Annotated in this window: 60 protein-coding genes and 1 riboswitch; of the genes, 27 read left to right on the top strand and 33 right to left on the bottom strand. The window is 56.3% G+C overall.

All coding sequences use genetic code 11. From position 1 onward, the window contains the following. The first annotated feature begins 50 nt into the window (after positions 1-50). The 9 genes from HGO37_RS05360 (at position 51) to HGO37_RS05320 (ending at position 8,521) form a co-directional block, all read left to right on the top strand. A complete protein-coding gene (locus tag HGO37_RS05360) occupies positions 51-680 on the top strand; it encodes a GNAT family N-acetyltransferase (protein ID WP_352230548.1) in 630 nt (209 codons plus the stop codon). A gap of 189 nt (positions 681-869) precedes the next feature. Continuing rightward, positions 870-1,061, top strand: a riboswitch (cobalamin riboswitch). Between the two features lie 130 nt (positions 1,062-1,191). After that, positions 1,192-1,980: a (2Fe-2S) ferredoxin domain-containing protein gene (locus HGO37_RS05355; RefSeq protein ID WP_250982478.1), complete on the top strand. Its 789-nt coding sequence runs from the start codon at positions 1,192-1,194 to the stop codon at positions 1,978-1,980. A 14-nt stretch (positions 1,981-1,994) separates the two neighbouring features. Then, positions 1,995-3,491, top strand: a complete 1,497-nt coding sequence (locus tag HGO37_RS05350) for an ABC transporter substrate-binding protein (RefSeq protein ID WP_250982477.1) — start codon at positions 1,995-1,997, stop codon at positions 3,489-3,491. 2 nt (positions 3,492-3,493) lie between these two features. Continuing rightward, positions 3,494-4,411: an ABC transporter permease gene (locus HGO37_RS05345; protein WP_250982476.1), complete on the top strand. Its 918-nt coding sequence runs from the start codon at positions 3,494-3,496 to the stop codon at positions 4,409-4,411. Beyond that, complete coding sequence (locus HGO37_RS05340; RefSeq protein ID WP_250982475.1) at positions 4,408-5,196, top strand: ABC transporter permease; 789 nt, start codon at positions 4,408-4,410, stop codon at positions 5,194-5,196. The genes HGO37_RS05345 and HGO37_RS05340 overlap by 4 nt, the downstream gene beginning before the upstream one ends. Positions 5,197-5,305: 109 nt before the next feature. Then, on the top strand, positions 5,306-5,797 hold the full coding sequence (locus tag HGO37_RS05335; RefSeq protein ID WP_250982474.1) for a cytochrome b: 492 nt from the start codon (positions 5,306-5,308) through the stop codon (positions 5,795-5,797). 202 nt (positions 5,798-5,999) lie between these two features. Beyond that, entirely contained in the window at positions 6,000-6,581 is a 582-nt protein-coding gene (locus tag HGO37_RS05330; RefSeq protein WP_250982473.1) for a TetR/AcrR family transcriptional regulator, read from the top strand. Between the two features lie 74 nt (positions 6,582-6,655). Next, entirely contained in the window at positions 6,656-7,387 is a 732-nt protein-coding gene (locus HGO37_RS05325) for an SDR family NAD(P)-dependent oxidoreductase (protein WP_192491379.1), read from the top strand. A 183-nt stretch (positions 7,388-7,570) separates the two neighbouring features. After that, the gene (locus tag HGO37_RS05320) at positions 7,571-8,521 is read left to right on the top strand and encodes a bifunctional helix-turn-helix transcriptional regulator/GNAT family N-acetyltransferase (RefSeq protein ID WP_250982472.1); all 951 of its coding nucleotides are present in this window, start codon (positions 7,571-7,573) and stop codon (positions 8,519-8,521) included. Positions 8,522-8,606: 85 nt separating this feature from the next. Here HGO37_RS05320 and HGO37_RS05315 read toward each other — a convergent pair whose 3' ends face one another. From HGO37_RS05315 to HGO37_RS05280, 8 genes are all read right to left on the bottom strand, one after another. After that, complete coding sequence (locus tag HGO37_RS05315; RefSeq protein WP_250982471.1) at positions 8,607-8,846, bottom strand: tautomerase family protein; 240 nt, start codon at positions 8,844-8,846, stop codon at positions 8,607-8,609. Positions 8,847-8,996: 150 nt separating this feature from the next. Further along, positions 8,997-9,458 (bottom strand): (R)-mandelonitrile lyase, encoded by a 462-nt coding sequence (locus tag HGO37_RS05310; RefSeq protein ID WP_250982470.1) that lies wholly within the window; start codon positions 9,456-9,458, stop codon positions 8,997-8,999. Positions 9,459-9,539: 81 nt separating this feature from the next. After that, positions 9,540-10,325, bottom strand: coding sequence for a carboxymuconolactone decarboxylase family protein (locus HGO37_RS05305; RefSeq protein WP_250982469.1), 786 nt, complete (start codon positions 10,323-10,325; stop codon positions 9,540-9,542). Positions 10,326-10,438: 113 nt separating this feature from the next. Then, on the bottom strand, positions 10,439-11,086 hold the full coding sequence (locus HGO37_RS05300) for an HAD family hydrolase (protein ID WP_250982468.1): 648 nt from the start codon (positions 11,084-11,086) through the stop codon (positions 10,439-10,441). 112 nt (positions 11,087-11,198) lie between these two features. Next, entirely contained in the window at positions 11,199-11,957 is a 759-nt protein-coding gene (locus HGO37_RS05295) for an SDR family oxidoreductase (protein ID WP_250982467.1), read from the bottom strand. 393 nt (positions 11,958-12,350) lie between these two features. Further along, positions 12,351-13,436: an alpha/beta hydrolase gene (locus HGO37_RS05290; RefSeq protein ID WP_250982466.1), complete on the bottom strand. Its 1,086-nt coding sequence runs from the start codon at positions 13,434-13,436 to the stop codon at positions 12,351-12,353. A gap of 43 nt (positions 13,437-13,479) precedes the next feature. Then, a complete protein-coding gene (locus tag HGO37_RS05285) occupies positions 13,480-13,959 on the bottom strand; it encodes a cyclophilin-like fold protein (RefSeq protein ID WP_250982465.1) in 480 nt (159 codons plus the stop codon). Beyond that, positions 13,956-15,143: an MFS transporter gene (locus tag HGO37_RS05280; protein ID WP_250982464.1), complete on the bottom strand. Its 1,188-nt coding sequence runs from the start codon at positions 15,141-15,143 to the stop codon at positions 13,956-13,958. The genes HGO37_RS05285 and HGO37_RS05280 overlap by 4 nt, the downstream gene beginning before the upstream one ends. Positions 15,144-15,268: 125 nt before the next feature. Between HGO37_RS05280 and HGO37_RS05275 the strand changes: the two genes are divergently transcribed. From HGO37_RS05275 to HGO37_RS05260, 4 genes are all read left to right on the top strand, one after another. Next, complete coding sequence (locus HGO37_RS05275; protein ID WP_192491388.1) at positions 15,269-16,162, top strand: LysR family transcriptional regulator; 894 nt, start codon at positions 15,269-15,271, stop codon at positions 16,160-16,162. A gap of 661 nt (positions 16,163-16,823) precedes the next feature. Further along, positions 16,824-17,267: a hypothetical protein gene (locus HGO37_RS05270; RefSeq protein WP_250982463.1), complete on the top strand. Its 444-nt coding sequence runs from the start codon at positions 16,824-16,826 to the stop codon at positions 17,265-17,267. Between the two features lie 371 nt (positions 17,268-17,638). Next, complete coding sequence (locus HGO37_RS05265; protein ID WP_192491389.1) at positions 17,639-18,088, top strand: hypothetical protein; 450 nt, start codon at positions 17,639-17,641, stop codon at positions 18,086-18,088. 53 nt (positions 18,089-18,141) lie between these two features. Next, positions 18,142-18,576, top strand: a complete 435-nt coding sequence (locus HGO37_RS05260) for a hypothetical protein (protein WP_250982462.1) — start codon at positions 18,142-18,144, stop codon at positions 18,574-18,576. A 450-nt stretch (positions 18,577-19,026) separates the two neighbouring features. On the opposite strand, the gene HGO37_RS05255 is transcribed toward HGO37_RS05260, so the two are convergent. From HGO37_RS05255 to pdxR, 3 genes are all read right to left on the bottom strand, one after another. Further along, a complete protein-coding gene (locus HGO37_RS05255; RefSeq protein WP_250982461.1) occupies positions 19,027-19,920 on the bottom strand; it encodes a dihydrodipicolinate synthase family protein in 894 nt (297 codons plus the stop codon). A gap of 12 nt (positions 19,921-19,932) precedes the next feature. After that, positions 19,933-20,565 (bottom strand): LysE family translocator, encoded by a 633-nt coding sequence (locus tag HGO37_RS05250; protein ID WP_250982460.1) that lies wholly within the window; start codon positions 20,563-20,565, stop codon positions 19,933-19,935. A 118-nt stretch (positions 20,566-20,683) separates the two neighbouring features. Next, positions 20,684-22,126 (bottom strand): MocR-like pyridoxine biosynthesis transcription factor PdxR, encoded by a 1,443-nt coding sequence (gene pdxR, locus HGO37_RS05245; protein ID WP_250983211.1) that lies wholly within the window; start codon positions 22,124-22,126, stop codon positions 20,684-20,686. A gap of 417 nt (positions 22,127-22,543) precedes the next feature. Between pdxR and HGO37_RS05240 the strand changes: the two genes are divergently transcribed. Continuing rightward, positions 22,544-22,906, top strand: coding sequence for an endonuclease domain-containing protein (locus tag HGO37_RS05240; protein ID WP_250982459.1), 363 nt, complete (start codon positions 22,544-22,546; stop codon positions 22,904-22,906). A 203-nt stretch (positions 22,907-23,109) separates the two neighbouring features. Here the strand turns inward: HGO37_RS05240 and HGO37_RS05235 are convergent, their stop codons facing one another. The 4 genes from HGO37_RS05235 to HGO37_RS05220 form a co-directional block, all read right to left on the bottom strand. Next, entirely contained in the window at positions 23,110-23,523 is a 414-nt protein-coding gene (locus tag HGO37_RS05235) for a DUF1801 domain-containing protein (RefSeq protein ID WP_250982458.1), read from the bottom strand. Positions 23,524-23,696: 173 nt separating this feature from the next. Beyond that, positions 23,697-24,476, bottom strand: coding sequence for a flagellin (locus tag HGO37_RS05230; RefSeq protein WP_250982457.1), 780 nt, complete (start codon positions 24,474-24,476; stop codon positions 23,697-23,699). Between the two features lie 305 nt (positions 24,477-24,781). Further along, complete coding sequence (locus HGO37_RS05225; RefSeq protein ID WP_250982456.1) at positions 24,782-25,321, bottom strand: DUF4269 domain-containing protein; 540 nt, start codon at positions 25,319-25,321, stop codon at positions 24,782-24,784. A 101-nt stretch (positions 25,322-25,422) separates the two neighbouring features. Then, positions 25,423-26,589, bottom strand: a complete 1,167-nt coding sequence (locus HGO37_RS05220; RefSeq protein WP_250982455.1) for an MFS transporter — start codon at positions 26,587-26,589, stop codon at positions 25,423-25,425. 156 nt (positions 26,590-26,745) lie between these two features. Here HGO37_RS05220 and HGO37_RS05215 point away from each other — a divergent pair, with 156 nt between their 5' ends. Continuing rightward, complete coding sequence (locus HGO37_RS05215) at positions 26,746-27,666, top strand: LysR family transcriptional regulator (protein ID WP_250982454.1); 921 nt, start codon at positions 26,746-26,748, stop codon at positions 27,664-27,666. Positions 27,667-27,720: 54 nt separating this feature from the next. Here HGO37_RS05215 and HGO37_RS05210 read toward each other — a convergent pair whose 3' ends face one another. Together HGO37_RS05210 and HGO37_RS05205 are read right to left on the bottom strand one after the other, a co-directional pair. Then, complete coding sequence (locus HGO37_RS05210; protein WP_502941399.1) at positions 27,721-28,836, bottom strand: metallophosphoesterase; 1,116 nt, start codon at positions 28,834-28,836, stop codon at positions 27,721-27,723. A 159-nt stretch (positions 28,837-28,995) separates the two neighbouring features. Then, positions 28,996-29,388, bottom strand: coding sequence for a glyoxalase superfamily protein (locus HGO37_RS05205; RefSeq protein WP_250982453.1), 393 nt, complete (start codon positions 29,386-29,388; stop codon positions 28,996-28,998). A 1,010-nt stretch (positions 29,389-30,398) separates the two neighbouring features. On the opposite strand from HGO37_RS05205, the gene HGO37_RS05200 reads away from it, so the two are divergent. Beyond that, positions 30,399-30,782: a VOC family protein gene (locus HGO37_RS05200; protein WP_250982452.1), complete on the top strand. Its 384-nt coding sequence runs from the start codon at positions 30,399-30,401 to the stop codon at positions 30,780-30,782. 204 nt (positions 30,783-30,986) lie between these two features. Here HGO37_RS05200 and HGO37_RS05195 read toward each other — a convergent pair whose 3' ends face one another. Continuing rightward, positions 30,987-31,364 carry a hypothetical protein gene (locus tag HGO37_RS05195; protein WP_250982451.1) on the bottom strand — a complete coding sequence of 126 codons (378 nt, stop codon included), beginning with the start codon at positions 31,362-31,364 and terminating at the stop codon, positions 30,987-30,989. A gap of 78 nt (positions 31,365-31,442) precedes the next feature. Further along, a complete protein-coding gene (locus HGO37_RS05190; RefSeq protein ID WP_250982450.1) occupies positions 31,443-31,634 on the bottom strand; it encodes a hypothetical protein in 192 nt (63 codons plus the stop codon). Between the two features lie 237 nt (positions 31,635-31,871). Between HGO37_RS05190 and HGO37_RS05185 the strand changes: the two genes are divergently transcribed. The 6 genes from HGO37_RS05185 to HGO37_RS05160 all read left to right on the top strand — a co-directional run bounded on the left by HGO37_RS05185 (position 31,872) and on the right by HGO37_RS05160 (position 37,033). Continuing rightward, complete coding sequence (locus HGO37_RS05185) at positions 31,872-32,261, top strand: hypothetical protein (RefSeq protein ID WP_250982449.1); 390 nt, start codon at positions 31,872-31,874, stop codon at positions 32,259-32,261. 275 nt (positions 32,262-32,536) lie between these two features. Beyond that, positions 32,537-33,202 carry an outer membrane protein gene (locus HGO37_RS05180; RefSeq protein WP_250982448.1) on the top strand — a complete coding sequence of 222 codons (666 nt, stop codon included), beginning with the start codon at positions 32,537-32,539 and terminating at the stop codon, positions 33,200-33,202. Positions 33,203-33,615: 413 nt separating this feature from the next. Next, positions 33,616-34,662, top strand: coding sequence for an SGNH/GDSL hydrolase family protein (locus tag HGO37_RS05175; protein ID WP_250982447.1), 1,047 nt, complete (start codon positions 33,616-33,618; stop codon positions 34,660-34,662). Further along, positions 34,649-35,749, top strand: a complete 1,101-nt coding sequence (locus tag HGO37_RS05170) for an acyltransferase family protein (RefSeq protein WP_250982446.1) — start codon at positions 34,649-34,651, stop codon at positions 35,747-35,749. The genes HGO37_RS05175 and HGO37_RS05170 overlap by 14 nt, the downstream gene beginning before the upstream one ends. Before the next feature lie 136 nt (positions 35,750-35,885). Further along, positions 35,886-36,326, top strand: a complete 441-nt coding sequence (locus tag HGO37_RS05165) for a hypothetical protein (RefSeq protein WP_250982445.1) — start codon at positions 35,886-35,888, stop codon at positions 36,324-36,326. A 515-nt stretch (positions 36,327-36,841) separates the two neighbouring features. Then, positions 36,842-37,033: a hypothetical protein gene (locus HGO37_RS05160; RefSeq protein WP_250982444.1), complete on the top strand. Its 192-nt coding sequence runs from the start codon at positions 36,842-36,844 to the stop codon at positions 37,031-37,033. 77 nt (positions 37,034-37,110) lie between these two features. Here HGO37_RS05160 and HGO37_RS05155 read toward each other — a convergent pair whose 3' ends face one another. Further along, positions 37,111-37,491 carry a PAS domain-containing protein gene (locus HGO37_RS05155; protein ID WP_250982443.1) on the bottom strand — a complete coding sequence of 127 codons (381 nt, stop codon included), beginning with the start codon at positions 37,489-37,491 and terminating at the stop codon, positions 37,111-37,113. A gap of 270 nt (positions 37,492-37,761) precedes the next feature. Between HGO37_RS05155 and HGO37_RS05150 the strand changes: the two genes are divergently transcribed. Beyond that, positions 37,762-38,391, top strand: coding sequence for a hypothetical protein (locus HGO37_RS05150; protein ID WP_250982442.1), 630 nt, complete (start codon positions 37,762-37,764; stop codon positions 38,389-38,391). 42 nt (positions 38,392-38,433) lie between these two features. Here the strand turns inward: HGO37_RS05150 and HGO37_RS05145 are convergent, their stop codons facing one another. From HGO37_RS05145 to HGO37_RS05125, 5 genes are all read right to left on the bottom strand, one after another. Next, complete coding sequence (locus tag HGO37_RS05145; RefSeq protein ID WP_250982441.1) at positions 38,434-38,835, bottom strand: hypothetical protein; 402 nt, start codon at positions 38,833-38,835, stop codon at positions 38,434-38,436. Positions 38,836-39,285: 450 nt separating this feature from the next. Next, entirely contained in the window at positions 39,286-39,642 is a 357-nt protein-coding gene (locus HGO37_RS05140) for a DoxX family protein (RefSeq protein WP_250982440.1), read from the bottom strand. A gap of 11 nt (positions 39,643-39,653) precedes the next feature. After that, the gene (locus HGO37_RS05135; protein WP_250982439.1) at positions 39,654-40,331 is read right to left on the bottom strand and encodes a TetR/AcrR family transcriptional regulator; all 678 of its coding nucleotides are present in this window, start codon (positions 40,329-40,331) and stop codon (positions 39,654-39,656) included. A 239-nt stretch (positions 40,332-40,570) separates the two neighbouring features. After that, positions 40,571-41,158 (bottom strand): sugar O-acetyltransferase, encoded by a 588-nt coding sequence (locus HGO37_RS05130; RefSeq protein ID WP_250982438.1) that lies wholly within the window; start codon positions 41,156-41,158, stop codon positions 40,571-40,573. A gap of 10 nt (positions 41,159-41,168) precedes the next feature. After that, entirely contained in the window at positions 41,169-42,371 is a 1,203-nt protein-coding gene (locus tag HGO37_RS05125; RefSeq protein ID WP_285200476.1) for an MFS transporter, read from the bottom strand. A gap of 75 nt (positions 42,372-42,446) precedes the next feature. Here HGO37_RS05125 and HGO37_RS05120 point away from each other — a divergent pair, with 75 nt between their 5' ends. Beyond that, entirely contained in the window at positions 42,447-43,013 is a 567-nt protein-coding gene (locus HGO37_RS05120; protein ID WP_250982436.1) for a TetR/AcrR family transcriptional regulator, read from the top strand. Between the two features lie 219 nt (positions 43,014-43,232). Next, on the top strand, positions 43,233-44,126 hold the full coding sequence (locus HGO37_RS05115) for a GGDEF domain-containing protein (protein ID WP_250982435.1): 894 nt from the start codon (positions 43,233-43,235) through the stop codon (positions 44,124-44,126). Positions 44,127-44,729: 603 nt separating this feature from the next. Here HGO37_RS05115 and HGO37_RS05110 read toward each other — a convergent pair. From HGO37_RS05110 to HGO37_RS05090, 5 genes are all read right to left on the bottom strand, one after another. After that, entirely contained in the window at positions 44,730-45,128 is a 399-nt protein-coding gene (locus HGO37_RS05110; RefSeq protein ID WP_250982434.1) for a pentapeptide repeat-containing protein, read from the bottom strand. A 169-nt stretch (positions 45,129-45,297) separates the two neighbouring features. Then, a complete protein-coding gene (locus HGO37_RS05105) occupies positions 45,298-46,818 on the bottom strand; it encodes a terminase (protein ID WP_250982433.1) in 1,521 nt (506 codons plus the stop codon). A gap of 244 nt (positions 46,819-47,062) precedes the next feature. Beyond that, positions 47,063-47,656: a terminase small subunit gene (locus HGO37_RS05100; RefSeq protein WP_250982432.1), complete on the bottom strand. Its 594-nt coding sequence runs from the start codon at positions 47,654-47,656 to the stop codon at positions 47,063-47,065. A gap of 294 nt (positions 47,657-47,950) precedes the next feature. After that, positions 47,951-48,394 carry an acetyltransferase gene (locus tag HGO37_RS05095; protein WP_250982431.1) on the bottom strand — a complete coding sequence of 148 codons (444 nt, stop codon included), beginning with the start codon at positions 48,392-48,394 and terminating at the stop codon, positions 47,951-47,953. A gap of 51 nt (positions 48,395-48,445) precedes the next feature. Continuing rightward, a complete protein-coding gene (locus tag HGO37_RS05090; RefSeq protein ID WP_250982430.1) occupies positions 48,446-48,673 on the bottom strand; it encodes a hypothetical protein in 228 nt (75 codons plus the stop codon). A 502-nt stretch (positions 48,674-49,175) separates the two neighbouring features. Here HGO37_RS05090 and HGO37_RS05085 point away from each other — a divergent pair. Next, positions 49,176-49,754: a GNAT family N-acetyltransferase gene (locus HGO37_RS05085; protein WP_250982429.1), complete on the top strand. Its 579-nt coding sequence runs from the start codon at positions 49,176-49,178 to the stop codon at positions 49,752-49,754. Between the two features lie 46 nt (positions 49,755-49,800). Here the strand turns inward: HGO37_RS05085 and HGO37_RS05080 are convergent, their stop codons facing one another. Then, positions 49,801-50,547, bottom strand: a complete 747-nt coding sequence (locus tag HGO37_RS05080) for a F0F1 ATP synthase subunit A (RefSeq protein WP_250982428.1) — start codon at positions 50,545-50,547, stop codon at positions 49,801-49,803. A gap of 290 nt (positions 50,548-50,837) precedes the next feature. Beyond that, positions 50,838-52,004 (bottom strand): calcium:cation antiporter, encoded by a 1,167-nt coding sequence (locus tag HGO37_RS05075; protein ID WP_250982427.1) that lies wholly within the window; start codon positions 52,002-52,004, stop codon positions 50,838-50,840. Positions 52,005-52,656: 652 nt separating this feature from the next. On the opposite strand from HGO37_RS05075, the gene HGO37_RS05070 reads away from it, so the two are divergent. Next, positions 52,657-53,364: a hypothetical protein gene (locus tag HGO37_RS05070; RefSeq protein WP_250982426.1), complete on the top strand. Its 708-nt coding sequence runs from the start codon at positions 52,657-52,659 to the stop codon at positions 53,362-53,364. 69 nt (positions 53,365-53,433) lie between these two features. On the opposite strand, the gene HGO37_RS05065 is transcribed toward HGO37_RS05070, so the two are convergent. Next, a complete protein-coding gene (locus HGO37_RS05065; RefSeq protein ID WP_250982425.1) occupies positions 53,434-54,267 on the bottom strand; it encodes an undecaprenyl-diphosphate phosphatase in 834 nt (277 codons plus the stop codon). Between the last annotated feature and the right edge of the window lie 790 nt (positions 54,268-55,057).

The raw sequence follows: 55,057 nt of genomic DNA, 5'->3' as shown, positions 1-55,057 counted from the left end.
GCCCTGACACCACCCCAATTTCTGCCTTCCAGCATATATCGAGCATGATCATGAGCACCACAAAGACCTTCACGCCATCAGGTTATTCGCATGTCCAGCCGGGACATATTGCCAGTGTCGTCACCTGTCTGGAAATGACCGAAAACTCTGCTGCGGCGGAACCGTCCTTTGCCGGTGACATCCGCCTGGACCGTATGGAAAAGCCAGATCTGGAGGCGTATCGCACGCTGTACCGAAAGATTGGTGCAGAATGGCTGTGGTTCTCGCGCCTCATCATCAGCGATGAAAAACTGGCCTCGATCATCGGCCATGACGACGTCGAGGTCTATGTGCTGCGCGATGGTCAGCAGGACATCGGCCTGATGGAACTTGATTTTCGTCAACCGAATGAATGTGAGTTGGTGTTTCTGGGCCTGACCGAGGAAGTAACCGGCAAGGGTCTTGGCCGCGCGCTGATGAATGCGACGCTGAAACGTGCCTGGCAGAGAGATATCAAACGCCTGCACCTGCACACCTGTACGCTGGACCATCCCTCGGCGCTCGGCTTTTACCTGCGCTCCGGTTTCCGGCCCTATGCTTTTCAGGTGGAAACGCAGGCCGATCCGCGCCTGACCGGCCACCTGCCACTGACGGCCGCACCGCATGTGCCACTGATCCAGCCGCAACAGCAGAAGGCCTAACGCCAGTCATCCGACCTTGCCCTTGTCACACGTTTGCCAGGGGCAGGGGCTTGCCGTGCATTCATCACCCAACGCCCTTGCCATAATCGATAGTCATGTTATGTAATAACGTAACTTATGTTGTCTGTCGGTCGATCCACTGCCCTTACCAAAGCGCGGCTTGGTAACATTGACAGTGATATCTGAACGTGTAGCTTGTCTGGGTCATGGTTCTTCCACCTCTGGGTGGAAGCTAAGAGGGAATTCGGTGCAAAACCGAAGCTGTCCCGCAACTGTAAGCGGTTAGCCGTTTGTCCAACATGTCACTGGCAGAAATGCCGGGAAGACGGACAACGGCATTGACCCGCAAGCCAGGAGACCTGCCTGACGAGATACGATTCCGTGGTCGGGGTGTGCCACAGGAATGAGTGTGTGCGCGGCCTTCCTGCCAGACATGCCTTCATTTTTGCTGCCTCCTGTATTCGAGATTTTGGCAGTGAATGAAGACGTAGAACTTAAGAAAACCCCACCCATGCGCCCGTCACGGCGCGCCATTCTTCTCATCGCAAAGTCTGCCTTTGCAGCATCTCCGCATCTGGAAATGCAGCGCCTTGCCGAAAAACTGGCTGAACATATTGCGCTGTCACACCCCGGAGACATCGTGCAGTTTGCCTTTACGGAGCAGGGCACGCCCTCGCTGCGCGACGGGCTGTTTTCCCTGCTGGAACAGCAGCTTGACCATATCACCATTCTGCCGCTGGTTCTGCCGGTCGAGCCAAGTTTCCGCAACTGGCTGGTCAAGTCGATGAAGCGCTGGCGTGCGTCAGCCACCCAGCCATGGCCGGAAATTTCCATCACCTGCGATATTGCCTCTGCGGGCCTGATGCTGCCGCTGATGAGCGAGCTTCTGGAACAGGCGCAGGCGCTGGAAACCATGCCCGGCAAGGCAGTAGCGCAGGAAGGGTCGCTGGTGCCTGCGCAGAAATACCGCGTTCTCGTCTGTTCCGGCGGTGCCTGCAACAGCGCAGGCGCCGATACGATCTGGAACCACCTTCGCAACCAGCAGGAACGTTTGAAACTGCGCGTCACCGGTGCTGGCACCATGACGGCCAAATCCACCTGTCTTGGGCCGTGCAATCTGGCGCCGGTGCTGCAGGTGTTTCCCGATGGCACCTATTACGGCGGCGTTACCGAACAGGCGGTCGATGACATCATTGCAGGCCATCTGCTCGGCAACCCTGAGCTTGGCAACCATGTGGTCGAAACACACGCCTACCATCCAACAGGCCGCAAGCAGCGGCTGCGTATTCCCCAAAACTGATCCGAGGAGATAAAATGTCATCCAAATTCCTGTCGCGCCTTGGTGCGACCTGGCTTGCCACCGCTGTCATATCAACGGCGGCTGCCGGTTTTGCCGCAGAGCCGCTGCGCGTTGGCGCAACCTACATCACCTCGGGCACAGATCCGGCCAAGGGTTCCAACGGTTGGGCACTGACCAGCCACGGCGTTGGCGAAAACCTGTTTACCGTCGACCGTGATGGCAAGCTGGTGCCGGAACTGGCTGACAAGGCAGAGCGCAATGACGATCTGACCTGGACGATCACCCTGCAGCCCGGCCGCGCTTTTTCAGACGGTTCGCCCGTCACCGCCAAGGCGCTGGCCGCCGGATTTGACAATACCTTCGCCAACAACAAGGCGGCGCTTGCCACCGGTGGCAAGCTGAGTTTTGCCGCGGTCGATGACCTGACACTCAAGGTCACGACGGAAAAGCCGGTTCCCTATATCCAGGCGCTGTTTGCCGAATGGCCACTGGTGGCCTACACACCGGCGGCCAATGGTGAGGCGCTGTTTACCGGCCCTTACAGCATTGCCGATTTCAAGACAGATGCCTCGATCACACTTGCACCCAACGCCCATTTTTCCGGTGCAGACAGCCGTTCTCCGGTTGAGTTCCGCAAGTTTGGAGACGCGCAAAGCATGACACTGGCGCTGGAATCCGGCGAGCTTGATCTGGCCTTCGGCCTGCCGTCGGAAGTCGTCAGCCGCCTGAAAACCAACCCGGACCTCACCATCAAGTCTTTCCCGGTCGGGTATCAATATCTGGCCTTCCTCAACACCACCCGTCCGCTGCTGGCAGATGTCAAACTGCGCCAGGCGCTTGATCTGGCCTTTGATCGCACGGAACTGGCAGCCGCGATCAATGGCGGTGAACCGGCAACCGGCGCTTACGCCGCCTATTTTCCCTTTGCCGGAAAAAATCCCCGCGTGACAGATCTGGATAAGGCAGCGGCGCTGCTGGAGGAGGCGGGCTGGACCAAGGGTTCCAACGGCACCCGCGAAAAGGACGGCAAGCCGCTGCGCCTGCTGGCCATTACCTATCCGCAGCGTCCTGACCTCGTAACCATGCTGCCGGTCGTCAAGGCGCAGTTGGCGCGGGTCGGCGTGGAGCTTGATACGCAGGTCGTCGAAAGCATCCAGCAGGTTGCCTCGGCAGGCGATTTCGATATTGCGCTGTGGGCACAACATACCGCACCAAGCGGTGACCCGGCCTTCTTCCTCAACTCGATGCTGCGCACCGACGCCTCGCTCAATTACGCCAAATATGCCTCGCCGGAATTTGACGCCATTCTCGACCGCTTCGCGTCGGAAGGTGAACCGGATGCCCGCGTCAGCATTGCACTGGATGCGCAGAACAAGCTGTTTGAGGACGTTCCGGCCTCGTTCCTTGTCTCGCCGGTCTGGTATGTCGGTGTGTCCAAGCGGCTGGAAAACTATCAGCCCTGGGGTTCGGACTACCACGTCCTGCGCGCCGATATTGGCGAAGCGAAATAGTCATGAACCTGATCTGGCCCTGCATCAGATCAGCCATTGGGCTGGCGGCGATTTCCTTCGCCGCCTTCGCAATTATTTCGATGATGCCGTCTGACCCCGTGGCCATTGCCGTGCATGTCTGGAACCTGCCGGCAACAGAGGCAACATTCGCGGCCTTGCGGGCAGAATGGGGGCTGGATCAGCCAATTCCGCTGCGCTACCTGCACTGGCTGCAAGGGTTCGTAGTCGGCGACTGGGGCCGGTCCTTCCGCACGGGTGAGGCGGTGTTTGCCGAGTTCGCCGCGCGCCTGCCGGTCTCGCTGTTCATGGGCCTGTCGGGACTTTTTCTCGCCATGCTGCTGGCCGTGCCGCTTGGCTTTTTTGCCGCAGTCAAACCCGGCGGCATCGTCGACAGGTTCAGCCGCAGCCTGTCTGTGTTCGTGCAGGCCGTTCCGGCCTTCTGGGCGGGGTTGGTGCTGTTATGGGTGCTGGGCGTGCAGTTGAAGTGGATCAGACCCTTCGCCAATGACACGGCCTCGATCGTCCTGCCCATTGTGTTGATTGCGCTGCATTCGGTTGCCGTGCTGGCGCGGGTTTACCGCCATGACCTCAGGCAAACCGCAACCCTGCCATTTTACGTCACCGCTTTGGCCAAGGGTCTGTCACCCCGCCAGGCGCTGTGGCGCCACGGCCACCACAGCGCGCTTTACGCGCTGCTGTCGGCCGCTCGCTCCGAGGCCGGTTGGGTCATCGGCTCCACAGCAACCATGGAAATCCTGTTCGGCCTGCCGGGCATCAGCCAGTTCTTGGTGCAAAGCATTGCCGCACGTGACCAGATGGTGTTGCAGGCCTATGTCGTGGTCATTGCGCTGTGGATGCTGCTGATGAATGCGACCGCGCGCCTTGCCATGGAATATCTCGATCCGCGAGCCCGCCTATGATCCGTTATCTGTTGCTGGCGCTGATCGCTTTGTTTTTCGTCACCGGTGGCCTCTGGCAACCGCATGATCCGGATGCCGTCAATATTCTGGCCCGCCATGCCGGTGCCAGCAGCCAGCATATTCTCGGCACCGACCATCTGGGGCGGGATCTGTTTTCGCGCATTCTGGCCGGCGGCTGGAGAACCGGCTGCGTCATCTTTGCCGTGGCCTCCATCGGTTTTGTTGTCGGCAGCATTCTTGGCACCACCGCCGCCATTCTGGGCGGTTGGCGTGAAAGCATCCTGCTACGCGCCTGCGAATTTTTCATCATGGTACCCACGCTCATCGTGGCGCTGACGGCCGCCGCGCTGTTTGGCCTGTCACCGCTCAGTGCCGGCATGGCATTGGGGCTTGCAGGCATTGGCCCGCATTCGCTGCTGGCCCATTCGCTCAGCAAACGGGTGCTGGGCCAGCCCTTCATTCTGGCGGCAAGAAGCCTTGGCGTGTCACCGGCCAGAATGATAACCCGCCACCTGCTGCCCAACACCTTGCCGCTGATGTTGACCTATGTCGGCAATCAGGCCGGCCTTGCCATCGTTGCCTATGCGGCACTGGCCTTTATCGGCCTTGGCGCAGACCCGTCAAAACCCGATTGGGGCTCCATGCTGTTTGAATATCGCGTCTTCATCTTCGATCATCCGATGTTGATGATCTGGCCGGGCATTGCCATTGCCATCACGGTCTCGGTGTTGAACTGGACCTTCGACAATTCCGAAATGGATCAGAAACGCCGCCGTCATATCTGATGCCAGCACAGGTTTTCGCGTGTAATTTTTTCCACAATGCAACTCGTTCAGTTTCGTGTCAGCCATCTGCGGCATCGCTGTTGTCACAAACAGGTCAGCCTCAGGGAACATGCCCATGCGCAGTTACTCAACCGTCCAGAAACTTCTCCACTGGAGTGTTGCAGCCCTCGTTGCCTTTAACCTGCTATTGCCGGATGGCATGAATGCCTGGCACCGTCTGGTCAAACACGGACAGGTGCCACAGCCCGCAGATATATCAGCGGCCAATATCCATGCGCTGGTTGGCATTGCCATTCTGTTTCTGGTTGCGGTGCGGCTTGCCATTCGCATCACATCAGGCGTGCCGCCACAGCCACTTGGCCAACCGCCCATCATCCACCGGCTGGCAGGGTTGGTGCATGGTCTGCTCTACGCGCTTTTGTTTGCCATGCCGATTTCAGGCATGATGGCCTATTACATGGGCATTGACGTTGCTGGCACGCTGCATGCCGAGGTGCTGAAAACAGCCCTTTGGCTGCTGCTCGGTGCCCATGTCGCAGGCGCTCTTGCCCAGCATTTCTATTTCAGATCTGACGTCTTGCGCCGCATGACTGTGTCTTGAGTGCATCGGCGCAGGGTTGCGCTGCCGTGCTGCCCCCACTAAGGCACGGCAGCGCAACCTGAAATCACGTGAGAACCTGAAGACGTTTCAGCCCACCAGCCCATACGTCCAGATCAGTGCCGCGCCATCATTGCCGGTGACAGAATTCAGTGTCCCAAAAATAATTATTGACTGATGTGTCAATAATGCTTAGTTTGATCCTATGGCAAGACCAAGAGAATTCGACCGCGACGCGGCGCTGGACAAGGCATTAAGGGTGTTCTGGGCAAAGGGATTTGCCGCGACATCGACCGATGATCTGCGCGAAGCCATGGGCATCGGCCGCCAAAGTCTTTACGGCGCGTTTGGTGACAAACGCACACTTTACCTGGAGGCGCTGGATACCTACCAGCGCCGCACCAATTCCGGCCATGTCAGACGGTTGACACAGCCTGCGTCACCCATTGAAGGCATCGAAGCCTTGCTGTCCGGCTTGGTCGCCGATGATGATGGCGAACGGGCGCTGGGCTGCATGGGTGTTGGCTCGGTGGGCGAATTCGGCGTGACGGATGAGGCGCTGAACGCCCGCCGGCAAAAGGTCGGCTCATTGCTGCACCAACGCATCAGAGAACGCGTGGAGGAGGGGCAGAAACTGGGAGAACTGGATCAAAGTCTCGATGTCGACCAAACGGCGACCTTCATCCAGATGACGATGACGGGCATGCAGTTGGCAGCGCGCGCTGGTTCATCTCTCAATGATCTCAAGGCCATGGCACGTTTTGCTGTTGCCCGCCTGAGACCCTGAAAAAACACCTCTCCAAGACGAGAGGTTTTATTGTGCATAATTATGGACAGATCAGTCAATAAAGGAGACACTGAATGACGATCAATGAACGTAAAACGGCTCTGGTATTTGGTGGTGCGCGCGGCATTGGCCGCGCTGCTGTCGAACGGCTGGTAGCAGATGGTTTTGATACCGCCTTTACCTACGTCTCACGGCCAGACAGCGCCAATGAACTGGTGGCCCATGTTGAAGCGCTGGGCGGTCGCGCCTTCGCCATTCAGGCAGACAGTGCGGACCCGGCGGCCATACAGTCGGCGGTTGCCAAAACGGTTGACCTCTTAGGAAATATAGACACGGTGGTGGTTAATGCCGGCATTTTGCGTCTCAATCCAGTGGACGCCGTCAGCCTGGATGAGCTCAACATGATGCTCGACATCAATATTCGCGGCGTCTTCCTGTCCATTCAGGCCACCGTGCCGCATTTGAAGGATGGCGGCCGGGTCATCACCATCGGCTCCAATGTCGCCATCAGCACAGGTTTTCCCGGCAGCAGTGTCTACCAGCTGACCAAAGCCGCGGTCGCAGCCATGGTCAAGGGTCTGGCGCTTGATCTTGCGCCGCGCCGTATCACCGTCAACAATGTCCAGCCCGGCCCAACCGACACTGACATGAATGCCGGTATCATCGACATGTTGTCGGCCAGAAGCCCGCTGAAACGTGTGGCAGATCCCGCAGAAATTGCCGGTGTAGTGTCTTATCTCGCCGGTTCCGGTTCGTCCTACATGACCGGCGCAAGTTTGACTATTGATGGTGGCCTTACCCTGTAGGCCGCCACCACCCACCATCACCGCACGGTCCCGGCCATTTGCCAAACCGTGCGGCAAACCGCCGATCACCTGACGCCGGACTGAGGCTATCTTGGTCTTCCCGATTTTTCATGAGCATCATTGACCAAAGCCATCGAAATACGCATATGGTTGCATGGTGCAACTATATTGAAAGTTCATGCCATGGCCGTTGAAGCCGCAAGTCAGCTGATTGATCACATCCGCGCCACCTCGCGCCATCTGGTGCGAGAACTCGGTTTCATGGGCGGTGATTTTGCCGGCACCAATCTGCCACCCTCGGCCGTGCATGCGTTGATTGAAATTGAAAAGGGCGGCATGACGGCGCGTGATCTGGCCGCCATCCTGCGTCTGGAAAAATCAAGCGTCAGCCGCATGTTGCGCAAGCTGGTGGAAGCGGGCGATGTGCGCGAAGCGGCCGGTGAAGAAGACACCCGCACCAAACGCTTGTCGCTAACCCCGGCAGGACAACAGCGCGTCGCATCCATTCACGCCTTTGCCCGTGCGCAGGTCTCGTCGGCGCTTGGCCGTCTGCATCAGGGGCAGCATGAGACTGTGCTGGAGGGCATGCGGCTTTACGCCGATGCGCTGTTGCCACGAGACCAGAAGCCACAATCAAGCCCGGTTGAGATTGTCACCGGCTATAGACCCGGCATCATTGCCCGCATCACGGAGATGCACGCGCTTTATTATGCCCGCACCAGCGATTTCGGCCAGGCCTTTGAAAGCCGGGTCGCAGGTGGGCTGGCAGAGTTCTGCGGCCGTCTGGAAAACCCGCAAAACCGAATATGGGCTGCGATGCGTGAGGGCCAGGTGCGGGGTTCGGTCGCCATCGACGGTGAAGATCTCGGGGAGGGCATTGCCCATCTGCGCTGGTTCATCACCGATGATACGCTGCGTGGCACTGGTGCGGGAAAAAAGCTGCTGGATGCCGCAATGGATTTCGTTGACGCCAGTGGTTTTACCGAAACCCATCTGTGGACGTTTGCCGGCCTCAACGCCGCCCGTCACCTCTATGAGACAAGAGGGTTTGTGCTGGTTGAGGAATATGCCGGCAGCCAGTGGGGCCGCGAGGTGCTGGAACAGCGTTTCGTGCGTAAAAACCCGCAAGCCTGATCCAACCGTCATTACCTGACATGATAAAGGCCACCGTATCAGCGGTGGTCTTTTGAAATTAAACTTGTGGCTCAGGCGTTGGTATTTACGCCTTGGCCAAATCGCCGTAACCGGGGCGTTTGTAAAGTGCGGCCTCGTTGGCTGCGATGTCGGGGCCGTAAACCGTGGTCTCCCATTCCGGTGGCTCTACCTCGGAAATGGCAACCGAAAGCGATGCATCGGTGGAGCCGAAAATCGCCTTGGCGGCTTCCACAACCTTTGCGGCAAATTCTTGCTTCTGCTCTTCAGTCTTTCCGGGAAACATCTTTACGGAGATATGGGGCATGGTCTTATCCAATCCTTCTTTCAGGTTTGCCACATCAATAGGACAGAAAACTTGGGGTTGCCACCGCTTTAAATTGCCGCCTGAAAACAAGGCCGGCCAACCTTTGTCGATGGTTGGCCGGGCTGTTTGGCTGGGTCTCAATCTTTCAATTCAGTTACGAAACTGTTCGTCTGTCACCTGATCGGACCAGGCAACATTGGCGCCGTTTTCCATGTAGGACAGGGCAATATGGCGCATCAGAGTTGTGTCGGTTGCGCCATGCCAGTGTCGAATGCCGGGGGCAAACCACACCACGTCGCCCGCCTTGACGTTGCGTTTTTCCGCACCGTCTTCCTGCACCCAGCCGGCACCTTCGGTAATGATCAGAAGCTGCCCACGCGGGTGCGAATGCCAGGCGGTGCGCGCACCCGGCGTAAAGGTCACCAGCCCGGTGCTGTGGCCATTTTGGTCATTGGCATCAAACATCGGCTCCACAAACACCGTACCGGTAAATTGCTCTTTCGAGGCAAGCATGGATTTCCTGGTGCTGTTTTCGGAGATGATGATGCCTTCGGCCGCAACCGGGCTGCCAAGCGCACTCAGTGTCGCAGCAATAGCGATGGTCTTTTTCATGGTTTTTCCTTTGAAATGGGGGTGTCGCCAGGTGGCGACAAAAACGCTGCGTGACGCAAATCAGATCTTGCGTCCGGCAGCTCAGCTTGGCCGGTTTTCAATCACGTCCTTGGCAACGGGCACGGCGGAAAATACGTTTGGCCACCCCGCGTAGAAGGCAAGTGTCGTCAACAGTTCCGAGGCCTCGGTGGCGGTCAGGCCATTGTCCATTGCCTTGTTCAAATGAAAACCGACCTGCGCCGACTGGCCGTTGGTAATCAGCGATGCCACCGTCACCAGACTGCGGTCACGCGGCGCAAGGCCTGGGCGCTGCCACACATCCTGAAACAGCATGGCGGTGTAATCGACAACGCCTTGCGAGATCGGGCCAACGCTTTCTGCAACGCTTTTTGCGCGACTGTCTTCCGCCGCCTGGTTTATGGGCAGCAGTTCCGGGTTTTCCGGTGGCAATTGGTCGGCGGTAATGCCGCGCGCTGCAAACACATTCTTGGCAACCGCAACGGCAGCCGTGGCCTGCGGAAAACCGGCATAAAACGCCAGATGTGTGATGATTTCCGACAATTCGCCAGCCGTCACGCCATTATCAAGCGCCAGCTCGAAATAAAATGGCATCTCGATTGTCTGGCCGCGTGCAATCAGCGCGGCAATGGTCACCACGCTTCTGTCACGTGGCGACATGCCCGGCCGTTTCCAGATTTCATCAAGCAGGATTGTCTGGGAATATTTGCCAAGGGCGGGAGAAACCGCCCGAATATCGGCAATCGTCAGCGGTTGCGCCATGTTGGCGCGTTTGGTGTCTTCAGCAAATGTCGGGGCGGCTGCAGAAAGCGACATGGACAATGCCGTGGCGGCAAGTTTCTTGTTCATACAGGAATTCCTTCAAAGGTGATGACAACCCTTCAAAGTTAGGTGCGAATTCCCCTGACATTAGAGGCCCAATTTCGATTGGACTTATCGGTCTGCAGCATAAATGCCGGCGCTTAAAACCCCATGATGGCGCGTGCTTCCTGCAGCGATCCGGCCTGATGGTGGGCGTAAAGGTCACGGCTCATCACCATGTCCGGTATCTGGATTACCTTTCCCACACCGGCGTCGATTGCGGCGCGCACGCCAAGGTCGCTGTCGTCAAGCGCCACGCATTTCTCAGGCGTCAGCCCCAAGGTTTCAGCGGCCATGATGTAGATGTCAGGCGCAGGCTTGCCACGTTTTACCATGTCCACGCCAATAACCGCGTTCATGCGGTGCAACAGGCCGGCATGTTGCAATTTCCATTTGGCGCGGTCCGTCTCGCTGTTGGTGGCGATGGCGCGTGGCAGTTGCTGCTCATCCAGCATATCGAGAAAGTCATGCACGCCGGGCCGCAGCGGAATGGCGTCACGCATGCGTTCATCCATGGCTTCATTCCACGCCCGGTCAAGGGCTGCGCCATCAATGTCACCGCCCAGTTCCTTGCTGATCATGCGGGCGCCGGTGGCGCGGTCCACGCCGACCAGTGCCTGAAAAAAGCTTGGCGCCACGTCAAAACCCATGCCTTTGAGCACGGCGGGACCGACTTCGAATTGCAGTCTTTCCGTGTCGAGCAAAAGCCCGTCCAGATCAAGCAATACGCCGGAAAACTGCAAAGCCATCATCAAATCCTGTTTTGGTTGTATGCTGGGTTTCGAATGTGCCCGGTCTATCCGACATGGCACAGCTAGTCCAGCTTACATGAGACATCTGCAGCAATGGATGGGGAGAGACTTACGGCGCCAGCCCGCCAGCGACCGTCAATATGGTGCCGGACACGAATTTCGCCTCCGGTGAGGCCAGCCAAAGTGCTGCATTGGCAATGTCATCGGGCTGGGCAATGCGGCCAAGCGGCGTCATCCGCGCCACCATATCCGGCCGGTCGGGGTTGCCTTCATGCTGGTGCATGTCGGTTGCCGTGGTGCCAACCCGCACCGCATTGACGCGGATACCGACCGGACCAAGTTCCTTGCCAGTCCCGATCGTCAGGGTTTCCACCGCACCCTTGGAGGCGGCGTAATGCACATATTCACCGGGGCTGCCCAGACTTGCGGCAACCGATGACATGTTGATGATGGCGCCGCCATCACCGCCCTGATCGGTGGCCATGCGTTTGACCGCTTCCTGAATGCAATAGACCATGCCGAACACATTGGTGCCGAAAGTGGCAATAAGGCTTTCCGGCTTCAGCTTTGTTATGGTGCTTGCACCACCAATGACACCGGCATTGTTGACGAGACAGGAGAGGGGCCCAAGCAGCTTGTCGCAACTCTCGAACATCTGCGCCACCGCATCACGGTCGGCGACATCGGCCTGCGCGGCAATGGCCCTTGCGCCCTCAGATTTGCAGCGTTCCACCGTCTCGGTCGCACCCTCGGCATCGCTGTTGTAATTGACGCAGACGTCATAACCGGCCTTGGCAAAGGCAACCGCCGTTGCGGCACCTATTCCCTTGCTGGCGCCGGTAACGAGGACGATAGGGCGGTTGGTCATGCGGCGTAACGTCCCTTGCTGATTGATGGACCATGGTTAGCAGCAACGCACGGCAAACGGAAGCGTGGGGTGGCACGGTAAGGCTTGCACCCCAACCTTCTACCCTTGTGGGAGAGGACGAAAAATCATCAGCTTAGCTTGCTAAGTGATAGATTTTTCAGGCGAGGGGTTCTGTGTATTTGCACGCAGTCAATTGATTGACACTGGCGATCCAACAAACTCTCCTCATGCCTTGTGCTTGTCACAGGCATCCAGCCGACGCGCGTCGGCGCGGCGTGAAGAGTCTTTTCATCCCCAAGACTGGGGATGACTAGATTCCCGCAACAAGCGCGGGAATGAGGGTGGTTGGGGCGTCACTCGCTGTGCCGCTAACCCAACTATGTCACCGCATAGTCACGCCAGATGCTGGCCGAAGAAACCGGCAATCCGGTCAAACGGGATCTTGTCCATCCGGTCATAGAGATCCGTGTGGTTGGCATCCGGCACGATCACCAGTTCCTTCGGCTCGGCGGCGGCGGCAAAAGCCGTTTCGCTGAAGTAACGCGAATGGGCGTTTTCGCCATGCACCAGCATCACCGGGCGCGGAGAAATCTCGGCAATATAGGTCAGGATCGGCATGTTCATGAACGACAGCGGCGTGGTGCGCGACCATGCATTACCGGAATTGACGGCACGGGCGTGATACCCACGCGGTGTGCTGTAATAATCATGGTAATCGATCATGAACTGCGGTGAATCCGCCGTTACCTCGGCATTATAGGCTGGCTGGTAGGCAGGGGTGCCGTTTTGTGCATCCAGCCAGCGCTGCTGGCCCAGTTGCTCCAGTGTCTGGGTGCGCTGTTCCAGTGTCACGCTGTCATTGTAGCCCTTGGACATGACGCGGGTCATGTCATACATGGTGCTGGCCACCACGGCCTTGACGCGCTTGTCCGCAGCAACTGCATTCAGCGCCATGCCGCCCCAGCCGCAAATGCCGATAACCCCAATGCGCCCGCGGTCGACGAAGGATTGCAGGCCGATGTAATCCACCGCCGCGCTGAAATCTTCAGTGTTGATATCGGGCGAGGCGATGTTGCGCGGCTCCCCACCGCTTTCACCAGTGTAGGACGGGTCAAAGGCCAGCGCTGCAAAACCGCGTTCTGCCATGGTCTGGGCATAAAGGCCTGACGACTGTTCCTTGACCGCGCCAAACGGCCCGCTGATGACCAGAGCGGCCAAAGGTGCGCTTGTGCGGTTCTTTGGCAGGTACAAGTCACCGGCCAGTGTTATGCCGTAGCGGTTTTTGAACGACACCTTCTGATGGTCCACATTTTCGCTTTTGGGAAACACCTTGTCCCATGCACTGTCCTGCGCCAGCGCTGGTGTCACGCCCGCCGCCATCGGCAACAGGCTCATGGTTGCCGCAGTCAGCGCGGTGACCTTCATCAGGTTTCGGCGGCTGGTATTGTGGCCATCGGTGGGTTGTTTGTGGTTGCTCATGGCAAGTCTCCTTTGTCGTGGAAGGGGGCAAAAGGGGTTGGATTTAACCGATGCGCTCAATGCGCAGCGCAAATTCACCGGGCACAAGAAGTGCCTCAAAACCATCATCAAAACGGCCAAGGCGGATCAGGCCCGGATGTTTGTAGGCACCGTGGAACATCGCCAGATTGCCCCACGGCATGTAATAACAAAGGTCAAACGGCTGTTCGTTGTCGAAGGGGCCATGACCTTCTGTGGTCAGCTTGCGTGGCAGATGGGCGATCTTTTCATTGCCGCCAAAATCACTGATTTTCAGGTCAAGCGGCAGCATGGATGCAAAGTCGCGCGCCGAGGCATTGTCATGCAGCGTTGCCGTCATGGTGCGGTTTGCAAAACTCAGCTTTATCCTCATACCCATCTGCTCCTGCTTGTTGGTCTCTTTGCCGGGGCTGCGCTGGCTGAATGCGCGACATGGGAAAGTGGAGGCGGCAAGAATAGTGGCCAGCAGCGCCCGTCTTTGGGTTTGAGAAATGCGTGCGGTCATGCTGGCCTCCGTGTCACCCGCCACGCGGCCAATGCCAACAGCGAAGAGCCGCACAGCAGCAGGGCACTCATCGAAAATGTCGAGCGCCATCCAAGGGCATCGAACACCAATCCGCCAAGCGATGCCCCGGCGGTGATCGCCAACTGAATGACCGCAACCTGAAGGCCGCCGCCTGCCTCGGCATCATCGGCCAGTGTGCGGCTCAACCACGTACCCCAGCCGACAGGCGCTGCAGTGCTGAGAAAACCCCAGCCAACAAGGCAGGCAAAGACCGCAACCGGCCGTTCTCCAAGGGCAATCATCAGCCCGGCAATGCAGGCCATCAGCAGCGGAATGGTGGCGAGAATGCTGAACAGGCGGCGTTGCAAAAGCCGGCCAATCATCCACGTTCCGGCCGCGCCCGACAGGCCCATGACCAGCAGGAACAGCGACAGCGTTTCAATTCTGACCTGCGTGACCTGCTCCAGAAACGGCCGCAGATAGGTAAACAGCGTAAACTGGCCCATAAACAGCAGCAGTATGGCCGCCATGCCAGTGGCAACAGGCACGCGCAACAACAGCCTGAAAACATTGTGCGACTGGCGGTCAGTGCGGGGTGCAAGGGCAGGCAGCCGCACCCACTGCCACAACAGGGCAAGCAGCCCAATCGGCACCACCAGAAAGAACGCGCCGCGCCAACCGATATAGGCACCGAGAAGGCTGCCAAGAGGCGCGGAAATGGTGGCGGCAATGGCATTGCCCGCATTCAGTAGCGCCAGCGCCTTTGGCACCTCGCGGGCAGAGACCAGCCGCATGACAATGGCTGTCGACATGGCCCAGAAACCACCGATCGACACACCGAGCAGTGCGCGCCCAACCATCAACAGGGTAAAGGATGGCGCAATGGTCACGATTATGCCTGATATAATCAGCAGCCCCGTCAGGCCCAGCACCACGACACGCCGGTCAAGCCTGCGGGTGAGGGAGGCAATAAACAGGCTGGTCAGCACCGCAAAAATGCCGGACACCGATATGGCCTGACCGGTCGTGCCTTCCGATACGCCAAGGTCAACAGCAATGGGCGTCAGCAGACTGACCGGCATGAACTCTGATGCAATCAGCACGAACACGCACAGCGTCATGGAAAGCACGGCACTCCACGCGGCGCGTCTGCCTTCAATGTCTTGATGATAGGTCAGTGTCATCAGATGTTGTCCTCAGCCAAATCCGCTCTCTTGCAGTGAGACAAAGATATTGGCGCAGGACTTTTCGAACAATCCATGCTAATCCGCATGGACTTATCGAAATTCAATATGAATTGAGGTCAGCAATGTTGCGCGAAGACATGAAGGATCTGCTGTGGTTTGTTGAAGTTGCCAGAGAGCAGAGCTTCACCAAGGCCGCCGCCACGCTCGGCACGTCACAATCCACGCTCAGCCACACCATCAAGCAGCTTGAGACGCGGCTTGGGGTGCGCCTGCTGACCAGAACGACCCGCAGTGTGGCCACAACAGAGGCGGGCGAGCGTCTGTTGTTATCGATCGGGCCACGGTTTGAAGGCATCGAAGCCGATCTGGCGAACCTAGTGGCGTTTCGGGAAAAACCGTCTGGCACCGTGCGTCTCACACTGTCGGATCATGCGCTGCAAACCACCGTCTGGCCAAAGCTTGGCAAGGTCCTGTCGCGATATCCGGACGTCAAGGTCGAGCTTTATAGCGACAATGGCATGCGCAACATTGTCGAGGAACGGTTTGACGCTGGCGTAAGACTGGGCGAAAGTGTCGACAAGGACATGATTGCCGTTCGCATCAGCCCCGACTGGCGGCTGATTGCCGTGGCATCACCGGACTATTTTGCCCGCCATGCCGCACCGGAAACACCCAAAGACCTTGTGGGCCACAGCTGTATCAATCACCGGCAGGCGACATGGGGTGGTCTTTACGCCTGGGAGTTTGAACAGGATGGGCGTGAACTTCGCGTGCGAGTGGAAGGACAACTGACCTTCAATTCATCAGTGGCGATGATTGACGCCACGCTGCAAGGTTACGGCATCGCCTATGTCCCGGAAAACCTGGTTGCGGACCATATTGCCGCCGGGCGTCTGGTCAGCGTGCTCACAGACTGGAGCCCGCCATTTACCGGTTACCATCTCTATTATCCCAGCCGTCGGCAGATGTCGCCGGCGCTGGCCGTTGTCGTGGATGCACTGCGCCAGCGTGGGTGAGGGCTGGTCGTCAGACCGCTCCACCCACTCCACGTCATCCCAGGGCTTGTCCCTGGGATCTAACCACGTCCCCACGTCAGCAACCTGTCTGGCTGGCGTGGTTAGATCCTCACTACCGCGGCGAGGATGACGCAGAGAAAATGGTTGGAGCATTGTTTGCGGTTGAGGGCCACTTCAGCCAACCCTTCATGCCTCGTCCTCGGGCTTGACCCGAGGGATGTCACAGGCATCCAGTCGACGCGCGTCTGCGCGGCGAGAAGAGTCTTTTCATCCCAAGGACTTGGGCTGGGCCTGGACCCCTGTGACGAGCACAGGGGTGAGGGAGTTCGGAGCACCCACCGAGCCAAATACGATAACCTCAAGGGTGGGGCGTCGCCACCAGCACCCCTACCTCTACCCTTGTGGGAGAGGAAGAAAAATCATCATCTTAGCTTGCTAAGTGATAGATTTTTCAGGTGAGGGGTTCTGCTGTGCCTCGCCCCAAACGCACTGTCATCCCACGGCTTTTCTCTGGGATCTAACGACATCATCGCAACCGCAAAATGTCACCCGTACAACCTTTTTGGATTGTGATTTCCACCCATGGTAGATAATATATGAGTTATTGAATCATGTATTACAGCTATGTCCACAGACTAGACTGGCTGAGTGGGGTTTTCAGATGTCTTATCCGCCACGCCGCCTGTTTTCCTTCGCTTTCTACTACGCATGGGTCCTATTGCTGACTGTCATTGTGTTCCGGCTGGACTCTTACAACAAACAACTGCTGGCCTTTCCCTTGTTCATAATTTGCTCCTACCAATATTGGCGTCACAAGAACAATGGGCCTGCAATTTCGGCGTTGTTTACGCGCTATTGCGGGCTGGCCACCGCGCGGTTGATCATGCGGGCCTTCAACGCTGGGCCAACTTCCGAACCGCCCACAGCAAGGCAAAGACTGAAAACCACGGCCGTTTCAACCATTGTATTGTCCGGTTTTACCGCGTCGCTGTATTTCTGGCACGCGGACCTGAACTGGTATGTTGTCGTTGGCATGCTGGTTTTGGCTGTCAACTATGTCGCCTGGGTGGCGGATTGGAACTGCCTGCAACAATCCGCGTGGTAGCGGCCAATCACGCACGACAAGTCTGGTGAGAATTACACAGCAATACAACCTCCCGTAAATTAAAGTTTGCTTGGGGACTAGACCAATTGCACGCTTTGCGTTAATTCTGAAACCTATCCTTGGTTGTAGGGGTATGTTACAATGTCACCTAAGGTCTATGCGGGTTTTGCCGCCTCTGTATTTATTGCGCTTTTCCTTATTTGTATAATTTTGATGGGCAACAACGCTCATCTGGAGCTTGTCCAGAACGGCTAATACGCTTTTTCGCTGCAACCTGTCGTAAACTACAATTTCTGCAAATTGTAGACCGATGGCGGGTCCTGGCGTTAGGTTGAAAATCTATCTTCGGTTGAGTGAGGTTGGTTTTCCATATGCCATCATGGCTGCGCCGCGTGCTGTCTTACGCGTTCTTTTTCTTCGCCGTTTTGGCAATCATTATCATGATGGCGGCCTTGGGTTTTCCTGTTGCCGTCTTGGCTATCATCCCCATTGGTTTCGCCTTTGTTTACAAGATCAAACATACGGCGACAGGTAAACTCATGCCGCAAGATGTTTTGTTGCAAAAAGCCCTGACACCAGTTCTCAAATTTGTGATCAGGACGTTTAATCTCAAGCCACGCACCAGAGCCCTGACGCGACGTGAACGCATTAGCGAAACCGTTGTCGGAAGTATCGTCCTGTCTCTGGTCGCGCTGATTGCTTATTTCCTGGAGGCGAAGTCCGGCGTTTTCGCGTTCCTCGCAGTGGCATGGGTCGCCTGCGTCGTCACGGTGTGGCTGGTCGGCAAGCCAAACCCGAACTGGCCGGATGAAACATCGTGATGGCACGACAGATATCGGATGAACCCCTTTTTGTGACGTCGGGCTTTTTGTAAATGCCAGTGTATGACCGCACGCTTTTGCCAGTTATTTTTGTCGTCGCCTTGGTTTCTGTTTTCAGGATTTGGCAGGGCCATAGCGGAGCTTTCGAGATTTTTCTCGTCGTGATGTTCTGCGGCGATGGCATCTTCTTGATAAAGTACCGCCGCAGGCTGTATTTTTTCATTGCCAAGAGGTCGGCCATTGGCATGGCGCGGCTGATCATGCGGGTTTGTAATCTCAAAACCTGCTCCGAGCCGCCGACTGCTGTGGAAAGTCTGACAACCACTGTTGTCTCGACCATTATCCTGTCTGGCCTTGCGATTACTGTCCACATCAAACAGTCGGACCCAAGCCGGTATGGTGTGCTTGCAGTCAGCGCCTTGACCATCAATGTTGTTGCATGGGTAGTTGACTGGACGGCATTCTCGCGTCGGGATGATGGGGTCTAATGCCGCCTCGGTTCATTTCCAACAACTGATGATTTGACGTTGACGTTGCTCCACCCAGCCCTCAAGCCTCGTGCTTGCTGAGGGTGGTTGGGGTTGCCCAATGCGCGTAGCGCTGAGGCAAAGAATTCACCCCTCACTTGCGATTTCTAACACTTGGCACGTTCGTCCCAAGATGTTGAAATCGCTTTCTCTCCCACAAGGGGAGAGATGGGTGGGCGCTGCACGCATCGAGCAAATCAGCACCCTCGGGCACGTCTTAAACGTTGCTGATGAAATGAAACGGTGAGGCTTGGCGCCTTTACCTCTACCCCTGTGGGAGAGGAAGAAAAATCATGGTCTTAGCTTTAGCTAAGTCATAGATTTTTCAGGTGAGGGGTCATTACCTCTATAACGACTATTGTTTGACACTGACGGTCCCACAAATTCCCCTCTAGCCTTCTGAGTAAGAACTTACTGTGCCTGCGCACTCTCCAACGCGGCCTTCACCAGCAACCGCGCATCGTCATCCAGCGGCAGGATCGGCAGTGGCGGGGCAAATCTGCCAAGGCCTAAAAGTTCGGCAATCACAAACATCACCCGAAAACTGCCAAACTCCTTGAACAGCGCCCAGAGCGGTGCAAAGGCGGCATTGAGCTGACCGGCCTTTACGCTATCACCATCCAGTGATGCCTGCGCCAGGGCCAGTGTTTCCACCGGTAGCAACCCGGCAATAACCGAATACCAGCTGTCGCCACCGGCCAAAAGCGCGGCGGCGCAGCCCCAGTCGCCGCTATATCCCACCTTGAAGGATGGAGGCGTGGCGGCCCTGATGGCCGCCAGTTCACCGGCGAAATCATCGCCATCGGGCAGGGGCATTTTCACGGCAACGATGTTGGGCAGTTCTGCCAGGCGCGCAATCAGCGCCCGTGAAAAGGTAAAACGTGTGGTGCCGGGATTGTTGTAGATGGCCATGGGCAACTGGCCGGCCTCAGCCATTGCTACAAAATGCGCGTAGACTTCCTCATCGCGCAGCGGCGTGTAGGACACCGGCGCCAGCAACAAGCCGTGTGCACCGGCCGCCCCGGCATCGCGCGCCAAGGCCTGCGCCTCATCGGTGCGCAACGCGCCAACCCCGACAATCACGGGAATGTCGTCGCCCACGGTGTCCATGGCACAGTCCACCGCCCGGCGGCGTTCTTCGCGGCTTAAAAAGGCATAGCCGCCGGTGCTGCCAAGCAGGCCAATCGAGTGCACCTTGGCGTCACGAATGCGGGTCAGAATGCGCGCCAGCGCGTCTGTGTCCACCCGGCCAGCTGCATCTGTGGGCGTGATGGGAAATGCCGAAAGGCCTTCAAAAAGCGACATGGGAGTTGGCTTTCAAATGCGTGACAGGAGAAGTTTCAAACCGGCAAGCCCGAAGGATAGCGCCAGCACCCCTTCAATCCAGCGGCGGGCGCGGCGGTACAGCCGCACCATCGGCCCGGTGGAAAACACGATGGCGTAACCGCAGAAAATCGTCACGCTGAGCACCGCGCAGCCGGCCAGAATAATCACCACACCCGTGGTCGAGGCCTGCGACCCCAGACCAAGCGTCATCAGTGCAATCCACGCCAGAATGGATTTCGGGTTCATCAGGTGCATCATCAGGCCGCGCCGGTAAAGCGCGCCCATGGAGGGCACCACCCGGTCACTGTCCAGCGACACCGGCCGGTCTGGCGCAGCCGCAGCGCGTGCCGCCTTGAAGGCCAGAAACAGCAGGTAAAGCCCGCCAAAAATCTGCAGGCCAACAATGGCGCCGGGATAGGTTTTTAAAATCGCCGAAACTCCTGACGCTGCCATCAGCCCCCAGAAAATCGAGCCGCTGACCACGCCGGATGCAATGGCCAGACCCGCCTTGCGGCCATCATTCATTGCAACGCCCATAATACGCATATTACTGGGGCCGGGGCTGCCGGCAGCAATGATATAGGCGGTAAAAACAATCAGAAGCTGGTTGATATCAACGGGCATGGATGCGTTCCGAAATCTGGGTGCAGGCTTTGTAGCAGCAATAAACAGATGGCTGGCAGACCAGAAGCGCCAGTTTTCGATAAAAATACCAGTCCAGTTGGCTGTCGGTCTTTAAAAGCTAGACTGCCAGCACCCGGCCCAGCAGCCGCACACCCTGTGGAATGTTCTGCACCGGCATGGTGGCGTAACCGAACACAAATCCGGCCGGCCGCTCAGCGGCGGCGCTGTAAAGCCGCGACACCGGATAGATGCCAATGCCGGCCAGCAAAGCGGCCTCGGCCAGCCTTGCCTCGTCACTGGTTTTCAAGCCGTTGAACCACACCACCACATGCAAGCCGGCCGAGGTGCCGACAATCTCCACCCGCGCGCCAAACACCTCGTGCATGACGTCGAGAAACGCCTGGCGCCTTTCGCCATTCAGCCGCCGCATCTTGCGCACATGCCGTTCATAGGCACCGCTTTCAATCAGCGCCGCCAGCGCATCCTGCTCAAAGGTCGGCGCTTGTCGATCGACCAGCTGTTTTATGCGGGTAAACGGTTCCACAAGGCCCGGCGGCAGCACCATGTAACCAAGCCGCAGGGTGGGCGACAGGGTTTTGGACACGGTGCCAATATAGATCACCCGGCCACGGCCAGAAAGATACAGCGGCGCAATCGGCCGCACGTCATAACGGTACTCGCCGTCATAATCATCTTCGAGAATATAGGCGTTGCCGCTTTCCGCCCAGTCGACAAGTTCGCGCCGCCGCCCGGCAGACAACACGCCGCCCAGTGGAAACTGGTGGCTGGGTGTCACAAAGGCCACCCGGTGTTGGCCGGGTTGCGGCAGTCGTGTGGTGTCTATGCCGTCACCATCACAGGCCACCGGCAATGGCTCCGCGCCGATGGTTGTAAACACATTGCGCGCCATGGCGTAACAGGGCTCTTCCACCACAACCCGGTCGCCGGGGTTTACCAGCGCCCGCGCGCACAGATCCAGCGCCTGTTGCGAGCCATTGACCACAACAATCTGCCTGTAATCGCAATTTATGCCGCGTGCCCGCCACAGATAGCCCTGCAAGGCCTGCCGCAACGCCTCGCTGCCGGCGGGGTCGCCGTAACCCAGTCGTTCGCGGCGGGTCAAAACGGCCGATGTCAGCGCCTTGCGCCATGCCAGTTTGGGAAAATCGTCAGGCGAAACATCGCCGTAACGAAAGTCGTAGCGCAGGCCGGGCCGGGCGGGCAGGTGGCTTTGCGGCAGTGTCATGGTGCGCTCGGCATAGGCGGAAAGCCCTGGTGTCGCGGTGCTGGCCTTGTGGGGCACCTCACCATCATCGCCGGCCATGTTGTCGTTGACCACCGGCCGTGCACCCTGGCGCACCAGCACATAGCCCTCCGATATCAGCTGCTCGAATGCGGTGGTCACGGTGGTGCGTGAAACACCCAGCTCTTCCGCCAGTGCCCGGCTGGATGGCAGGCTGGCACCTGGCGCATAAACGCCGCTGGCAATCTGCTGGCGCAGGCCAAGATAAATGCCGCGCGCCGTGCCCACCTTGTTGTTCCCTTGCACCAACTGGCCCACCTTTATCTCTATTGATGTCATTATACTTCACGCCAGTTGGCGGTGGTTGTGGGGGTAAGTCAAGCGCATGTTTGCGTAGAATTCACCCCTCACTCGCGATTTCTAACACTTATGGCTGCACCTTAAGATGTTGAAATCGCTTTCTCTCCCACAGGGGGAGAGATAAGCTGGGTGCCGCGCCCTTGAGGCACATCTTGAGCGTTCCTGATGAGGTGAGGTCGTGCCGCTGGCGCCCTTACCTCTAACCTTGTGGGAGAGGACAGAAAATCACGGTCTTAGCTTCAGCTAAGTCGTAGATTTTCTTGGTGAGGGGTTGGTGCTTTCCAAGCCTGCCAAGTCATAATTTTCCAAGCTTAGCCGATGTTGATTTCCGCAACGAAAGATTTCATCCTGCGCCGATACAACTGAGACCGACGCATGGCACATCATCACCAGCCACCGCCCGTAAACCGCCTGCGCGCCAGGACGATGCGCAAGGATTCGACGCTAGCGGAAAACATGTTGTGGCAGGTCATTCGTGGCGGCAAACTGGAGGGCTTGAAGTTCCGCCGGCAGGTGCCGATGCACAACTGCATTCTCGATTTCGTCTGCTTCGATGCCAGATTGATTGTCGAGGTGGATGGCTCTCAACACGCGCTAAGCGATGCAGACCGTCAGCGTGATGCATTTTTCCGTGAGCAAGGTTTTACGACCCTGCGGTTCTGGAATGAAGAGATAGAACGTAATCTCGACTTTGTTTGTCTTTCCATTCTGTCACATGCTTCAGGGCTTGTGAAATAGACCCCTCACTTGCGATTTCTAACACTTATGGCTGCGCCTTAAGATGTTGAAATCGCTTTCTCTCCCACAAGGGGAGAGATAAGGCGGGTGCCGTGCCACTGGCGCCCCTACCTCTCCCCTTGTGGGAGAGGAAGAAAAATCATGGTCTTAGCTTGCTAAGTCATAGATTTTTCAGGTGAGGGGTCCCGACCCTGACATCACCCTCAAATCTTCTCGCCCGGCAAGACACTCGCCTGTTTCACCCAATCGGTAAACAACGCCTCGTCAAACACGCCCGGCTCATCAATGTGCAGATAACGCACGCTGGCCTGTTTGGAGGTATGGTCAGGCACAGGCGTCAGCTCTGTACCCTTAAAAAACGCCACCTTGATATAGCGGGTCATGCAATGAAACGACAGGAAGGACGTGCCGTCGCCGATGCCATAAAAGGGGGAGTTCCAGCGCACCTTTTTGGCAACATTGGGCACCACTGACGTAATGATCGCATCGAGCTTTTGCCCGACGCCCTGTTTCCAGCCGGGCATGGCACTTATGTAGGCCTGCACCGGTGCATCACCGTCACCTTTTTCGATTTGCGGATTGCCGCCGGAAAGCAGCACGGGTGGTTTGTCGCTCACTGCACAATCCTTTGCGACTGTCGCCAGACATGAAAGTGGCTTGCCGCAGCCAGTCTCCCGCCACAAGTCTCTCACTGCAAGTCTGCCACACCTGAACGCCAATGATGAGCCAAAAACGCAAAAAAATGCGTGAGGGTCGCTCACGCATTCTCATGTTTTATCTGTCGCTGGTGTTAGCCGCGCAGAAGTGCTGCCTGAATGAGGGCGATGCTGGAATTGCCCATCGAAAGTCTGGCTGCAGACATCGCTTCCGAAGCCGAAGTGGCGAACGCCAACAGTTCACTGCGGTCAAGTGGCACAACGTCACGCACAGCAAGGCCTGAGCTTTTGGCAGAACTTGCCACGCTGTCTGTGTAGTTTTGCGTTGCTGCTGAAAGCGCGGCACCGTTGCTGGCGCGGGCTGCTGAAACACCGTCCTGAGCGTTGCCGAGCGCTGTCAGCATGCCGGCATAGTCGTCGGCCGTTGTCGATGCAGAAATACTGATGTCACGCGAACCGGCGGCACCCACCAGGCCGTAGGAGGCGCCATTTCCGCCGTCATAGGACTTGGACAATGCGTCGCTGCTGGTGCTACCAGAAAGGTTCTTCAACTCACCCTTGAGGTCGGAAAGTTCCTTGTTGATTGCATCGCGGTCGGTAGCGGATGTGTTGTTGCCGGCAGCCGTCTGAACCAGCGTGGTCATTCTGTTCAAAATCTCGTTCGCGTTGCCGAGCTTGGCTTCCTCGGTCTGCGTCTTGCTAACGGCTTCCTCGGTCTGCGTCTTGCTAACGGCTTCCTGCACTGCAGTTGCTGCGGAATTGTCGGCCTTTGGCGGCAGGACTGGGGCTTGTTGCGATGTGTTGACACGCAGGTTTGAAGACAAGCGCGACAGCGAGTTGGCAATGCTGGCGTTGCTGCGCTGAAGATTGGCCTGGGCGTTCAGGGATGGAATGTTTGCGGTAATGCTAGGCATGTCTGCTCTCTAAAAGTATTGATGAAGTATAGGGTTTAGAAAGTGGCTTCATGCCGGGTAGTCCACGCTCGTCATTCGCGTGCTGTTGAGGGCAATATGCCCACCATCAGTTGAAATGAGTTGTAGTAATTCACTACAATTTTAAGCGACGACGTTTTTCTTAAGTTTTGAGCGCAAAAAATGCGGGAGAACGAGTCTAAATGACACGTCTGTCCTGTTAGACCGTAGCAAAACGATACAAATCGCAACAAAAGGCGCAAAAATAGAGTTGCGCAGCGTGTGGCGTTTAAGAAAATATGCCGCGTTTAAACAAATCCTGCTTGTTTAAGCCTATCGACAAGAACTTCATCTGTGTCGTTACACAGTTCCAGCATGCCCGAATAGGCATTGCCATGGGTATGTGAAGCAAAACCAAGTGCAGCCCAGAAGGCCGGTTCGGTTTTATAGCCTTCACTGCGCAGTGACATGACCTTTGCTTTGAAAGTCTCGCCGCCCAAAGCAAGCATCCGCTGTTCAATGGTAAAGTGCCGCCATCCTGCCTGCTGTTTTACTGGCTGCGGGCTCGCATAGATTTCAAATTCCCAGCCTTCAGCGTGAAAATTGGCAATCAACGGCCGGTCACCGGACACCCACTGCCAACAACTGAACCCGGCGTGGTTGCTGTAGAGAGACACTATAGTGTCAAGAAACACGTCCGCGTCAGGCGCGCAGCACAATATATCAATGTCGCTGGTGTCGGTGTTCACACCAAGCGGCGGTGTGCCAGCCACATGCGGATCGTAAGCGATAAGATCCTCCAGAATGCCCAACCGTTGAATGGCATGGCTGTAGTGCGGCCGGTTCATGGTGGGTTCCAGTATTGTTGACCTGTTGATGTAAAAATACCGCGCCGGACTGTGCAACACAGTGTCCGGCGCGGTGTCTTGTCTTTTCTCAACCTGTCTTATCAGCAGGCCTGCGCCTGGGGAAGGCGGCGGCTGATCTGCACCAGCGCCAGTGCGGCAAGGGCCGCCACACCACCGGCCACCGGCACATAGGCGTAATCAACACCGGCATTGATCACCATGCCGCCAATGCCGGCACCAATGGCATTGCCAAGGTTAAACGCACCGATATTGATGGAGGAGGCCAGCCCCGGTGCTTCAGACGCCGCCTGCATCACCCGCATCTGCAACGGTGGCACAATGGCAAAGGCCGCCATGCCCCAGATGACCAGCGTAATGCCCGCGCCGATGTGCGTGCCCAGCAGCAGGGGCGACAGGAACATCATCAGCGACAGCAGCGCCAGAAACATCGAGGCGGCACCGGTCAGCGACCAGTCAGCGGCACGACCGCCGACATAATTGCCAATGGTGAACCCAACGCCAATCAGCACCAGCGCAATGGTAATGAACCCTTCCGATGCGCCGGTCTGGTTTTGCAGGATTGGCGCGACATAGGTGTAAAGCACAAACATGGCGCTGGCACCGAGCACGGTGGTGAACAGCGGCAGCAGCACGTCAGGCCGCATCATCACCTGCAGTTCACGGCGCACGTCAGGGCGCTTGCCAGCGGCGCTTTTCGGCAGCGCAAGCGCCAGACCACCCATGGTGATAATGCCCAGCAGCGCAGTTGCGCCAAAGGCCTCACGCCAGCCAATCTGCTGGCCAATCCAGGTGGCCACGGGCACACCGCCAATATTGGCAATGGTCAGGCCCATGAACATGGTGGCAACTGCGGTCGCCTGTTTTTCCGGCCGTACAAGGCTTGCCGCAACCACGGCACCAAGCCCAAAAAATGCACCATGGTTGAGGCTGGTTACCACACGCGCAATCAGCAATGTCCAGTAATCCGGCGCAAAGGCTGACAGCACATTGCCAAGGGTGAAAATGCTCATCAGCGCAATCAATGCCGTGCGTTTGCCGAAACGCGAAAACAGCAGCGTCATGAAGGGCGCACCCACCATGACCCCCACGGCATAGGCGCTGACCAGCAGCCCGGCCGACGGGATGGACACATCAACACCATCAGCAATAACGGGCAACATGCCCATGGGCGCAAATTCGGTAACGCCAATGCCAAAGGCGCCCACGGCCAAGGCAAGCAACGGCCAGTTAGGTCCGGTCTTTTCCATCATCATTCCTCGATCAAGGTATTTATCGCCACTTGGGAGGAGGCGAAGCGTTTTTGAAAGCCAAATATGACAGGAAAAATAGGGTGATACACCGCGCTTGACAACGCGGTTTCGCGGCATCACATCTATGAACCATATTCACAAATGGACATGACTATGGATAACCGCGCTGGCGAGATGGATGTATTTGTGCGGGTGGTGGAAACCGGGAATTTTTCCGAGGCCGCCCGCCAGTTGAACATCACCCCGTCCAATATATCCAAACTGATTGGCCGTTTGGAAGAACGGCTGGGCGTGCGCCTGCTGGAACGGTCCACCCGCCGCCTGTCGCTGACGGCAGAGGGCAGGCGTTATTATGAGCGCAGCCAGGGCCTGCTGGCAGAGCTGGATGATATTGAACGCGACGTGTCACGCGGCGCGGCCGCCAGTGGCGGCGTGGTGCGCGTCACCTCATCGGTTGGGTTTGCCACCGTGGCGGTAGAGCCGCTGCTGCCGCAGTTCTGGGCGCTGTACCCCAATATCGTGGTTGATCTGTCCTTGTCTGACGAGATTGTCGATCTCTATCTCGACCGTACTGATGTGGCCTTTCGCATCGGCAATCTCGGCGATTCCTCGCTCACCTCTGCCAAGCTGGGCACCGCGCAGCGCCGGGTGGTAGCATCGCCAGCCTATCTTAGAGAGCATGGCGTGCCGCAAAACCTGCAGGACCTGAAAAACCACCGCTGCCTTGGTTTTAATTTTCGCCGCTCGAAACAGATTTCCGCACCGCGCACCAGCCGCCGCATCTGGGATTATTCGCCGGGCGCCATTCTGCTCGGCAATAACGGGGAATCCGTGCGGCGCATGACTGTCATGGGCATGGGTATTGCACAGCTCGGTGAATATCACATCCGGGATGAGCTGCGCTCCGGCGCGCTGGTGGAAATTCTGCAACACGAGGTGGACGGTGACACCGAAGACCTGCACGCGCTGTTCATGGGTGGCGAACGCCTGCCACACCGCGTGCGGGCCTTTCTGGATTTCATGACCCCAAGGCTGCGCGCCTTTCTGGATGATGCCACGCAGACGTCGAGATAAAAAAACGGCGCCTGAGAAGACGCCGTTTTTTGAGTTTAGATCAACGAAATCGCGTCAGACGGATTTGAGCGTGATGACCGTCAGTTCCGATGGCACACCCAGCCGCACCGCAAAACCGATCCACAGCGCCGTGCCATTGTTGACGTAAAGCTGCATGTCACCCACCTGATAACGGCCAGAGACGAAGCCGTTGTTGAACATGGCAACGATGCGGTCAAAACCCCAGATCATGCCGCCATGCGTGTGGCCAGACAGCTGCACGTCCACACCCAGATCGGCTGCATTCTGCGCCATGCGGGGCTGGTGGTCCAACAGCACGACGACATTGTCAGGTGGCGAACCGGCCAGCGCCTTTTGCAGGTCTGGCCCTTCCTGGCCAAATGGCACGGCGCTGCGGTCGGTGACGCCAGCCAAAGTCAGGCTGGCCCCATCGCGCTCAATCAGCGTGTGCTGGTTTTCCAGCACCTGCATGCCCAGCGCCTTGAACTGCGCCATCCATTCCGGACGGCCAAAATAATATTCGTGATTGCCGGGAATAACCCACACACCGTCAGGCGCGCGCAGGTTGCCCAGCGGCGGCACATCGTTTTTGCGCGCCTCGATCGTGCCGTCAATCAGATCGCCGGTGATCACAATAAGGTCGGCCCCAATGGCATTGGCGGCGGTCACGGTCGCCTCGGCCCATTCCCGTTGAAACAGCCGGCTCAAATGCAGGTCGGTCAGCTGCACAAGGCGGTAACCGTCAAACTGCTGCGGCAGGCCCTTAATCTCCAGCGTCACTTCTTTCAGCGAAGGCACGCGCAGCGCCTGCGACACGCCGTAGCTGGAAAGTCCCAGCGACAGCGCAATGATGATGGCGCGTGCCGTCAGTGACACACGTACCTGCCGACGCTTCACGAGGGCAATCAGAACGGAGATGATGTCGCTAAGCAGCTGCATCATTGCCGCCAGCACGATGAACACGAAGCCGATATTGACTGATATCATCACCGCACGCGGCACCTCGGGCGAAAACATGTTGCCGGTGGTGATGCGGGTAATCAGGTGATGCTGGGAAATAACCACCAGCGTCACGGCGACGATGATCTTGACCAACCGCGAGGTCGGCAGCGGCATGATGGTTCTGACAATAACGTAAAGGCAAAGTGCCAGTTTAAACAGATCAAACACTTGGAACAAAAGGACATCATCCTGAAAAAAAACTTCCGAGTGGAAGCAGGTTATGGATTCTCAAATTGGCTCGTTAGCCGGATAGGGCGTTTGGGCTTGCCGGTCACATCAAATTTTTATGACTGACGTGTCGTGCTGTCGATCAGACGGGTGGCTGGATCACCGTTGTAGCGTGTAGGTGACAAAGGAAATGACGTTGCCATCGGGGTCTCTGATATGCAGATCCGTGCCGCCCCATTCCTGCCGGGTCGGCATTTGCGCCACGTCGACGGATTTAGCCTGAAACTCTTCATACAGGCCATGCACGTCAGTGACTTCAATCGTCGCCAGGATCAGGGATGGTTCTGTTGCCGCCAGCGCCGCAAAGTTTGGTGCACCAACATGGCGCAGGTGCAGGCAGGCCTGACCGCGTGAAACCGAACCGTAAAATGGTGGTGTGCCATAGAGAAAATCCACCACAAAACCCAACCTGTCGCGGTAGAAGCGGCTGCTTGCCGAGACATCACGCACGAACAGGATCGGCACAGCGGGTTTGAACAAGTTTTCAGGCATCAACATTTCCCCGTGTCATTCGCTTGCGGTCAGCATAGCTCATCTGAAGATGAATGCGAGATGACCTTCGCTGGAAACAAGAGCATGATCCATACTGGCCCTGTACCCCCGTAAAACTCTAAATGTTCTGGCCTTACGTGTTTTGGTCGTGGTGGCCGCGCTTTTGCTGTGCTTGACCTGTGACCTGACGTGAAAATTCGCAGTCGAGCAGGCTATGCAGATCAGTTGTTTGGTGGCAGGTAGAACGCTCGGAATTACCTGTCATGAGGCGCGCACTGGATGTTTGGTAGGCTTTGGCGAACCGTCAATTATTACCGGCATAGAAGTGAACTCTGGGCACTTCGCAGCAGTCGGGACTGGCCAAAGCAGCTCAGACCTGCTCCGCTTATGTTCGTTATGATGCTCTGGTACATGCTAGCCGGCGTCCCATTTGTTCTCATTATGCGCCTTTTGATCAATGGCGGGGTCAGCGAAGGGGTTGTTGTGGCCGTTATGAGTTTACCTGCCTTGGCATGGCTTCTGGCGGTAAGCCCGTGGTGTTTCACACTGTACTCTATCGCCCTAGAGATGAAGTGCGGAAATTTCCGCCCGGCCGAGGCCAGAGAGAAAAAGCTGCAGGAATGGATTGAAGCCTATCGAGTGAAGCGGCAACAGGCTTTGCCCTGACGCAGTCGCCCTTATGGAACCTGATAAAGACCAGGGGCAGGGCGTTATTTCAGCAGACGGAACAGACTTGCCATATAAGATTGCGCCGGTTTTCCCGCACTTGCACTTGCAGTTGCAGTCGGCGCTTGCTGCTGCGCGTCGAGTGACCAGACCTGCCGCGCGAACTCAATTGCATTTTCATCTGTCACCACACAAAGACACCTTCACACTCATGCACGATTGGTAAAACATCGTGCATTGATGTGCATAATTTCGCATGTTATTTCACGTTTGTGAACGATTCATCGTGTCATCCCGCAGCAATGCGGGTGCAGTTCCTTGCTTTGAAAGGCTGAAGTCTCATCATGCGTATTGCCCATACCGCACTCTGGACCCGTGACCTCGATGCCGCCGCTGCCTTCTGGCAACGCTATTTTGGTGCAGAGGTGGGTGATGCCTATCACAGCAAGCGCCGCGAAGGGTTTGTGTCGCGTTTTCTGAAACTGCCTGACAGTGGCGACCAGATTGAGCTGATGACTGGCCCCTGGCTGCGTGGCCGTCTGGACCATGATCATCTTGGCTGGGACCACATTGCCATTTCGCTTGGCAACCGCACCGCCGTTGATGCACTGGCCCGCCGCTGCGTGGAAGATGGCTGCCTGATGTCCGGTCCGCGTTTGACCGGCGATGGATTTTACGAGGCCGTGATCATGACGCCGGATGGCACGCCGGTGGAAATTACCGAATAACGGCCGCAACTTTTACCTTCGCCACCTCCGGAAACGTTGCAATTTCCTTGGCGAATGCTGGCGGCAGTCCCGGCTGCCGCCGGCACTTTTTTAATACTGCAAATTCTGCTCACGAATACCGTTTTTCAAATCAGGCCTTGCCATGGCTCGCCTGTCTTCCCATCGCGCTTAATCGCAAAGGGCAGGGCGCAAAGAGCGGGGCGCTTACTGAACAGACAGGGTAAACTCGCATTGCTGTTTGCCGATCCAGGCGGATCGCGTCAGGAAAAACGATACCTTATAGGAATTGTTGATCATGGTGGCTAACGGCACTGTTATCGGAAACTGCCCATATTTTGCGTAGTCGTGCTGGCCGGTGGTCTGTACTTCAACGCCGCAAATACTGTTATTGGCAGCAAATTTCAGCGTCACGGCTCTGGCGGCATCCGACGTGATGAGAAAGGATTTGGCATCACTGCCAGTGACGGTGCTTTTGAAGATTTGTGCTGCGCCGCCGCTAACCACAACTTCCGTTGCAGCCTCTCGTGCGTCGGCAGTCAGAGTATGCAGGGAAAGGGCCGCAAACAGGATGATTCGACGCATGGAGTTCTCCAGAAAATCCACACTGCGCAGATATCACCGCCAATAGCCAGTAAATTCGCGCTTAAGCACCTGTCATCATCACATGTCAGAGAAAAGCCGCTCCGCCCGCCGCTCTCCAGCCCGGAACCGAGACAGGATTGTGTGGCGTTGGCCCATAAGGTCATCCATTGATCGCCCGTGCTTCTGGCTCCATTGCAGCATCAGATCAGTCAGATAATCCACGTCGTCAAATTTGATCGGGGCGGACATCGCCATAAGGTCGGTATTCATAACATTTCCTGCCTGTTGCTGGTCATCTGTGCCGTGAACCTGTCGAGGCGGCTTATTGTTCCCGGTGTTTTCGGTAAATAAAACGCCCTGGTTAGCTGCCACGCAGTGGTGTGGGCCTCCAAACACACCGAAATTTTCTATTTTCTGGCCGCCAACCAGCGCCGGCTCACCCATAAGGGGGATTTGGCCGCGCCCCCCATCTGTTAGCGTTGGCCTCGCATGAAAAGGGGGCTTCCTATGCGTAAATTCATCACCACACTTGTTCTGTCAGTGGCATCGCTTGCACTGATGTCCACCACGCCGGCCTTTGCGCAAGCCAAGGCAACACAGGCCAAAACCGCCAAGGCCAACGCCTGGGATGGCACATGGAGCGGCACCAGCAGCGGCGGCGGCAGAAAAACCACCGTGAAGATCTCCAACGGCAAGGTCACATTCTGGACCAATAACGGTTTCCCACGTCCCAAGGTCACCGGTTCCGTATCCGGAAACACCGTCAAGCTGGATGACAACAATGGCTGGAAAGGCACCATGACGATGCAGGGCGAAGGCAAGGCCAAGATCAGCGCCGCCGGCATTGGCAACAATGGCAAACCGGCCCAAAACAGCGCGTTGCTGCGCAAGCACTAACCGCCAGCAAACAGCCAGCGACCGTCAACCCATTACCGACACCCACCACCCCGGCATGCAAACCGGGGTGGTGGTGTTGGCAATTTCCTGGGCCGCGACCGATAGCCATAGGCATCGCATCCCGTGCGCAGCGTATTTGGTGACACTTTTTTAAGCGTAATTTCCGCAGATGCCTCGTATTGAAGCAATGCGTGGCAGTGTGGTAATTTAGTTACATCTTATATTTCGGATCGGTGTAATATGACCTCATGAAATTTTGGAGAGGGTTTAGTATCATGAAGAAACTAGCACTGAGCGCAGCATTCATTCTGGCAGCGTCCTCCGCCATGGCTGCAGACGCTGTTTACGAAGTACCTGCAGCACCGGTGGCCGTAGAGACACCTCTATTCAACTGGACCGGCTTCACCGCCGGTGTGCAGGGCGGTTACGCCTGGAACAACAACGACGTTGATTTTGGCGGCGGTTTTTCTGCTGATTTTGACGGCGGCATCCTCGGCGGTTTTGTCGGTTACAACCATCAGCTCGACAATAACTGGGTCATCGGTATCGAAGGTGATCTCGAAAAGAACTGGGGCGATGACTCCTTGGCCATTGGTGGCATCACTGCCTTCAATTACGGCCTTGACTGGCAGGGCTCTGTTCGTGGTCGTGTCGGTTACGCCTTTGACCGTGCGCTGCTCTACGGTACAGCTGGCTGGGCCGTCGGCCGTGGCTTCCTTGACGTACCAGTCGCTGGCGTCGGTCAGAAAGAGACCTTCAATGGCTTCACCGTCGGCGCGGGCATGGATTACGCCTTCACCGACATGGTCTTCGGCCGCATTGAATATCGCTATACCAACTTTGGCGACAAGAACTTCGATTTCACCGGCGTCGGTGGCCCGGTCATCAATTCCGACCTTGACCAGCACGCCATCCGCATCGGCCTTGGTGTCAAGTTCTGATAACGCCACACGGAATAACAAAAAGCCCGGGCACGTCCCGGGCTTTTTTTGTTTGTGCGGATAACAGAGATCTCCACGACAATAGAGCGGTGGGTTTAGAGACGCGGAATATTCCAGCTCCTCCGCCGATTACCACGTCCCCATAATTATGTCGCAAAGCTGAATAAGTTTTGCTTGTATAAATGTCGCCATATTTGTCAATAACGATTGTGGATACTTGTAGTCTTCACGCTGGAAGTGTATCCGATTCCAATAAAGACAATTTCACTCTTGTGTTGTGTCGGACATATACATCGATTGGTAATACTCCAAAAGTTTATAACGATTTGAAATTTCAATAAAACTATTTCTTGCTACCCCCGCGTCTCGCGCAGGGTAGGCGATCACAGGAATATTTTCGAAAGAAGCCAGCAATGAAAAGTAAAGTGATCCGATTTCTGGGGAGGTTTCTTTATATTGCGCCGATGGCTGCGTTTGTTTCTGCAGTTTCGCCGAATCTATCTGCCTTTGCCAATGACACACCTTCTCTCTGGTTAGGGTTGGTAAATGAGAAGACCCAATCATTAGAATGGCCTGGAAGTGGCTTTGAAATCATATTCACTGGAAAGGCTGTGTCAGTCACTCTTGAGGATTCGGGAAAGAACAGCCTCGTAGTTGAGAATGATGGAAAATTGAGCAAGTTGCAGCTTGCGCGCGGCAAGAAGACCTACCAATTTGTCGCGGATGGTGGCGGGCAGCAGCATACGTTGAGGCTTATCCGTAGAACCGAAAAAATGTTTGGTCCGACCACACTGTCATCAATCAAAACGGAAGGTACGCTCCTCCCGGGAAAAAAAAGAAACAGGCAGATACTCGCCATCGGAGACTCGATCTCAGCCGGATACGGTATTGAAGGCAGCGATCAATCCTGCAAGTTTTCGGCGGATACTCAAAACCAATATCTGACCTACCCAGCTGTCGTAGCCAGAAGTGTCGGCGCAGACATTACGACCATAGCGACATCTGGCATTCGTGTGTCGCCAAAGTTCCCTTCTGATGTCACGACAATGCCGTTTGTATTCCAGCAGGCCGTCCCCAAGGGACGGGTCTTTGATGTCGTTATCGTCAACTTGGGGACGAATGATTTTTCGGAAAAGACTAAACCAGACAATTTTGTCAACGCATATGCTGCGTTCATGGCTGTAATTCGCGACCAAAGCCCTGATGCGATGATCTACGCTGCCTTGGGTCCGATGCTGACCGACAGTCAGTTTAGCGAAGCCAGCGCCGCAATTGAAGCCGCCGTTAAGCTACGACACCAACGGGGTGACGGTAAAATCAGGTTTCTTGCCCTCCGCACGAAAGCAAAAGGGTTTGGTTGCAACTGGCATCCCAATGCGGAAACGCACGCACGTCTTGCTGCAACACTTACCAAAACATTAGAGCACGATTTGAACTGGAAACGAGATGCGGCCAATTGATATGAACGAACTTCAAACACCGCCGCAGGCTCGGCCTCAACTGTACTCATTACAGGTCTTACGATTTGTGGCGGCATTTGCTGTCGTGCTCTTCCACTTCGGAAGTGGCTTGACGGTAGAATACAATCTCAGCACCAACTATTTTGGTATAGGTGCCGCCGGGGTCGATATCTTCTTCGTCCTGAGCGGATTTATCATTTGCTACTCTGCCAATCCCGCCCGCGGCTCGATCTACTTTTTCCGTCGTAGGATAGCACGCGTCGTGCCGCTTTACTGGTTGCTGACGTTGGGGCTGATCGTAATCGCCCTGTTTTGGAAAGGCCTTCTCAATTCCACCGTCATAGATGCTGAGTCTGTCATAAAATCATTCCTTTTTATTCCTTATGAGAAATCAAACGGCATGATTCAGCCGATCTTATTTCTTGGATGGACACTTTGCTATGAGATGTTTTTCTATCTTGTTTTTGGAATCTGCTTGCTGGCAGGCCGCAATGCATCATGGTTTGCTTCCGGCATTATACTGACGCTCGTGCTCATCGGACGAATTTGGCCAGAAGGCTCCGCGCCCTGGCGGTTCTACACAAACCCGATACTGGTCGAGTTTGTCATAGGGATGCTCATTTACAACGCCTACATGAGTTCCTCGCGCCTCAAAGCCGGCTCGAACGTGGTTGCGGTTTTGTTGCTCGTCGCGGCACCTGTATTGCACACATTGAGTACTAAGTGGGCTGGGCCAGGCGTAATCACGTCCGCCATCTTCGCGGCGACTATAGTTCTTGCATTCCTTGTGGTCCGAGTGGAAAAAAGCAACACGCTAATGTTCTTTGTTCTATTGGGTGATGCGTCTTACTCACTTTACCTCATCCATCCATATACCCTGCAGTTCCCTGTAAAACTACTCGGCAAACATTTGAGTTTCGAACTGCTGACACTCGTACTGGCCGCAACGACTGCGCTAACTGTTATCGTTTCAATCTATGTTTTCCGATGGATCGAGAAACCTGCACAAGACATCTTGCTTGGACGATTTAAGGGATTCACCAACCGTACCAGTCTCCAAAGCGAGACTCCTTCCGCGTTGGTTTAGCTACCGGTCGAATGACACGAAACTGTAAGTGAAAAACAAAAGCCCGGGCACGTCCCGGGCTTTTTTGTGTTTGTGCGAATGATAGAGGTTTTGACGATAAAAGAGTGGTGGAGCAGTCGCACGCGCTAAAGCAAACGTGAACCAAATTGGCTGGCTATTGCACATCATCTATGTGCAGTTGGCTTTTTTGGAGAGTTTTATGCGCAAAAGCCTCATTCTGGCGATCGTCTGTTTGCAATTTTCGCCCGCTATGGCGCGCGAAGCCAATAGGGAAATCAGCATTTCTGAAGGTGGTGTGGAGACGGTTTCGGGCGAAACCAGCAACGGGCAGTCAAGCACATTCATTATTACGCCGACAACCTCGAGAGCGCTCAAAATCAAGCTTGAAGCAGAAAACGGAACCTGCGCCGTTGAACTGCAGAACACCCGTCTGGTCAGCTACAGGAAGTTTGCAAGGTTTCCCATCACTGTGCCGATTGCCGGAATTGCGGGGGAGCCAGTCAAGTTGGCGTTCTACCCGACCCGGTCTGCTCTGAACACCAAAGATGACTGCGCATACACGCTAACCGTCGAATAGCGTGCAAAGCGTGAACGTTGGTGTTTCGCAAGGCCAGCCGCGTCCATGCGCTCTGCTTTTCATTGCCGCAGTGTGTGGGCCGCGCAGGCGCTGCTGAAAATAAAGAAATCAGTGAGTGGACATACCCACGGGTGGCGCTTACCCTGCCACATCGTCAGCAACCGAAAATGTAGGCGCTGATGACTGAGGGTTGTTACGTGCTCTTGCCTGCTGAACAGGAGCGCGCAACGTGAAAACCTCGTGCACTTCCATTCTCGACATAGACAGTAAAACAGCGGACGCAGCGCAAAAGCGTGCACGGTTCCTCGATATCAAGTCTCGCCGCTTGCTTGTCCTGTCACGATTTCGCTCTGGCGAAAGGCATCCACAAACGCTTTACGGTGGCCACTAATGGCGGGCAACCCGGCGTCGCCAGATCATCTCGATGATCCCGGTCACTTCGATGACCGATGGTGGCGCAGGCTTTTGTCCTTGGCGCATGCCTCGTTGGAATGGACAGTCGTGGGAAAAACAGGATGTGTGATGACCGACGGTTGATGGACGCCATCCACAAGCACGCCGACAAGGCGGATGCAAACCGGCTGCACTTTGTGGATATACGGGCCGTGGCTGTGACCTTGCACGCGCGTTTCGGTCATCGCAGTGAGGCTGATATTCTCGGCCAGTTGACCGATGTTTTCGAGGCGAGGGGTCTGTTATGGCAATGACCGGCCACAGCGTTGCAGTTGACCAACCAGCCGTTTGCTGTTCTCGCCGTCAATGCTGTGGTGTTGTGTCTGCGCTTTTAGGTCCCGCCCAACAACCTTGGCCGCTTGAAGGTGACCTCATGTACGGCACCCAAGCCCAGAAAAGGCGCGTCATCCGCATCGAAGATCGGCCGTGCGCGGGCGGCGATGATGCGGGTCGTTCCGTCGGGGCGGATGACCTTGTAACGCTGGTCAAACAGCGCCTTTTCGGTGATGCTGTCGATGATGGCACTGGCGACCCGGTCTCGCATTTCAATGTCGATGCGTTCGAGAATATCCTCGATTGTTACGCCCTGCGCACCCACTTCGGCTGAAAACCCATGATACCCAGATGTTACCTCATCCATGATGAGCCTGTTTTCGGTGATACTCCACATGAAGTAACCGACCCCACCTTCGACGCCTTCACTCTCTCCCACACAACCCCCGGAACATTTGTCATGGAATCAGGAATTTAACTCTTACATTGTTCTTCGCTTTATGAGTGTGGAATAATGTAATTCAAGGTGGGGTTTTAAACAGCTTTACCTCCGCGCCAAACAAAACCAGGCGCAGGGCGTTTGCCGTACGGCTTTGCCCTTCTGGCGAAATTAAACCGCCCCGTTACCCAATCTGGGTGATTACATCAGGCCCAGGTGGCGTAAAAACTGGCTTGGTGACCCCTTGAGTTCCCTGGAAATGATGGAGAGATGATGTTCAGCCTGTTGGCCCGCCTGTGCGCAATCGCGTTTTTAACTGTTGTCACCACGCCCAACATATCAGTCGCGCAGATATGGCCTGAAGGCGGCATGAGCTTCGACCAGCTTCAAGACATCCTTTTCAACCATCCTTACGCGCAGTCCACTCCGGAGTGCAGACGATACAAGGCAGATAAAGATAACCTCTATCGCCTCTGCGGTCCGGGCGGACCTCGTTACGGTGATGCTGCATACTGCAAGGGCCTGATCAATGCAGGCTCCGGTCTAATAGATAGTTGTTCCGATGCGGTTGATGCTGAACATAAAAGACAGGTCGCTGCCAAAGCCAATGCGGGACAAGGTTCCTCACAGGCCACCGCACAGGTTGGCCAATGTGTTGCTTTTTCAAAGGTGCAGCAACGTGACAGCTTTGGTAATCCGTCCTGTGGTATTCGCGCTGAAAACAATTGCAGCGTTGCCGCGCAGTGCCAGCTGGAAATGACCGGGGTTGATAGTCAGGGCAGGCGGCATCCGTCCCGCCAGGCCATCCATCTGCGTCCGGGCGAAACCGGTGCCAGAACCATCAACAATGTGCTGGCCTGCGAAAACCTGCAGGGGCAATGCAAACCGTGGACGCAATAAGGCGTGAGGTGGAGCACGTCACACCGTTAAGATGGGCGGCGGTTACCCGATCAGCATACGTAACAGACCGAACTTGCGGGGTTTCTCGGCCCTCGGTTGCTCATGCGCGCCCTTGGACCAGGCTGTAAAGTCCGTCACGAAAATGCCTTGCTCATTCCAGTCGTCGGGAAACAGATCGTGGCGCACAAAGGGAAAGGCGGCTTGCTCCGGCCGTGCCACCTCAATCATCCGGTCATTGTGCTCTACGATGCAATGTTTGGTGTAATAACCCGCGCCCTTCGGCACCCATCCACGGATAACCGTGCCACCGTTCCGGCGCACATAATCTGCTGCGGCCTCATGGCAGTTGGCGCGCTTGCTGGCCGCTTCTGCAGGTTCATACTCACGGGGAATAGTCTTTCCCTGATTAAATGCTGCTGTTAAACGCTCAGCAAAGTCACACATACACCACTCACTACTATACCGAGTGTATGTGCCTAGAGATTTGCAATCACCTCGTCAAACTGGCTTTCAATTTTGGGTTAACGAGAAAGGGTAATATCGATGTATTGTATGAAAGTTCCATTTTGTTTAGAATTCGCGTTAATTATACCAAGAAATAGCTATTGTCTTTGTCATAAACTATCTGGTAAAGTTGTTTTATATATTGTGAGATGTTTTGAGGGGTAGCATTTCAGCAGGCTTGAAACCTCGGCCATTCATCTGGTCGAGGTTTTTTTTGACCACAACATCAGCCAATAGTTGAAAATATTTGCAGTATATTTTTATTACTTGTGGTTGTTATGAATATCGACCGCGTTGCTGTCATTTACAGGATGGATACAGCAACGTTTCTAAACTGATGCCAGGGTATACTGTGGTGAAGTGGCGCTGTGGCCACCACACTAGCGCTCATCACGCTGTTACGCGCGCCGTTTGCCTGCGCAGCAGCACGGCCAGCAACAGGCACAGTGCCAGCACCGTTGCCGGTATCAGCGCATGCAGAAACTCGCCATTGATCAGCACAGTCGTCGCGGCTGCTACCATAAGTGCCGCACCGGCCAGCGCGCCGAACAGCCGGTAACGGGAAAACATCAGCGCACTTGCCGTCAGTTCCAGCGTGCCAGTCACGTAATGGAACCAGTCTGGAAACCCCCAACGCTGGTAATCGGCCATGATACCCTCTGTCGGGAACAGGTTGCCCATGGCCCCAAAGGCAAAAAATGCGGCCAGCAGCCAGCGAAACAGGGTGAGGCGGGTTGGTCTGCGCATGGTGGTGTCCCTCAAGGGTTGGATGGCTCGGTTGCGGTTTGGCCCGCGCCGTTTGCGGTTGCGTGGTAAGGCTGGTAGGCGCCGTTCAGGAACATCGTCACTGCACGGTCAACAATCTCGTCAATCTCTTCTGTGTCCAGCGTCGGCTGCAGGCCAACCAGTGCCCGCATCTGCGCGGTCGCTACGGTCAGGTTAAGGAAGTCTTCCGCCAACCGTTCCGCTGCAAAGTCGCCGCGCAGCAGGCCCGCGTCCTGGCCATCCTTTATCCAGCGGCTCAGCACCCGTTGCGCATTCATGTAGCCGGCATTCCAGATGGACTGGGCAAGGTCAGGGAAGCGGCCGCCTTCGGAAATCATCATGCGGTGCAAGGCAAGCGTACGCGGGTTCAGCACAATGTCCAGCGTGCTTTTGCCAAACAACCGCAGCGACTTTTCCGGGTCGGCGCCATCAATCACCATGTCGTTCAGTGGCGCAGACACTTCGCCGCACAACGCCACAACAGCCTCGGTAAACAGGCCGTGCTTGCCGCCAAAATGGTCGTAAACATTGCGGCGCGAACCACCCACTTGCGAAATCAGCGCGTCGAGCGATGCAGCCTGATACCCTTCCTCTAGAAACATGGTGATCGCGGCCTCCTTCAGGGCCTCGACGCGTTCCTTGCCTTTGGCCGTGCGGTGTTCAGTGCTCATGCTGGCTCCGGGAATCTCTATTGCACTTTGGTATGGTATTGTACCGTACCATTTTAAATAAGAAGGCGTAACCGTTTAACGTTGGTCAAATTGCCACAGCACATATGCGGGGCGTGGGCGGGCTGGAAGCAAGCGTGTGGGCGGCCATTCGCGGCGGGTCATCGGCGTTATCAGACACAAAAAAAGCCGGAACACCAATGACGGTTCCGGCCTGTTTTATCTCTGTGGTTTCGCTCACATCACGCTTCGCGGTATTTGGCGACATCGGCCTCGGTGATGGTCCTGATGATGCGGGCCGGGTTGCCGCCAGCCAGTGACATGGGCGGCACATCGCGGATAACGATGGCGCCAGCGGCAATCACGCTGCCACGACCAATGGTCACGCCGGGCAGAATTTGCGCGCCAGCGCCAATCCAAACATCGTCCTCGATCGTCACTGGGTAGGCATATTCCAGTCCCTTGTTGCGGCGTTCAATATCCAGCGGGTGGCCGGCGCAGCAAATATGCACATTGGGTGCCACAAACACGTTGTTGCCAATGGTCACCTTGGCGCAGTCAAGAATGCACAGATTGACATTGGCGTAGAAGTTTTCGCCAATCTCGATGTTGTAACCGTAATCGCAGTTGAACGGCGCTTCGATGTGAAATGCCCCTGCGGTTTTGCCCAGCAGTTTGCGCAGGATCTCACGGCGTTTTTCCAGCTGGCGCGGCGGCGTGTTGTTAAATTCAAACAGTGCATCCTTGGCGGCGTGGCGCTGTTCAATCAGCCCGGCATCATTGTTGGCATCATACAGCAAACCGGCCAGTGCCTTTTCCATCTCAGTCATGGTTTTATCCTTATGCCGTAGGTGTTACGACTTCATCTGTTGTGGCCAGCTTGCGCGGGCGCACCGCAGGTGCCGCCAGAATGGCGCACAGCAACAGCGCCAGCACCACCAGCATGGCATTGCGCAGGCCAAAGTTTTCGCCCAGCAGTCCCAGCAGCGGCGGGCCAACCAGAAATGCGACATAGCCACCAATGGTGACGATTTTCACCCGTTCTGCGGAATTGGCGCCGGAGTCACCGGCCGCAGAAATGGCCACTGGAAAACCAAGCGATGCGCCAAGGCCCCACAGCAGCACGGACGCACCGGCCAAGATGGGATGGTCAGCAAAAATCACGCAGGCCAGACCCAGCGCACCAAACACCGCGCTGGTGCGGATAACCGCCGAGCGGCCAAACCGATGCAGGAAATAACCGCCAGCAAACCGGCCAAAGGTCATGGCCGATGCAAACACCAGAAACACCAGGGAACCGGCCGTTTTGGAAAAACCGTGCTCATCCACCATCAGGATTGGCAACCAGTCATTGGCCGCACCTTCGGCCAGCGCCACCGCCAGCACGATAAGCGCAATGGCCAGCAGGCGCGGGTCACGCCAGTAATCGTCCTTCGGTGCGCCCTTCGTTTCCACCGTCTGGTTTTTGTCGGTCTTGGCGGTGCCTGCGGGAATATGGCGAATGAAATAGACAATGGCCGGCACGATAAAAATGGCAATGGTCGCCAGATGAACCTCGACAGGCACGGCCAGCGCATTGGCGCCCAAGCCCGCCAGTGCGCCCAGCACCGTGCCAAGGCTGAAACAGCCGTGAAGCGTGTGCATCACCGCCCGGCCGGATTCCCGCTCCACCATCGCGCCATCAATATTGACGGCAATTTCGGCCAGTCCCATGCCCAGCCCAAAACAGGCCAGCCCGACAGAAACGACAATCGGCTGCGCGGTTATGGTGCCAAGCGCCATGAAGGCCACACTGCTGGCCACCAGCCAGGTGCCGGCCAGCATGACGGCGCGGGTGCCAAATCGGCCAACGGCAAAAGCAGACATCAAAATGCCGCTCATCGACCCGATAGACAGACCAAGCAGAACCAGACCCATTTCAGCAATCGAAACATCAATCCGGTCGCGAATGGCAGGGGTGCGCGTGACCCACGAAGCCATGGCAACGCCTGGAATGAAGAAAAAAACAAAAAGTGCGAAACGTCTTTGGTTAAGCGATGGCATGATAGCTCTTGGTCCGTGAACGAGACCATGCGTATATGTACGTGCGTACACAAAGTCAAGAATTCGAGATTGGACATGACCAGAGAAAAAGCCCCAGCCAAAAGCCGCCGGCCTGCCAATGATCCCGAAAGGCGGGAAAAAATCATAACAGCGGCGCTGGAAACAATCGGCCGTGCTGGTGTGGCCGATACCACCCATCGGCGCATTGCCGAAACGGCCGGTCTGCCGCTGGGTTCACTCACCTATTATTTCTCCGGACTGGACGACATTATTGCCGCGGCGTTTCGCCAGTTGTCCGTTCAGGTGTCGGACCATCTCATGCAGATCATGGTGGCTGCGCCAGACCAGGCTGCGGCGCGGACCGCGCTGGTAGATTATCTGTGTGACGACGGGCCGGTGCGCACCATGGACCTTATTCTCAGCTTCGAGCTTTATGCCTATGCCTCGCGCCGCCCACTTTTGAAAACCGTCATGCTGGACTGGATGGCCGCCAGCCGCCGGGCGCTACAGCTGCATTTCACCGTGCAGCAAGCCAATGCGCTGGACGCGATGATTGAGGGAATCACCATTCACAACGCCATGAACCCTAAGATGTTGGATCAGCAGCATATACGGCTGATTGTCGAGCGTCTGTCGACCTAACCAGCGCGAGAATATTTGGCTGCCAGCACGCCGAAAACAGGTTGTTTCAAGGTTATTTTGTTGGGTCGTAAACGGTTATTTAGAAAAACGAAATAGTGTTGTGTTAATTTCGATCAATCGGAAGGCTGGTTCGCAGTCCAATACACGCCATGTGCAGATTAGCACATACGGGTGTTTCGGTGGCGGCCGTGTCGTCAGGTAACGTGGGAACGAAATTCTTTGTTTACGCAGCAGCAGTTGGCTTCCATCCTGTCTTCATTGCCAGACCCGGCGTTTATTCTGACGCGCAGTGGTCGTTACGCCGCAGTGTTCGGCGGCAAGGACGTTCGCCATTACCATGATGGCAGTGGTCTTGTCGGCATGAGCATGTTTGACGTGCTGAAACAGGAAAAGGCCCAGTGGTTTGCAGACGAAGTGGCAAAGGCACTGCGCAGTCGCGTGTTGCATATTGTCGAATATCAGCTGTGCGGCAGCGACGTGAAGGGCGCGGGCGATGGCCCTGATTACGCCATCAGTTTTGAAGGCCGCGTTCAGGCACTGGGTTTTCCGGTTGATGGTGAAGACGCCGTTGTCTGGGTGGCCAGCAACATTACCGAAAAAAACGAGGTGCAGTGCAAGCTGCGCCTGCTTAGTGAAACCGACGCACTGACCGGCCTTTATAACCGCCGCAAGCTTATTGAAACGCTGGATGACCGTCTGGCGATTTTCGAGCGGGAGCGCGACCAGACATCGGTGCTGGTGTTCGACCTTGATAATTTCAAACGCCTCAATGACGAAATGGGCCACCATGCCGGGGATGCGGCGCTGGTGGAAATTGCCCGCCTGTGTCGCCAGAACCTGCGCCAAAGCGACATGATTGCCCGTTTCGGTGGCGACGAATTCGTCGTCGTCATGCCCGGCACCCGCAAGCCGGACGCACTGGAAATTGCCGAACAGCTGCGCAAGAACGTGCCAATCACCTTCCGCCAGAACCTGCGCTACGAATCCACCATCAGCGGCGGTGTGAGCGAATTCGGCCTGCCGGACCGGCTGTCCAGCGAAATCCTCAAACGGGCGGATGAGGGGCTGTATCTTTCCAAACGCGCCGGCCGCAACCGGGTGTCTGCGCTGTAAGCACGGTTTGCTTGAGTGTGGGCTGCCTTTCCAAACGCGCCGGCCACAATCGGGTTTCTGCGCTGTAGGCGGTTGTTTTTTGGGCGGGCGTTTGGCTCACACCTGTCATTGTTTGACGTCGACGTCACCTCCAAACGATCCTCATTCCTGTGCCTGTCACAGGAATCCAGGCCAGCCCAAGTCCTTGGGCTGAATAGACTCTTTCCGCCGCGCAGACGCGCGACGACTGGATCTACGTGACAGGCACAGAGAAGAGGGAGGTCGTGGCACGCATCCAGTAAGCCAACACAACTTCGAGACTGAGGTGGTGCACGGCAGCGCAACTCGCGCCATACCTCTACCCCTGTGGGAGAGGAAGAAAAATCATGGTCTTGGCTTGCTAAGTGATAGATTTTTCAGGTGAGGGGTTTTGCGCACTGCTCATTATTTGCCACTGAGGGCCACCCCAACCACCCTTCATTCCTGTACTCGTTACAGGAATCCAGCCATCACGTGTCTGCGTGACGAAAAGACTCTTCCATCACCAAGACTGGGGATGACTGGATCTCTGTGACAAGCACAGAGATGAGGGAGGTCGCGGCATCCATCGTGGCTTATCCCATCTCAATGGTCTGGTAGATCGCCGCTTTTAAACCTGTAACCGTAATAATCAGCTTCCAGAAAGTTGGCGCCGCGCAAGTCTGCACCCAGGAAATTGGTGCCACAAATCGCCGCCTGATAGAACGTTGCGTTGGCCAGCTTTGCACCCGTAAAAATGCTGGTTTTGATGGGGCAGCCCGAAAAATCCGCTCCTTCAAGATTGGCATTTGTGAAATCGCCAATAAAGCGGCTGCCACAAAAGACAGCGCCACGCAGATCAGCGCCCGTTAAATCGTAATAGCAGTCATCGTCGTCGTCGAGATCCGAAAAGTGCCGTTCGCCCGCCGCGTATCGTTCCCGAATGTTGTGTGGTTTTGGGTAACAAGTCATAACCAAAGGTTTAGCAGGAGAGCAGCATTGCATCAATGCCGTGTGCGGTGGCGCCTATATCCACTGCCATCGTCATCCTAGGGCTTGTCCCTAGGATCCAACCACATATCAGCAAGCGCAACATGTTTGGCTGGCGTGATTGGATCCTCGCCACAAGGGCGAGGATGACGTCGAGAGACCTGCAGCCCAACCAAGCCGCACATCACCCACTCAACGGATCATAGTCCATCTGCGCGCGGGCAACGCCCTTGTCATAGACAACAGTCCCATCCGGCAGCATCACCGGTTTGGGGCCGCGTGTTTTCTTGGCCACCGGCTGGGTAAAGGTCAGCGCCAGCGCGTCACCCTCATTGGGCGATGGAATGCCGCGCGCCTTCATGTCCTGTTTGCTTTCCAGCTGGATTTTGCCATCCATGCGCGCCACGGTTTCCGGGCCGACAAGGTCCTGGTAAAGCGTTTCATTGTGCGGATCGATTGCCCCGCCAGCCTTGATCCAGCGTTTCATCTGGCCCCAGATATAGGCGCGGATGTTGTAATAACCGGGGTCGATTGTCTTGGTTGAGCCGAACCACACCAGCTGCCATGTGCGGCCCATGGTGGTGCCGGCGCTGACAATGCCGGTGCCATAACCGGCATCCACAAACACCGCATCGGCTTGATATTCATCCTCAAACCGTGCCACCAGCATGGCCACCTCCACATCATTGTCATTGCGCGGAATGGTGGCCAGCCGTTTGGAATAAAGCCCTTGCCGCAGCATGATGACAGTCGGGTCCTCACCCGTCCAGGAGGGGTCGACGCCAATGATCACGGGCGCAAAGGCATATTGCGCCGGCCGCAGATGCGTGGCACGCGCCCGATCCAGATCATCGGCCGAAATGAACTGCATGGCAGATTGCGAGGGAAACTGCCCGCGCACGCGCACCTTCACATAATCGCTGTCTTCGCCGTGGTCATCGACCATGCGCTGCAAAAACTGCTTGTTGGTGCCGGGCACCGTGCGGCTGTCAATCTGCCGTCCAATCCAGCGATGCCGGAACCGGCGAAAACATTCGCGAAAACGGCCGCTGTTGCGCGTCGGGTTGCCAAATACCACCCAGATGATGATGGTGTTTTCATCGGTCAGCGCGCCCTCGGCCACCTCCCACACCTTGTCGTGGATTTTTGAGGCCTCATCAAACAGCAGCAGAATGATCTTGCCCTTGTTGTGCAGGCCGGCAAAGGCTTCCGTGTTGTTTTCACTCCAGGAAATGAAATCCTGCCGCCAGCTTTCGCCACGCTCCGGGTCGCGGCTTTTGATTGCCATGGCCTGCACATCAAACCAGTGGGCGGTTATCGACATGCGAAACCACTTGCCAATTTCCGGTGCGGTTTTGGTGCGCAACTGCCCCTCGGTATTGGCCGTCGTCACAATCTTGCAGTCTTCAAAACATGACATCGCCCAGTTGGACAACATGCCCATGGCGGCAGATTTGCCAATGCCGTGGCCGGACGCGACAGAAATCTGCAGCGGCTGATAACGGCTTTGCGGATCCTGCAAATGCCGGGAAATAACCGCGTTGATATCGTCCTGCCAGCCACGCGGTCCGTCATAACCCTGCAACTCTCCCACGCCCCAGTCCCAAGCCAAACGGCTCCAGCGTCTGGGGTTAAACTGGCAGGCGGCAGCCAGCGTGATGATCTCATCATCGGGGTCAATACTGGGGTCCATATCATCCGTCATGATAAGTGTCTCCTGCTGGGGATATGGGCGGGAAATGCGCGGAAAATGCCAGCCAATGGTCGCTTGGTTAGGGCAAGTTTTACGGTGGTAAAATACTGTTTTAAAATGGTTTTTACAGCGGTTCACAATTTATCACCAACTGGTGATAAGCGGTAAAACAGGAGGTGCTTTAACTTGGAAAAAACGGGATGGTGATGGCACACAAACCGGCCATGTCCGGGCGGCGGCACGCGGCTTTCCCCGGTCATGGGTCTGCCTCGGCATCGCGCTTGCGGGCCCGCTCCAGCCGGTCGGCCAGTGATTTCAGGCCACGAAGTTTCACCACATCCTGAAACGCATTGACCCGCACATGTTTGCCAATCATTTCCAGGCGGCGGGTGCGGTCCACCAGCTTCAGTTTTTTCACATGGCCAACCAGCTTTCGCTCATCGCCACGGCCCTCATAAACCGCGGTAATTTCCACGTCGGACACCAGCCCGGTGCGCCACACCGCCGGCCAGTCCTTGACGGGCAAAAGATCGCCATTGTCATCATAGAGGTCTGCAATGTCAGCCTCAGCCTGTTCGGCCAGCCGCGCCAGCACCCAGTCGGCATCAACGGCTGGCTGGGGTGAGGCGATTACGGGTTTAGCGTCCACCCCTATATCCGGCACGACCACCTCCGTTGCGACTGTTTCCGCTTCTGCTGGCAAGCCACTTGTGGCAGCGTCTGCGCTGAAGGCATCCGCGCCGAAAATGTCGGCCTTCTCATCATCGGAGAATATCGATGCCGACAGTGTCTGGCGGTCATCACCATCATGTTCGGCAAAACCGGCCTGATCAGCCGTCACATTTTCCATCGGGTCGCACGCCTCTTTTAGGCAGCAGCTCTAACGCGGCCATGGTTGCGGACGTGAATGGTGGTCCTGTGTTGTGCTGGTTGCAAAACCCCTCACTTGCGATTTCTAACACTTGGGTACGTTGCCCCAAGATGTTGAAATCGCTTTCTCTCCCACAAGGGGAGAGATGGGTGGGCGCCGCGCCGCTTGCGCCCCCTACCTCTACCCTTGTGGGAGAGGAAGAAAAATCATCACCTTAGCTTGCTAAGTGATAGATTTTTCAGGTGAGGGGTTGGGCTTGCCAACCCAAACCCCTCAAACCGCTGCTTTGTAACGCAGGTGGATAAGCGGGTAGGGTCGGCCTTGGCCGTCATGGGTGGAGCGGCCGGTGCGCTCAAAACCCTGATGTTCATAAAAGCCAAGCGCCTTGTGGTTCTGCTCGTTAACGTCGGTCGTCAAGGCCGGATGCTCGGCTACGGCACGCTGGATCAGCGCTTTGCCAATGCCTTTGCCGTGCTGATCCGGGTCAATGAACAGCGCCTCCATATGGCCGTCATGCAGGAACATGAAACCCAGCGGGGTATCATTGTCATCAACGGCCAGTAGCAGGCTGATCTGCGGGAAAAATGTAACCAGTTCCGCTTGGATTGCATCGCGATCGTCAGGTGCGAGAAAATCATGCGTGGCATCAACGGCACGGCGCCAGATATCCATGATGCGCGGCAGGTCGTCTTTAGTTGAGAGGCGAAAGTGAATCATACCCTCTCAATACTGAGGCTTAGGCGGCGGGTAAAGATGACGGCCTACGCCTTAGTGCCCAAGAGCCTCGATGATATGCCACGCTATCGATGGCACCCATGCTAAAAACGTCCCGACAATAAGACCGGCAAAGCCAAGACTGATAGCCCCGCCAATGCCGTGCATCTGCAAGCCCATATAGGCGCCGGCAAGTGTGGAGCTGGGAATGATGAACACACACCAGCATGTGTGAAGAAAGGTTTCGATACGTTCGAAGATACCCGGCTTCTTCTGGTCCATCTTAAACCTTCGGTTACAGCGCGCGGTCGGCACACTTGATACTATGCAGGTAGTGGTGCGTTTGGTGGTTTAAAGAGCTATTTGAAAAATAAGTTGTGTTTTTGGAGTTGCGCAACCTGTTTTCTCGTTGAAGCTGGTGATGATGAGGCCTCGGAAAAACCCCTCACTTGCGATTTCTAACACTTGCGGCCCTTCGCCCCAAGATGTTGAAATCGCTTTCTCTCCCACAAGGGGAGAGATGGGTGGGCGCCTTGCCACTCCAGCAAGTCAGCTCCCATTGAGACATATGGCAAACAGTGCTGGTGAAGCGAGGCCGCGCCACTCGCGCCTCTACCTCTACCCCTGTGGGAGAGGAAGAAAAATCATCACCTTAGCAACGCTAAGTCATAGATTTTTCAGGTGAGGGGTTGTGTACTTCACCACCAGCGGTCGCCACCCCACCACAAATCCTTGCCCCACCTCACACCAAGCATTAAAGCAAGGCGAACCACCGGAGCCTGCCATGCCAACCGATCTTTCCCGCCTGACACTAAAAACCCTTGATCGCAGCGAAGACCGCGCAGTTTACACCGCCGCACGGCAGTTTTGCCTTGAGATGATCCGCGACACCTACGCGATTGATTATAACCCCGTATGGCACGCCGATCTGGATTCCCTCGTGAAACCGGCGGAAGAAAACTGGTACAGCGCGGCAAACCGTGGCGCGTTCTGCGTGGTGTATGATGCGCAAAACCGGCTGATTGCCACAGGCGGTCTGCACGCATTTTCAGCCAAACCCGGCACGGCCAAACGGCTGGGTGAACGCTACCAAAACCACGACGAGGTCTGCCAGCTGGTGCGGGTCTATCTGCGGCCGCAGCTGCGCGGGCAGGGGCTTGGCACCCGCATCGTGCCCCTGCTGGAACAGCGCGCCGCCCAGCTGGATTACGCCACCTCTTATCTGCATGCAGATGCGCTGGCGGACGCGACTTTGCGCTTCTGGCAGCGTTGCAATTACCGGGAATTTGGCCAGTTTTCTTACCCCGCCGATGGTCGCACCGACACATCGGTCGATTTTGACAAACCACTTCTGCCCGCCTGAAAACCCGGCGTAGCTTGCACCCCGCCGGGCGTCGCATAACCCCGCCTCAGTGGCCGGGGTGCAGCGCATCATTCAGATACATGCAGGTCAGCATGGTGAACACATAGGCCTGAATGACCGCCATCAAAAACTCCAGCGCGGTAATCGCCACCGTCATCATCAGCGGCATGATGGCGCCAACCACACCCAGCGCCCCAAAACTGCCCAGCGACACCACAAAACCTGCAAACACCTTCAGCGTAATGTGGCCAGCCAACATCACCGCAAACAGACGCACCGAGTGGCTGACCGGCCGTGACAGATAAGAAATCAGCTCGATGGGAATGATGATGGGTGCCAGCACGGCAGGCACGCCCTCCGGCTTGAACAGCTTCAAAAAGCCAAATCCGTGTTTGTAAAAGCCGTAAAGTGTCACGGTCAGAAACACCATAGCGGCCAGCCCAAAGGTGACGATGATCTGCGCCGTCACCGTAAAGGCATAGGGAAACATGCCGAGCAGATTGGCGGTCAAAATGAACATGAACAGCGTGAAAACAAAGGGAAAAAAGTGCATTCCCTGTTTGCCAACATTGTCCTTTAAGGTGCGTGACACGAACTCGAACAGCATTTCCGCGCCGGATTGCCAGCGGCTGGGCACCAGCTGCCGGCGGCCGGTGGCCAGCAGCAGAAAACCGGTGGCAAGGGCAACCGTCAGAAACATCGAGGCTGAGGCATTGGTGAAGCTGATATCCACGCCACCAAGGCTGATTTCGACGATTTTTTTGATTTCAAATTGTTCAACAGGTCCGGCCACGGGGCTTCCTCTGTGCTGCGGCCATGGCAACGTGAACACGCAATTCGCCAGCGCCACAGCACTGCCGGGCGCGCACACACTGCGGACCAATGATTTGGATAAAAGGGGTGAAAATGCTCATGCGGGCGGCCTGTTTCCATGTTGGAAAAAGGGGCCGTCCCCGGAACGTTTCAGTGGCACGGGTCGTCCCGCGCGCTGGTGTCTTAACCGCAGAAGGGGCAGATTGCAACGGCCATTTGCCCCTGATGCCCTTACGTAACATACGCTTACGTTAGGCAGCGTTCATGGCCTCACGCGGTAAACAACATCAGCCCAAACACCGCAAACAGCAGAACGTGCAGCAACCCTTGTGCGGCTGACGTGCGGTGGCCAAGATAGGTCAGTGCCGTCAGGCCAATCGTCAGCGCAAACAGCACGGTTTCCACGGCGGAAATGCCCAGGATAACCACCTTGCCAGTCAACAGACCCACCGTCAGCACAGCCGGCACCGTCAGCCCGACGGTGGAAACAAAGGCACCGAGGCACAGGTTAATGGCACGCTGCGTTTCATTGTTCAGCGCTGCTTTGACGGCGGTGATCGATTCCGGCGTAAACACGATAATGGCAATCAGCACACCGCCAACCGCCACCGGCGCGCCGGCTTTCACCACGCCGTAGTCGATGATGATGGCAAGGTCATGCGCCAACAGAACGATGGGCAACATAAGCGCCACCAGCTTTATCGCATGGCCAAGGTTTTTGCGGGTATTGGCGGCGGAATTGGCGTCGTCACCACCCGTTGACCGGCGTGGCGCCTGCGCCAAAAGAATGGACATCTGGCCGGCCTCCGGCTGCATGTAATCGCTGCGATAACGGCCCATTTGCAGCACCAGAAAACCGCCGTAACCCGCCACCGTCAGCAGGCTGATCATGATGGCCTGCGCGTTGGTAAAGGTGCCGTCACGCACACCAATCACATTGGGCAGCAGCAGCGCAATGCCGGCCAAAACCAGGATCATGCTGATGAAGGTTATCGCGCCCGGCGCATTATATTCCTGTTCGCCATAGCGCATTGCGCCTGCCAGCAGGCAGATGCCGGTGACAAGGTTCATGATGATCATCATCACGGCGAAAATGGAATCGCGGCCAATGGTCGGGCTTTCGCCCGGTCCCATCATCACGGCGGCAATCAAGATCACCTCAATGGAGACGATCGACAGCGTCAGGATCAGCGTGCCATAGGGCTCGCCCAGTTGGTGGGCCAGTTCATCGGCCTCATGCACCACGCCAAAAGCCGCCATCAAAATCGTGGCAAACAGCACGGCAAAACTGATGACGGCGACAGTGTTGGACATGTCTGGGCCAAGCAGCGCGTGGAACTGCAGCTGAAACGCCGCAACAACCGCCCAGGCAATGATCAGCTTGGGGACAACGCCTTTGGTCAGGGTGAACCGGGAAAGGGAGGGGATACGTGGCATGTCATGCGACCTCTTTTGGGGCCGTCCCCGATCACACAATGCCGCATCCGGGCCGTCCCGGAGGGAGCAACAACGCTGTTGCTGGCGTTCACCTAGCACATTGGGGTGTTGCGGTCCAGCTTTGGGCGTCGCGCCACCGGCATTGGAATTCAGACGGCGCGCCACTCTCCACCTCATGCCTTGTGCTTGTCACAGGCATCCAGCCGACGCGCGTCTGCGCGGCGTGAAGAGTCTTTTCAGCCCAATGACTTGGGCTGGGCCTGGATCTCTGTGACATCCCTTGGGCAAGCCCGAGGACAGAGATGAGGGGGAGTATGTGGCTGCCACTCGCGCCCCTACCTCTACCCTTGTGGGAGAGGAAGAAAAATCATCATCTTAGCTTGCTAAGTGATCAATTTTTCAGGTGAGGGGTTCATGATCCCGTGTCTTGGTTGGTGCCGCACTTACCCCAACAACCCATTCATTTGTGAGCAATAAAGCCATCGTTTTTTAACGCTAAAAATCAGTTTGGCACACTCAGGCGCCGTAACAGGGGTTTTCCCCCTCCGCGATTTTCAAAACGCTAACCTTTGTGGCTGAGTAAATGGCCTCGGCTGGACTGTTTCGTTTGGGAGCATCCGAAACTGTCAACATTAGAGGGGTAGCTAAATCAATGTCCGCAGTTCTCGCGCCTGAAATTCAAACTACACAACCAACGCCGACCTATCGTGATGGCATTGTCATGCCACGCGACGAAGAAAAGCGTGTTTTCATCAATGGCGTGGAATTTAATGCGGAGCGTATCTCCGGCCGGGTTGTCGGCTCCCGCGTCAAGCAGCACAGCCAGATCTATACAAAACACCATAACAACTACATGGCCAACGGCGACAACCACGTTTATTCCACGGTTCAGAGCGAACAATGGGAAACCAGCGAAGTGCGTTTGCGCTTTGAAGATGGCAAGGAAAAGCTGTTCAAGCTGCCCTTTGCCGTCAGCGTTGGTGAAGACGATATGATGAGTGTCATCAGCCTCTACCGGCTGAAGGGAGATGGTTATACGGTCGCCGCCCAGAACCATAATATCAGCCAGCATTTCACCTATGACCGCAATGGTTTGCAGCGCGTGTGTTCCATGCTTGGCATATTCAAACCGCAGGTGTTCCTGACCAACAAGTCGTATGTTATTGCGCTGGCGCTGGTGGCGCTTGGCCTTTACGGCGTGTCCAGCAGCATTCTGCTGGCCTTGATCGGCGGCTTTGTCCTGTCCGGTTTTCTGGTTCTGGCCTACCAATATGTGGTGGTGCTGCCCTATGTGCTGGCCGTCTGGCCCAGAGTAAACCGCCAGCTGCAGGCGTTTTTCGACGATTTTGATACGTGGTGACACGCCACGGACTGTAAGGTTTTACGGAACCCGGATGGGGCTCCGTAAAACGCTGAGACATGTGCGGGGTTACAGTGGCATCAACCAGCCGGCCGTCAGGCCCAGAATGACGAGAGCGCCCACCACGATGCGGTAGATGACGAAGGGCATGTAGCTCTTGGTCGACACAAGTTTCAAAAACACCACGATGACGGCATAACCAAGCAGAAACGCCAGCAAGGTTGCAAGCGCCGTTGGTCCTGCTGCAACGGGTGTATCTTCTCCCATCGTCTTGAACAGCTGGTAGAAACCGGAGCCGAACACCGCAGGAATTGCGAGAAGGAAGGAATATCTGGCCGCCGCTTCGCGCGTATAGCCCATCAGCAGACCGGCGGTAATCGTGCCGCCAGAACGCGACACACCCGGAATAAGCGCCATGGCCTGCGCAAAACCGAATATGATGCCGTCTCTCCATCCAAGCGAACGAAGGCCGCGGGTTTTGCGACCGATGCGGTCTGCCACGCCCAAGGCTATGCCGAATATGATCAGCATGGCGGCGGTGATGTAGAGATTGCGCAAGCCATGCTCGATGTTGTCCTTGAAAAGCAGGCCAAGGATGACGATCGGCAGGGAACCGACAATCACCAGCCAGCCCATCCGGGCATTGTCTTCATCATAAGCGCCCATGCGAAACACCTGACGAAGCCAGGCAGCCGCAATGTTCATGATATCCTTCCAGAAATACACGATGACTGCTGCTTCGGTACCAATCTGGGTAATTGCCGTAAAGGCAGCGCCGGGATCTGCCCCTGATGGCAGAAACTCACCGGCAATCCTGAGATGCGCACTGGAGGAAACCGGAAGAAATTCCGTCAGTCCCTGCAGCAGACCAAGAATAGCAGCATCGGTCCAACTCACACTCATCAAATAACCTTTCAAAATTTGCTCAAGAAAAAAACGGTGCCATTTTCAATTTCGTAAAGCGAAGCATTGGAAACGGCGATCAGTCATATCGTTTGGATTGTTGAGAATATGTCCGCAGGCTCGCAATAAACCGCATCCGTGCAGTGTCTGCGCGAAGCACAGCCCGGACATGGAGATTGCATCTTATAAGACCTGAAGATCGACTGAGCCAGACACAGGAAGAGCAAAATTCAAGCCGTTATTGCATAGCCGGTGTTCTCTTCTGAGGGAGCTTTGATGATGTTCCGCTTACAGGGGGATGTCACAGGCATCCAGCCGTCACGCGTCCGCGCGGCGAAGGAGTCTTTTCAGCCCAAAGACTGGGGCTGGCCTGGATTCCCGCAACAAGCGCGGGAATGAGGGTGGTCGGGTTGCCGCTTGCGCCCTTACCTCTACCCCTGTGGGAGAGGAAGAAAAATCATCATCTTAGCTTGCTAAGTGATAGATTTTTCAGGTGAGGGGTAAGTCACCTATCGATGCTCGTCTTGCTCAAATATTGCGCCAACCGACCCTCATTCCTGTGCCTGTCACAGGAATCCAGTCGTCACGCGTCTGCGTGACGGATAGACTCTTTTCAGCCCAATGACTTGGGCTGGGCCTGGACTCCTGTAACAAGTGCAGGAGTTGTCTGTCCGATTTATGCTTTAATGCTTGAGAAGTTGGATGCTCCCCGAGGTGGCCACCCCGAGGAGCATGCGGTCGTGCGCCCGAACGGGAGTTGGTCTCATCGACCGTCCTCATAATGGGCCGC

This window comes from Rhizobium sp. CG4, from assembly GCF_023701965.1.
Taxonomy (GTDB): domain Bacteria; phylum Pseudomonadota; class Alphaproteobacteria; order Rhizobiales; family Rhizobiaceae; genus Agrobacterium.
The sequence above is the reverse complement of the archived record's forward strand: the minus strand, read 5'-3'. Positions and strand labels throughout refer to the sequence as shown.

What these genes read in the sequence shown, in the direction of transcription:
- HGO37_RS05325 (WP_192491379.1), top strand. Translation starts at nt 6,656, where the DNA reads ATGACGATCAATGAACGTAAAACGGCTCTGGTATTTGGTGGTGCGCGC.
- HGO37_RS05150 (WP_250982442.1), top strand. Translation starts at nt 37,762, where the DNA reads ATGATGTTCAGCCTGTTGGCCCGCCTGTGCGCAATCGCGTTTTTAACT.
- HGO37_RS05275 (WP_192491388.1), top strand. Translation starts at nt 15,269, where the DNA reads ATGTTGCGCGAAGACATGAAGGATCTGCTGTGGTTTGTTGAAGTTGCC.
- HGO37_RS05170 (WP_250982446.1), top strand. Translation starts at nt 34,649, where the DNA reads ATGCGGCCAATTGATATGAACGAACTTCAAACACCGCCGCAGGCTCGG.
- HGO37_RS05310 (WP_250982470.1), bottom strand. Translation starts at nt 9,458, where the DNA reads ATGAAAAAGACCATCGCTATTGCTGCGACACTGAGTGCGCTTGGCAGC.
- HGO37_RS05330 (WP_250982473.1), top strand. Translation starts at nt 6,000, where the DNA reads ATGGCAAGACCAAGAGAATTCGACCGCGACGCGGCGCTGGACAAGGCA.
- HGO37_RS05300 (WP_250982468.1), bottom strand. Translation starts at nt 11,086, where the DNA reads ATGGCTTTGCAGTTTTCCGGCGTATTGCTTGATCTGGACGGGCTTTTG.
- HGO37_RS05065 (WP_250982425.1), bottom strand. Translation starts at nt 54,267, where the DNA reads ATGAGTGTGAGTTGGACCGATGCTGCTATTCTTGGTCTGCTGCAGGGA.
- HGO37_RS05335 (WP_250982474.1), top strand. Translation starts at nt 5,306, where the DNA reads ATGCCCATGCGCAGTTACTCAACCGTCCAGAAACTTCTCCACTGGAGT.
- HGO37_RS05110 (WP_250982434.1), bottom strand. Translation starts at nt 45,128, where the DNA reads ATGCAATGCTGCTCTCCTGCTAAACCTTTGGTTATGACTTGTTACCCA.
- HGO37_RS05200 (WP_250982452.1), top strand. Translation starts at nt 30,399, where the DNA reads ATGCGTATTGCCCATACCGCACTCTGGACCCGTGACCTCGATGCCGCC.
- HGO37_RS05205 (WP_250982453.1), bottom strand. Translation starts at nt 29,388, where the DNA reads ATGCCTGAAAACTTGTTCAAACCCGCTGTGCCGATCCTGTTCGTGCGT.
- HGO37_RS05120 (WP_250982436.1), top strand. Translation starts at nt 42,447, where the DNA reads ATGACCAGAGAAAAAGCCCCAGCCAAAAGCCGCCGGCCTGCCAATGAT.
- HGO37_RS05360 (WP_352230548.1), top strand. Translation starts at nt 51, where the DNA reads ATGAGCACCACAAAGACCTTCACGCCATCAGGTTATTCGCATGTCCAG.
- HGO37_RS05180 (WP_250982448.1), top strand. Translation starts at nt 32,537, where the DNA reads ATGAAGAAACTAGCACTGAGCGCAGCATTCATTCTGGCAGCGTCCTCC.
- HGO37_RS05105 (WP_250982433.1), bottom strand. Translation starts at nt 46,818, where the DNA reads ATGACGGATGATATGGACCCCAGTATTGACCCCGATGATGAGATCATC.
- HGO37_RS05100 (WP_250982432.1), bottom strand. Translation starts at nt 47,656, where the DNA reads ATGGAAAATGTGACGGCTGATCAGGCCGGTTTTGCCGAACATGATGGT.
- HGO37_RS05265 (WP_192491389.1), top strand. Translation starts at nt 17,639, where the DNA reads ATGCCATCATGGCTGCGCCGCGTGCTGTCTTACGCGTTCTTTTTCTTC.
- HGO37_RS05225 (WP_250982456.1), bottom strand. Translation starts at nt 25,321, where the DNA reads ATGAACCGGCCGCACTACAGCCATGCCATTCAACGGTTGGGCATTCTG.
- HGO37_RS05240 (WP_250982459.1), top strand. Translation starts at nt 22,544, where the DNA reads ATGGCACATCATCACCAGCCACCGCCCGTAAACCGCCTGCGCGCCAGG.
- HGO37_RS05270 (WP_250982463.1), top strand. Translation starts at nt 16,824, where the DNA reads ATGTCTTATCCGCCACGCCGCCTGTTTTCCTTCGCTTTCTACTACGCA.
- HGO37_RS05260 (WP_250982462.1), top strand. Translation starts at nt 18,142, where the DNA reads ATGCCAGTGTATGACCGCACGCTTTTGCCAGTTATTTTTGTCGTCGCC.
- HGO37_RS05350 (WP_250982477.1), top strand. Translation starts at nt 1,995, where the DNA reads ATGTCATCCAAATTCCTGTCGCGCCTTGGTGCGACCTGGCTTGCCACC.
- HGO37_RS05090 (WP_250982430.1), bottom strand. Translation starts at nt 48,673, where the DNA reads ATGGACCAGAAGAAGCCGGGTATCTTCGAACGTATCGAAACCTTTCTT.
- HGO37_RS05220 (WP_250982455.1), bottom strand. Translation starts at nt 26,589, where the DNA reads ATGGAAAAGACCGGACCTAACTGGCCGTTGCTTGCCTTGGCCGTGGGC.
- HGO37_RS05135 (WP_250982439.1), bottom strand. Translation starts at nt 40,331, where the DNA reads ATGAGCACTGAACACCGCACGGCCAAAGGCAAGGAACGCGTCGAGGCC.
- HGO37_RS05230 (WP_250982457.1), bottom strand. Translation starts at nt 24,476, where the DNA reads ATGCCTAGCATTACCGCAAACATTCCATCCCTGAACGCCCAGGCCAAT.
- HGO37_RS05095 (WP_250982431.1), bottom strand. Translation starts at nt 48,394, where the DNA reads ATGATTCACTTTCGCCTCTCAACTAAAGACGACCTGCCGCGCATCATG.
- HGO37_RS05315 (WP_250982471.1), bottom strand. Translation starts at nt 8,846, where the DNA reads ATGCCCCATATCTCCGTAAAGATGTTTCCCGGAAAGACTGAAGAGCAG.
- HGO37_RS05145 (WP_250982441.1), bottom strand. Translation starts at nt 38,835, where the DNA reads ATGTGTGACTTTGCTGAGCGTTTAACAGCAGCATTTAATCAGGGAAAG.
- HGO37_RS05255 (WP_250982461.1), bottom strand. Translation starts at nt 19,920, where the DNA reads ATGTCGCTTTTTGAAGGCCTTTCGGCATTTCCCATCACGCCCACAGAT.
- HGO37_RS05345 (WP_250982476.1), top strand. Translation starts at nt 3,494, where the DNA reads ATGAACCTGATCTGGCCCTGCATCAGATCAGCCATTGGGCTGGCGGCG.
- HGO37_RS05215 (WP_250982454.1), top strand. Translation starts at nt 26,746, where the DNA reads ATGGATAACCGCGCTGGCGAGATGGATGTATTTGTGCGGGTGGTGGAA.
- HGO37_RS05305 (WP_250982469.1), bottom strand. Translation starts at nt 10,325, where the DNA reads ATGAACAAGAAACTTGCCGCCACGGCATTGTCCATGTCGCTTTCTGCA.
- HGO37_RS05285 (WP_250982465.1), bottom strand. Translation starts at nt 13,959, where the DNA reads ATGACCGCACGCATTTCTCAAACCCAAAGACGGGCGCTGCTGGCCACT.
- HGO37_RS05320 (WP_250982472.1), top strand. Translation starts at nt 7,571, where the DNA reads ATGGCCGTTGAAGCCGCAAGTCAGCTGATTGATCACATCCGCGCCACC.
- HGO37_RS05130 (WP_250982438.1), bottom strand. Translation starts at nt 41,158, where the DNA reads ATGACTGAGATGGAAAAGGCACTGGCCGGTTTGCTGTATGATGCCAAC.
- HGO37_RS05290 (WP_250982466.1), bottom strand. Translation starts at nt 13,436, where the DNA reads ATGAGCAACCACAAACAACCCACCGATGGCCACAATACCAGCCGCCGA.
- HGO37_RS05190 (WP_250982450.1), bottom strand. Translation starts at nt 31,634, where the DNA reads ATGAATACCGACCTTATGGCGATGTCCGCCCCGATCAAATTTGACGAC.
- HGO37_RS05340 (WP_250982475.1), top strand. Translation starts at nt 4,408, where the DNA reads ATGATCCGTTATCTGTTGCTGGCGCTGATCGCTTTGTTTTTCGTCACC.
- HGO37_RS05250 (WP_250982460.1), bottom strand. Translation starts at nt 20,565, where the DNA reads ATGCCCGTTGATATCAACCAGCTTCTGATTGTTTTTACCGCCTATATC.
- HGO37_RS05175 (WP_250982447.1), top strand. Translation starts at nt 33,616, where the DNA reads ATGAAAAGTAAAGTGATCCGATTTCTGGGGAGGTTTCTTTATATTGCG.
- HGO37_RS05125 (WP_285200476.1), bottom strand. Translation starts at nt 42,371, where the DNA reads ATGCCATCGCTTAACCAAAGACGTTTCGCACTTTTTGTTTTTTTCTTC.
- HGO37_RS05140 (WP_250982440.1), bottom strand. Translation starts at nt 39,642, where the DNA reads ATGCGCAGACCAACCCGCCTCACCCTGTTTCGCTGGCTGCTGGCCGCA.
- HGO37_RS05280 (WP_250982464.1), bottom strand. Translation starts at nt 15,143, where the DNA reads ATGACACTGACCTATCATCAAGACATTGAAGGCAGACGCGCCGCGTGG.
- HGO37_RS05160 (WP_250982444.1), top strand. Translation starts at nt 36,842, where the DNA reads ATGTGTGATGACCGACGGTTGATGGACGCCATCCACAAGCACGCCGAC.
- HGO37_RS05295 (WP_250982467.1), bottom strand. Translation starts at nt 11,957, where the DNA reads ATGACCAACCGCCCTATCGTCCTCGTTACCGGCGCCAGCAAGGGAATA.
- HGO37_RS05195 (WP_250982451.1), bottom strand. Translation starts at nt 31,364, where the DNA reads ATGCGTCGAATCATCCTGTTTGCGGCCCTTTCCCTGCATACTCTGACT.
- HGO37_RS05075 (WP_250982427.1), bottom strand. Translation starts at nt 52,004, where the DNA reads ATGCCACGTATCCCCTCCCTTTCCCGGTTCACCCTGACCAAAGGCGTT.
- HGO37_RS05355 (WP_250982478.1), top strand. Translation starts at nt 1,192, where the DNA reads ATGCGCCCGTCACGGCGCGCCATTCTTCTCATCGCAAAGTCTGCCTTT.
- HGO37_RS05085 (WP_250982429.1), top strand. Translation starts at nt 49,176, where the DNA reads ATGCCAACCGATCTTTCCCGCCTGACACTAAAAACCCTTGATCGCAGC.
- HGO37_RS05185 (WP_250982449.1), top strand. Translation starts at nt 31,872, where the DNA reads ATGCGTAAATTCATCACCACACTTGTTCTGTCAGTGGCATCGCTTGCA.
- HGO37_RS05070 (WP_250982426.1), top strand. Translation starts at nt 52,657, where the DNA reads ATGTCCGCAGTTCTCGCGCCTGAAATTCAAACTACACAACCAACGCCG.